Origin of the sequence: Aerophototrophica crusticola (assembly GCF_012913305.1) — a bacterium.
GTDB lineage: Bacteria > Pseudomonadota > Alphaproteobacteria > Azospirillales > Azospirillaceae > Niveispirillum > Niveispirillum crusticola.
Map to the genome: position 1 here is coordinate 3100398 of NZ_CP051775.1, position 55233 is coordinate 3155630.

General features: G+C 70.6%; 52 protein-coding genes and 7 pseudogenes (1 of these 59 cut by a window edge). 20 read left to right on the forward strand and 39 right to left on the reverse strand.

The window, feature by feature from the left end; genetic code table 11:
* Both HHL28_RS15145 and chlG read right to left on the reverse strand, forming a co-directional pair.
* A protein-coding gene (locus HHL28_RS15145; protein WP_404325903.1) for a BCD family MFS transporter crosses the window boundary here: on the reverse strand, positions 1–148 show its beginning. Its footprint begins 1157 nt before the window's first position; only the first 148 of its 1305 coding nucleotides appear in the window; its start codon is at positions 146–148; its stop codon lies beyond the left edge, outside the window.
* 35 nt (positions 149–183) lie between these two features.
* Complete coding sequence (gene chlG / locus HHL28_RS15150) at positions 184–1101, reverse strand: chlorophyll synthase ChlG (RefSeq protein ID WP_075771794.1); 918 nt, start codon at positions 1099–1101, stop codon at positions 184–186.
* Between the two features lie 140 nt (positions 1102–1241).
* Between chlG and idi the strand changes: the two genes are divergently transcribed.
* Positions 1242–1811: an isopentenyl-diphosphate Delta-isomerase gene (idi, locus tag HHL28_RS15155; protein ID WP_075771793.1), complete on the forward strand. Its 570-nt coding sequence runs from the start codon at positions 1242–1244 to the stop codon at positions 1809–1811.
* 321 nt (positions 1812–2132) lie between these two features.
* Complete coding sequence (locus HHL28_RS15160; protein WP_075771792.1) at positions 2133–2642, forward strand: demethoxyubiquinone hydroxylase family protein; 510 nt, start codon at positions 2133–2135, stop codon at positions 2640–2642.
* Between the two features lie 205 nt (positions 2643–2847).
* Here the strand turns inward: HHL28_RS15160 and mtnA are convergent.
* Positions 2848–3974: pseudogene (gene mtnA, locus HHL28_RS15165) on the reverse strand (S-methyl-5-thioribose-1-phosphate isomerase).
* A 176-nt stretch (positions 3975–4150) separates the two neighbouring features.
* Here mtnA and HHL28_RS15170 point away from each other — a divergent pair.
* From HHL28_RS15170 to HHL28_RS15185, 4 genes are read left to right on the forward strand one after another with little or no spacing between them, the layout of a single operon-like run.
* On the forward strand, positions 4151–4687 hold the full coding sequence (locus HHL28_RS15170) for a pentapeptide repeat-containing protein (protein WP_169655398.1): 537 nt from the start codon (positions 4151–4153) through the stop codon (positions 4685–4687).
* Positions 4678–5640 carry a pentapeptide repeat-containing protein gene (locus HHL28_RS15175; RefSeq protein WP_169655400.1) on the forward strand — a complete coding sequence of 321 codons (963 nt, stop codon included), beginning with the start codon at positions 4678–4680 and terminating at the stop codon, positions 5638–5640. Before HHL28_RS15170 ends, HHL28_RS15175 begins: the two co-directional genes overlap by 10 nt.
* A 10-nt stretch (positions 5641–5650) precedes the next feature.
* On the forward strand, positions 5651–6343 hold the full coding sequence (locus HHL28_RS15180) for a DUF599 domain-containing protein (protein ID WP_075771789.1): 693 nt from the start codon (positions 5651–5653) through the stop codon (positions 6341–6343).
* A 25-nt stretch (positions 6344–6368) separates the two neighbouring features.
* Complete coding sequence (locus HHL28_RS15185) at positions 6369–6719, forward strand: hypothetical protein (protein ID WP_075771788.1); 351 nt, start codon at positions 6369–6371, stop codon at positions 6717–6719.
* A 193-nt stretch (positions 6720–6912) separates the two neighbouring features.
* Here HHL28_RS15185 and HHL28_RS15190 read toward each other — a convergent pair whose 3' ends face one another.
* The 4 genes from HHL28_RS15190 to HHL28_RS15205 form a co-directional block, all read right to left on the reverse strand.
* Positions 6913–7998: a metal-dependent hydrolase family protein gene (locus HHL28_RS15190; protein ID WP_169655402.1), complete on the reverse strand. Its 1086-nt coding sequence runs from the start codon at positions 7996–7998 to the stop codon at positions 6913–6915.
* Positions 7998–8165, reverse strand: a complete 168-nt coding sequence (locus HHL28_RS15195) for a hypothetical protein (protein WP_169655404.1) — start codon at positions 8163–8165, stop codon at positions 7998–8000. Before HHL28_RS15195 ends, HHL28_RS15190 begins: the two co-directional genes overlap by 1 nt.
* Before the next feature lie 61 nt (positions 8166–8226).
* Positions 8227–9147, reverse strand: coding sequence for an alpha/beta fold hydrolase (locus tag HHL28_RS15200; protein ID WP_075771786.1), 921 nt, complete (start codon positions 9145–9147; stop codon positions 8227–8229).
* A gap of 71 nt (positions 9148–9218) precedes the next feature.
* On the reverse strand, positions 9219–9566 hold the full coding sequence (locus tag HHL28_RS15205) for a hypothetical protein (protein WP_075771785.1): 348 nt from the start codon (positions 9564–9566) through the stop codon (positions 9219–9221).
* Positions 9567–9748: 182 nt separating this feature from the next.
* Here HHL28_RS15205 and HHL28_RS15210 point away from each other — a divergent pair, with 182 nt between their 5' ends.
* On the forward strand, positions 9749–10150 hold the full coding sequence (locus HHL28_RS15210; protein WP_075771784.1) for a hypothetical protein: 402 nt from the start codon (positions 9749–9751) through the stop codon (positions 10148–10150).
* Positions 10151–10156: 6 nt separating this feature from the next.
* Here HHL28_RS15210 and HHL28_RS15215 read toward each other — a convergent pair whose 3' ends face one another.
* The 7 genes and pseudogenes from HHL28_RS15215 to HHL28_RS15245 all read right to left on the reverse strand — a co-directional run bounded on the left by HHL28_RS15215 (position 10157) and on the right by HHL28_RS15245 (position 18500).
* Positions 10157–11776 carry an alpha-amylase family glycosyl hydrolase gene (locus HHL28_RS15215; protein WP_075771783.1) on the reverse strand — a complete coding sequence of 540 codons (1620 nt, stop codon included), beginning with the start codon at positions 11774–11776 and terminating at the stop codon, positions 10157–10159.
* A 48-nt stretch (positions 11777–11824) separates the two neighbouring features.
* Positions 11825–12418 carry a PH domain-containing protein gene (locus HHL28_RS15220; RefSeq protein ID WP_083699204.1) on the reverse strand — a complete coding sequence of 198 codons (594 nt, stop codon included), beginning with the start codon at positions 12416–12418 and terminating at the stop codon, positions 11825–11827.
* 55 nt (positions 12419–12473) lie between these two features.
* On the reverse strand, positions 12474–13571 hold the full coding sequence (copM, locus tag HHL28_RS15225; RefSeq protein ID WP_075771782.1) for a CopM family metallochaperone: 1098 nt from the start codon (positions 13569–13571) through the stop codon (positions 12474–12476).
* Between the two features lie 49 nt (positions 13572–13620).
* The gene (locus HHL28_RS15230) at positions 13621–14034 is read right to left on the reverse strand and encodes a hypothetical protein (protein ID WP_075771781.1); all 414 of its coding nucleotides are present in this window, start codon (positions 14032–14034) and stop codon (positions 13621–13623) included.
* Between the two features lie 688 nt (positions 14035–14722).
* Positions 14723–15262 (reverse strand): translation initiation factor IF-3, encoded by a 540-nt coding sequence (infC, locus tag HHL28_RS15235; RefSeq protein WP_075771780.1) that lies wholly within the window; start codon positions 15260–15262, stop codon positions 14723–14725.
* 140 nt (positions 15263–15402) lie between these two features.
* A pseudogene (thrS, locus tag HHL28_RS15240) lies at positions 15403–17361 on the reverse strand (threonine--tRNA ligase); the annotation flags it as partial.
* Between the two features lie 401 nt (positions 17362–17762).
* Entirely contained in the window at positions 17763–18500 is a 738-nt protein-coding gene (locus tag HHL28_RS15245; protein WP_075771778.1) for a Crp/Fnr family transcriptional regulator, read from the reverse strand.
* Positions 18501–18903: 403 nt separating this feature from the next.
* On the opposite strand from HHL28_RS15245, the gene HHL28_RS15250 reads away from it, so the two are divergent.
* Positions 18904–19401 (forward strand): hypothetical protein, encoded by a 498-nt coding sequence (locus tag HHL28_RS15250; protein WP_075771777.1) that lies wholly within the window; start codon positions 18904–18906, stop codon positions 19399–19401.
* A gap of 41 nt (positions 19402–19442) precedes the next feature.
* On the opposite strand, the gene hemA is transcribed toward HHL28_RS15250, so the two are convergent.
* The 15 genes and pseudogenes from hemA to bchF form a co-directional block, all read right to left on the reverse strand.
* On the reverse strand, positions 19443–20669 hold the full coding sequence (gene hemA / locus HHL28_RS15255) for a 5-aminolevulinate synthase (RefSeq protein ID WP_075771776.1): 1227 nt from the start codon (positions 20667–20669) through the stop codon (positions 19443–19445).
* 133 nt (positions 20670–20802) lie between these two features.
* A pseudogene (puhE, locus tag HHL28_RS15260) lies at positions 20803–21497 on the reverse strand (putative photosynthetic complex assembly protein PuhE); the annotation flags it as partial.
* Positions 21498–21765: 268 nt separating this feature from the next.
* Entirely contained in the window at positions 21766–22845 is a 1080-nt protein-coding gene (acsF, locus tag HHL28_RS15265; protein WP_075771774.1) for a magnesium-protoporphyrin IX monomethyl ester (oxidative) cyclase, read from the reverse strand.
* Positions 22842–23204, reverse strand: a complete 363-nt coding sequence (locus HHL28_RS15270) for a hypothetical protein (RefSeq protein ID WP_404326945.1) — start codon at positions 23202–23204, stop codon at positions 22842–22844. Before HHL28_RS15270 ends, acsF begins: the two co-directional genes overlap by 4 nt.
* On the reverse strand, positions 23201–23665 hold the full coding sequence (gene puhC / locus HHL28_RS15275) for a photosynthetic complex assembly protein PuhC (protein ID WP_075771773.1): 465 nt from the start codon (positions 23663–23665) through the stop codon (positions 23201–23203). The genes HHL28_RS15270 and puhC overlap by 4 nt, the downstream gene beginning before the upstream one ends.
* Before the next feature lie 217 nt (positions 23666–23882).
* Positions 23883–24353, reverse strand: a pseudogene (gene puhB / locus HHL28_RS15280) (photosynthetic complex putative assembly protein PuhB); the annotation flags it as partial.
* A pseudogene (puhA, locus tag HHL28_RS15285) lies at positions 24350–25134 on the reverse strand (photosynthetic reaction center subunit H). The pseudogenes puhB and puhA, both read right to left, overlap by 4 nt.
* 21 nt (positions 25135–25155) lie before the next feature.
* A complete protein-coding gene (locus tag HHL28_RS15290; protein WP_075771770.1) occupies positions 25156–26604 on the reverse strand; it encodes a BCD family MFS transporter in 1449 nt (482 codons plus the stop codon).
* On the reverse strand, positions 26601–27302 hold the full coding sequence (bchM, locus tag HHL28_RS15295) for a magnesium protoporphyrin IX methyltransferase (protein ID WP_075771769.1): 702 nt from the start codon (positions 27300–27302) through the stop codon (positions 26601–26603). The genes HHL28_RS15290 and bchM overlap by 4 nt, the downstream gene beginning before the upstream one ends.
* The gene (gene bchL, locus HHL28_RS15300) at positions 27302–28195 is read right to left on the reverse strand and encodes a ferredoxin:protochlorophyllide reductase (ATP-dependent) iron-sulfur ATP-binding protein (RefSeq protein ID WP_404326947.1); all 894 of its coding nucleotides are present in this window, start codon (positions 28193–28195) and stop codon (positions 27302–27304) included. The genes bchM and bchL overlap by 1 nt, the downstream gene beginning before the upstream one ends.
* A 2-nt stretch (positions 28196–28197) precedes the next feature.
* Positions 28198–31485 carry a magnesium chelatase subunit H gene (locus HHL28_RS15305; protein ID WP_449686841.1) on the reverse strand — a complete coding sequence of 1096 codons (3288 nt, stop codon included), beginning with the start codon at positions 31483–31485 and terminating at the stop codon, positions 28198–28200.
* Complete coding sequence (locus HHL28_RS19140; RefSeq protein WP_449686843.1) at positions 31407–31907, reverse strand: DUF3479 domain-containing protein; 501 nt, start codon at positions 31905–31907, stop codon at positions 31407–31409. Before HHL28_RS19140 ends, HHL28_RS15305 begins: the two co-directional genes overlap by 79 nt.
* Before the next feature lie 7 nt (positions 31908–31914).
* Positions 31915–33501: a ferredoxin:protochlorophyllide reductase (ATP-dependent) subunit B gene (gene bchB, locus HHL28_RS15310; protein WP_075771766.1), complete on the reverse strand. Its 1587-nt coding sequence runs from the start codon at positions 33499–33501 to the stop codon at positions 31915–31917.
* A 3-nt stretch (positions 33502–33504) separates the two neighbouring features.
* Positions 33505–34869, reverse strand: coding sequence for a ferredoxin:protochlorophyllide reductase (ATP-dependent) subunit N (locus HHL28_RS15315; protein WP_075771765.1), 1365 nt, complete (start codon positions 34867–34869; stop codon positions 33505–33507).
* On the reverse strand, positions 34866–35390 hold the full coding sequence (gene bchF, locus HHL28_RS15320) for a 2-vinyl bacteriochlorophyllide hydratase (RefSeq protein ID WP_075771764.1): 525 nt from the start codon (positions 35388–35390) through the stop codon (positions 34866–34868). Before bchF ends, HHL28_RS15315 begins: the two co-directional genes overlap by 4 nt.
* A gap of 434 nt (positions 35391–35824) precedes the next feature.
* On the opposite strand from bchF, the gene HHL28_RS15325 reads away from it, so the two are divergent.
* Positions 35825–36595, forward strand: coding sequence for a cobalamin B12-binding domain-containing protein (locus tag HHL28_RS15325; protein ID WP_083699203.1), 771 nt, complete (start codon positions 35825–35827; stop codon positions 36593–36595).
* A gap of 296 nt (positions 36596–36891) precedes the next feature.
* The gene (gene ppsR / locus HHL28_RS15330; protein WP_075771762.1) at positions 36892–38283 is read left to right on the forward strand and encodes a transcriptional regulator PpsR; all 1392 of its coding nucleotides are present in this window, start codon (positions 36892–36894) and stop codon (positions 38281–38283) included.
* Between the two features lie 144 nt (positions 38284–38427).
* Here the strand turns inward: ppsR and HHL28_RS15335 are convergent, their stop codons facing one another.
* On the reverse strand, positions 38428–39645 hold the full coding sequence (locus tag HHL28_RS15335) for an argininosuccinate synthase (protein WP_075771761.1): 1218 nt from the start codon (positions 39643–39645) through the stop codon (positions 38428–38430).
* A 159-nt stretch (positions 39646–39804) separates the two neighbouring features.
* Between HHL28_RS15335 and HHL28_RS15340 the strand changes: the two genes are divergently transcribed.
* A complete protein-coding gene (locus tag HHL28_RS15340) occupies positions 39805–40074 on the forward strand; it encodes a hypothetical protein (protein ID WP_169655410.1) in 270 nt (89 codons plus the stop codon).
* Here the strand turns inward: HHL28_RS15340 and HHL28_RS18845 are convergent.
* The 7 genes and pseudogenes from HHL28_RS18845 to HHL28_RS15365 all read right to left on the reverse strand — a co-directional run bounded on the left by HHL28_RS18845 (position 40071) and on the right by HHL28_RS15365 (position 43248).
* A complete protein-coding gene (locus tag HHL28_RS18845; protein WP_404326948.1) occupies positions 40071–40169 on the reverse strand; it encodes a hypothetical protein in 99 nt (32 codons plus the stop codon). The genes HHL28_RS15340 and HHL28_RS18845 overlap by 4 nt on opposite strands.
* 6 nt (positions 40170–40175) lie before the next feature.
* A pseudogene (locus HHL28_RS18850) lies at positions 40176–40343 on the reverse strand (hypothetical protein); the annotation flags it as partial.
* A 128-nt stretch (positions 40344–40471) separates the two neighbouring features.
* Positions 40472–40921 (reverse strand): annotated as a pseudogene (locus tag HHL28_RS18855) (glycerophosphodiester phosphodiesterase family protein); the annotation flags it as partial.
* Positions 40825–41058: a hypothetical protein gene (locus tag HHL28_RS15350; RefSeq protein ID WP_075771759.1), complete on the reverse strand. Its 234-nt coding sequence runs from the start codon at positions 41056–41058 to the stop codon at positions 40825–40827. The gene HHL28_RS15350 and the pseudogene HHL28_RS18855, both read right to left, overlap by 97 nt.
* A gap of 3 nt (positions 41059–41061) precedes the next feature.
* A complete protein-coding gene (locus HHL28_RS15355) occupies positions 41062–41337 on the reverse strand; it encodes a hypothetical protein (RefSeq protein WP_169655412.1) in 276 nt (91 codons plus the stop codon).
* Positions 41338–41597: 260 nt separating this feature from the next.
* Entirely contained in the window at positions 41598–42335 is a 738-nt protein-coding gene (locus HHL28_RS15360; RefSeq protein ID WP_075771757.1) for a TraX family protein, read from the reverse strand.
* Between the two features lie 61 nt (positions 42336–42396).
* Positions 42397–43248, reverse strand: coding sequence for a metallophosphoesterase family protein (locus tag HHL28_RS15365; RefSeq protein WP_075771756.1), 852 nt, complete (start codon positions 43246–43248; stop codon positions 42397–42399).
* A 126-nt stretch (positions 43249–43374) separates the two neighbouring features.
* Between HHL28_RS15365 and HHL28_RS15370 the strand changes: the two genes are divergently transcribed.
* From HHL28_RS15370 to HHL28_RS15395, 6 genes are all read left to right on the forward strand, one after another.
* Entirely contained in the window at positions 43375–44259 is an 885-nt protein-coding gene (locus tag HHL28_RS15370) for a phosphate/phosphite/phosphonate ABC transporter substrate-binding protein (RefSeq protein WP_404325912.1), read from the forward strand.
* A gap of 290 nt (positions 44260–44549) precedes the next feature.
* Positions 44550–45356, forward strand: a complete 807-nt coding sequence (gene phnE, locus HHL28_RS15375; protein WP_083699202.1) for a phosphonate ABC transporter, permease protein PhnE — start codon at positions 44550–44552, stop codon at positions 45354–45356.
* On the forward strand, positions 45353–46126 hold the full coding sequence (phnC, locus tag HHL28_RS15380) for a phosphonate ABC transporter ATP-binding protein (RefSeq protein ID WP_075771754.1): 774 nt from the start codon (positions 45353–45355) through the stop codon (positions 46124–46126). The genes phnE and phnC overlap by 4 nt, the downstream gene beginning before the upstream one ends.
* A 477-nt stretch (positions 46127–46603) precedes the next feature.
* A complete protein-coding gene (locus tag HHL28_RS15385) occupies positions 46604–47134 on the forward strand; it encodes a GNAT family N-acetyltransferase (protein WP_075771753.1) in 531 nt (176 codons plus the stop codon).
* Positions 47135–47212: 78 nt separating this feature from the next.
* Complete coding sequence (locus HHL28_RS15390; RefSeq protein WP_404325914.1) at positions 47213–47626, forward strand: DUF350 domain-containing protein; 414 nt, start codon at positions 47213–47215, stop codon at positions 47624–47626.
* Between the two features lie 6 nt (positions 47627–47632).
* Complete coding sequence (locus HHL28_RS15395; RefSeq protein WP_075771751.1) at positions 47633–48547, forward strand: S1 family peptidase; 915 nt, start codon at positions 47633–47635, stop codon at positions 48545–48547.
* Between the two features lie 60 nt (positions 48548–48607).
* Here HHL28_RS15395 and HHL28_RS15400 read toward each other — a convergent pair whose 3' ends face one another.
* Both HHL28_RS15400 and HHL28_RS15405 read right to left on the reverse strand, forming a co-directional pair.
* A complete protein-coding gene (locus HHL28_RS15400; protein WP_075771750.1) occupies positions 48608–49276 on the reverse strand; it encodes an HAD family hydrolase in 669 nt (222 codons plus the stop codon).
* A gap of 247 nt (positions 49277–49523) precedes the next feature.
* Positions 49524–51140, reverse strand: coding sequence for a diguanylate cyclase (locus HHL28_RS15405; protein WP_075771749.1), 1617 nt, complete (start codon positions 51138–51140; stop codon positions 49524–49526).
* Positions 51141–51411: 271 nt separating this feature from the next.
* On the opposite strand from HHL28_RS15405, the gene HHL28_RS15410 reads away from it, so the two are divergent.
* The 3 genes from HHL28_RS15410 (at position 51412) to HHL28_RS15420 (ending at position 55109) form a co-directional block, all read left to right on the forward strand.
* Positions 51412–53646, forward strand: coding sequence for a S9 family peptidase (locus tag HHL28_RS15410; RefSeq protein WP_404325917.1), 2235 nt, complete (start codon positions 51412–51414; stop codon positions 53644–53646).
* A gap of 5 nt (positions 53647–53651) precedes the next feature.
* Positions 53652–54143, forward strand: coding sequence for a hypothetical protein (locus HHL28_RS15415; protein ID WP_404325918.1), 492 nt, complete (start codon positions 53652–53654; stop codon positions 54141–54143).
* Between the two features lie 288 nt (positions 54144–54431).
* Positions 54432–55109, forward strand: a complete 678-nt coding sequence (locus tag HHL28_RS15420) for an alpha-ketoglutarate-dependent dioxygenase AlkB family protein (RefSeq protein ID WP_083699201.1) — start codon at positions 54432–54434, stop codon at positions 55107–55109.
* Positions 55110–55233 lie beyond the last annotated feature (124 nt).

The window sequence follows — 55233 nt, forward strand, 5'->3', positions numbered from 1 at the left end:
TCACCTGCACGGCGAAGTGCAGCGCCACCAGGGCGCCGGGCAGCATGGCCGGCAGGGCCAGCTCCACCACCATCACCCGGTTCATGGTGCTGGTGGTCAGCACCACGATGGCGCCCAAGGCCGCCTGCACCAGCCCGAACCGGACCATGCCCAGCCATCCCAGGAACTGTCTCGCATCGGCCTTCATGGCGTCACCAGATTGGCGAGGGCGGCGGCGAATTCGGGGTCGGGGGTGGCGTGGCCCAGCGCGATGGCGCTGGCCAGCATGCCCAGGACGTAGAGGGTGACGCCGGTGCCGTTGTACCAGGGCGCCAGCTCCCGCGGGCGCTTCAGCAGCCGGGCCATCAGGACAAGCTGCACCGCCAGGGACAGGGCGATGATCCCGGCATAGAGGGGCAGGCCCCAGGCCAGCAGCAGGCCCACCACCGCCACCTGCGGCACGGCCATCACCGCACAGGCGAGCTTGGCCGCCCGGTCCACGCCCAGGCTGGCCGGCAGGCTGGCGATGCCGATGCGGCGGTCCCCCTCCACCGACTTGAAGTCGTTCAGGGTCATGATCCCGTGGGCGCCCAGGCTGTAGAGGCCCGCCAGGGCGAAGACCCGCGCGTCCGGGTTGGCGGCGGCCATCACGGCCGCCCCGGTCAGCCAAGGCAGCCCCTCGTAGCAGGCGGCCACCGCCGTATTGCCCCACCAGCCATTGCGCTTCAGCCGGAAGGGCGGCGCGCTGTAAGCCCAGGCCAGCGCCAGTCCCAGCACGGCGGCCCCCAGCACGAAGGTCCCCAGGCTGGCGGCGGCGAACAGGGACAGCAGCGTCCAGGCGATGGCGATGTACAGGCCCCAGCGGCCCGGCATGCGGCCGGAGGGGATGGGCCGGTGCGGCTCGTTGATGGCGTCAACCTCCCGGTCGAACCAGTCGTTCACCGCCTGGCTGGTGGCGCAGACCAGCGGGCCCGCCAGCAGGACCCCGGCGACCACGAACGGCCAGCGCCCCTCCGCCGACACGCCGGAGGAGACCACCCCGCACCCGAAGGCCCACATGGGTGGGAACCAGGTGATGGGCTTCAGCAACTCCAGCACAGTGGCGGGGCGCGGGTAAGCCATGCCTGTATCTTCGCTTGACAGAACAAAGTGTCAATCTGAATTTACAGTGGTGGCCGTCACTCTTCCGGTGCCGCATACCCTGTGCGACGCCGGGGCCCGTGCCCACCTGTCCCGGCTCCCGCCCGTGAAGGAGTTGCCCCATGCCCCCTGCCCGGCAGACCGCCCACCGGCCCACCCCCCAGGACGACGCGGCCGAGCAGGTGGTGCTGGTGGATGAGCAGGACCGTCCCCTGGGCACCATGCCCAAGCTGCTGGCCCACCGGGAGGGGCTGCGCCACCGTGCCTTTTCCGTCATCATCCGGGACGGGACGGGGCGGTTGTTGCTGCAACGGCGGGCGGCGGGCAAGTACCACTCGCCCGGCCTCTGGTCCAACGCCTGCTGCGGCCATCCCCGGCCAGGGGAGGACACGGCCGCTGCCGCGTCCCGGCGGCTGGGGGAGGAGCTGGGCTTCGCCTGCCCCCTGACCCGGGTGGGGCGGGTGGACTATGCCGTGCGCTTCGACAACGGCCTGGCGGAGAACGAGGTGGTGAGCGTCTTCACCGGCCACCACGCCGGCCCCATCCTGCCCGACCCGGCGGAGGTCGGCATGGTCGCCTGGCTGGACTTGGCCTCCCTGCTGGCCGACGTGGCGGAACGGCCCGACGCCTATACCTACTGGTTCCGCCTGTACCTGACCGACCATTTGCCGCTTTTCCAGCAGGCGGCGTGAGGGGTGGGGTGACCTTCCCTCTTACGGCATCCTCCACATAGGCACTGACATAGCAGCAACACGTTGTTTGCAAAAACGACCGCCTCCCCTGCGAAAGCAGGGGCCCCACGGTTTTTGAGCCGCCGTCCAACGTCAGCCCAGTAAAAGAACTGTGGACCCCTGCTTTCGCAGGGGAGGCAGTAAGGGTGGGAGCGTGGAGCTTTACCAACGCTGATGCGACTGCGTGGGTGAAGCTGGGGATCACCCCCCGCGTCACCCTGCCCCTTGCCGCCGGCCCGATCCCCCTCAGGTTCATCAGCCCAGGACGACGGGAGGAGAGACATGCCCTTGCCGGACGCGGTAATGGCGGACCTGCGCACCGACCATGCGGGGGAGACGGGGGCGGTGTGGATCTACCGCGGCATGCTGGCGGTCAGCCGCGACCAAGGGGTGCGCGCCTTCGCCGAGCGGCACCTGGCCACCGAGTCGGAACACCTGGAGCGGATGGGGGAGCTGGTGCCGCCCCGGCACCGCAGCCGCCTGATCCCCTTGTGGAAGGTGGCGGGGTTCGTCACCGGCGCCCTGCCCGCCCTGCTGGGCCCCCGCGCCGCCTTTGCCACCGTGGCGGCGGTGGAGAGTTTCGTGGACCGGCATTATGAGGACCAGATGGCCCGCGCCCGCGCCGCCGACCCCGCCCTGGCCGACCTGCTGGCCCGCCTGCAGGGGGACGAGGTGCACCACCGGGACGAGGCCGCCGCCCTGGGCGGCCCGGTGCCCTGGCCGCTGAAGGCCTGGGGCTGGGTGGTCGAACGCGGCTCCGAACTGGCCGTGGCGGCGGCAAGGCGGGTGTGAGGGGTGGTGCGGGTGCGGATGTTCTTTGGACACGGATGAACGGGATCATTCCGGATGATCACGGATAAGGATTGATGCCTGCGGCGCAGCCGCGATGATCGCTTCTAGTTATCTCCCGCGACATGTCCCGTGGCACGCCCACATCCGCGTACATCCGGACACCATCCCGTTCATCCGTGTCCCCAATCCGCCCCGCCACCAGCCATCAAGCGTCGTTCGCCGCGTTCCTGGGCCGGGTGCGGTCGTCCTGGTCGGGGAACAGGCCGGACAGGCCGTCCCGCGTCGCCTCGCACAGGCCGCGTTCGGTGATGAAGCCGCTGACCAGGCGGGCCGGGGTGACGTCGAAGGCGTAGTTGGCGACGGGGCTGCCGGGGCTGACCACCCGCACAGTCTCCACCCGCCCGTCCCGGGTCTGGCCGGTCAGGTCGGACACCTCCTCCCCGCCGCGCTGCTCGATGGGGATGTCGCGGACGCCGTCCTCCAGGGTCCAGTCGATGGTGCTGCCGGGCAGCGCCACCCAGAAGGGCACGCCCGTGTCCTTGGCCGCCAGGGCCTTCAGGTAGGTGCCGATCTTGTTGGCCACGTCCCCTTCCGCCGTCACCCGGTCGGTGCCGACGATGCAGAGGTCCACCATCCCCCGCTGCATCAAATGGCCGCCCGTGTTGTCGGGGATGACCGTGTGGGGCACGCCCTCCTGCCCCAGCTCCCACGCCGTCAGGAAGGCGCCCTGGTTGCGGGGCCGCGTCTCATCCACCCAGACATGGACGGGGATGCCCTGCTGGTGGGCCTGGTAGATGGGTGCCGTGGCCGTGCCCCAGTCCACCGTGGCCAGCCAGCCGGCATTGCAATGGGTCAGGATGTTCAGGGGCCGGTCCGGGTGCAGGGCCTGCATGTCCTTCACCAGCCGCAGCCCGTGGCGGCCGATGGCCTCGCACGTCGCCACGTCCTCCTCCGCCATGGAAGCCGCCTCGGCATAGGCGCGGGCCATGCGCTCCCCGGCGGGGTGATGTCCAGCACCTCCCGCATGCGGTCCAGGGCCCAGCGCAGGTTCACCGCCGTGGGCCGGGCCGCCAGCAGCCTGCCATAGGCCAGGTCCACCGACCAGTCGGACGCGCTTTCCGCCATCGCCAGGGCCATGCCATAGGCGGCGGTGACGCCGATCAACGGGGCGCCGCGCACCCGCATGGCGCGGATCGCCTCCTCCGCCTCGTCAAGCCGGGTCAGCCTTGCCGTACGGAAGCCGAAAGGCAGGCTGGTCTGGTCGATGATGCCGACCGTGCGGCCATCCCCTTCCAGCCAGATCGTCCGGCGCCGTGTCCCGTCCACCCGCATGGTTTGCTGGCCCGTTCCGCTTCGCTGCCGCAGTCTCGGCACACCCCACCGCCCCGGGTCAAGGGGGCGGGCGGGGGACGGGCAAAATCGGGGCCTGGTGGTCGCCCCCCGGTTGCTTTCGCGCCCCCTTGCTTCTAGTCTCCCGACCTGCCCCGCCCCCACCGCCGGTTCCCAAGATGAGCGAGCCCCAGCCCACCCGCGACCTGGACCGCATCCGCAAGGAGCTCCAGCTCCACCGCCAGTGGGTGGAGGGCAAGGGCGGCCGGCGGGCGGAGCTGCCGTTCCAGGATCTGTCGGGCCTGTCCCTAGCCGGGGTGAAGCTGGCGGAGGCAAAGCTGGCCGGCGCCAGCCTGGCAGGGGCCAAGCTGCCGGGCGCCGACCTGTCCCGGGCGGACCTTTTCGGCGCGGACCTGGAGGGGGCGGACCTGACCGGGGCGGACCTGTCGGGCGCCGACCTGCGCGGGGCAAACCTGCACCGGGCGACCATGAACGATGTGGTGCTGCGCGGGGCGGACTTCCGCGCCGGGCAACTGGCCACCGCCGACGGCAGCACGGGCCGCGACGGCCCCGCCGTGCTGACGGAGGCGCGGATGGAGCGCGCCATCCTGTGCAGCGCCAAGCTGACGGGCTGCGACCTGTCCGGTGCCGACCTGCTAGACGCGGACCTGTCGGGGGCCGACCTGTCCCGCTGCGTGCTGCTGGGGTGGACCTGACCGGGGCCAACCTGGCCGGCGCCCAGCTTGCCGGCACGCTGGTGGACTGCGAGGTGTTGGCAGAGGCCAAGAACCTGCCCACCGGCGGCCTTGCCCAGATCACCGAGCCGCCGCGCAAGGCCTTGTCGGCGGAGGCCTTCCTGGCCCTGGTGGCGGAGCATGAGGCGCTGGTGGACAGCAGCGGCGCCAAGGGCAAACGGCTGGACCTGGACATGGCGGACGTGCCCGCCGTCAGCCTGAAGGGCCGCACCCTGTCCGGCGCCCGCCTGCGCCGCTGCCGCTTCGCCCCGGCGGACTGGACGGAGGCGCAGTTCGAGATGGCCGACCTGTCCTACAGCACCCTGCGCGGCATGGTGCTGGACGGCGCCAGCTTCCGCGGCGCCACCCTGCGCCGCACGTTCTTCCAGCAGGCCCACCTGGTGGGCGCCAGCTTCGAGGCGCAGCCCATCACCGGCGGGCGCACCTGGCCCGCCAATTTGGAGGGCGCCAGCCTGCATGAGGCGGACCTGACCAACGCCAACCTGTCCGGCGCCATCCTGCGCGGCGTGGACATGGTCGGCGCCATCGTCACCGGCATCAACATGCGCGGCGCCGACCTGGCCGGGGCCAAGCGGACGGAGGCCCCCGGCGGCAAGCCGGTGAAGCAGCGCCGCCGCCTGCGCCGCTTCATGAAGCCCGTGCTGGCCGTGGGCAGCCGCAAGGGCATGGCCCGCACCCGCAACTGGTCCTTCGGCGGCATGTCGCTGGAGGCCAAGCCCGACAGCTACCAGCCGGGGGAGGTGGTGACCCTGCTGGTGGCCGCCCCAGGGGCGGGGGAACCGGTGCCGGTCCAGGCCAAGGTGCTGGCGGTGGACTCGGGGGCGGCCAGCGTCTCCATCAGCTTCGACCCGCTGACGCCGGAGCTGAAGGCCTATCTCAACGGGTTGGTGGCCGAGCGCTACCGGCTGGCCTGACGGGGGCGGCATGCAGGCGATCCTGGAAGGCCTCTCGCCGCTGGACCTGGTCGCGTTGGGCTGGTTCCTGTTCGTCTGGTGCGGCTACAGCCTGTTCGTGGACCGGCTGCGCACCGACCGTGGGCACCTGAACTCCCACATGGGCGTCATCCGGCTGGACTGGATGCGCACCATGGTGAAGCGGGAAAACCGCATGCTGGACGGCATGCTGCTGGGCCATTTGATCAACAGCGTGTCCTTCTTCGCCAGCACCACGGTCCTGTTGCTGGCGGGCCTGGTGGGCGCGCTGGCCGCGGTGGACCAGGCCTACCAGGTGATCATGGACATCGGCTTCGCCCAGCGCACCAGCCGTGGCCTGTTCGAGCTGAAGCTGCTGCTGCTGATCGCCATCCTGATCTATGGCTTCTTCAAGTTCACCTGGTCGGTGCGGCAGTTCAACTACACCGTCGCCCTGGTGGGCGCCACGCCGCTGGAGCCGGGGGAAAAGGCGGAGCAGCTGGCCAAGTCCGCCGCCGCCATGCTGTCCTTGGCGGTGATCGCCTTCAACAAGGGCCTGCGCGCCTATTACTTCGCCTTCGCCACCCTGGGCTGGCTGGTGCACCCCGGCCTGTTCATCGCCCTGGTCACCTGGGTCACCGCCGTCCTCTGGCGCCGCCAATTCGCCTCCCGCGCGCACGCGGCGGTGAAGGATTATGTGTCGTAGGTCGGCGGCTTGGTTGGGGTGAAACATGGCAGTGACGCCGCGCACTAAGGTGTTCGCCCTGACAATCCTGGTCGTCTTCGCTGCCTTGTTCATGACGGCCTGGATGGGGGAGAATGACCCGGTCTTCTTCCGGACCGATGGCCCGCGGACCATCCATTGTGAGGACGAAGCCGGGCAGTCCGTGCCTGTGTACCTGGATTTCTCGGACGCGGGCAGGACAGTCGCGGTCCAAGCGGGAAGCTTGTCAGCCGTCCTGCAATTCGCCGGGACCCGCTTGCTGACCGAAACCTATACCGATGGGGCCACGACCTTGAGCATGGACCCGGAAATCATCCTCTCAGGTCCTGGGATCACCAGGGTGGGGCCCTGCCACTGACGAAGGTGACGGACCATTGCGTTGGCAGGACGGCTCTTCTATCGTCCAAGGTGCACTTGGGACATGGGAAGCGCGCTTCCCGACAGGTGCCCCGAGGCGGCCCGCCGCCATCCCTGCGCGACGCGGGTAGTAGGGAGGGGGCCGGGCCGCAAGCCCGGCCTTCCCTGTTTCTGCGGCCGAGTTCAGCCTACGCTCAAAATCCCGCCTCCGCCGGGCTGCTGAAGGCGAAGGCCGGGGCGCCGGACAGGGGGGCGCCCAGGGCGGCGCGCACGTCCACGCCGCCCTTCCACACGCCGCGGTGCCGATTGGCGTCGGCGGCGGCCAGGATGTCCTGCGTCGGGTCGCCGGGGACCAGCAGCAGGTCGGCGGCACTGCCTTCGCGCACCCGCCCCTGGTCCTTCAAGTCCAGCAGCCGTGCGGCGGTGGCGGTGCCCGCCACCAGGGCGGCCAGGGGGTCCATGCCCAGCCGGACCATGTGGGCCAGTTCCTGAGCGTTCTCCCCATGGCGGTTGCCGGGGGTGCCGGCATCGGTGCCCAAGGCCACCATGCCCCCTGCGGCCACGTAGCGGCTGAAGCTGTCGTAGTGCATGGCGCCGAAGCGCTTGGCCTTGTCGCGGACGAAGGCGGGCAAATTGTCGGCCATGGCCAGCAGGGCCGCCATCGCGGACAGGGTCGGCACCAGCACCGTGCCCTGGTCGATCATCCGTTGGATCAGCTCATCGGTCAGCTCGAAGCCGTGCTCGATGCTGTCGGCCCCGGCCTCCAGCGCGCGGGCGATGCCGCGGGCGCCCTGGGCATGGACGCCCACCTTCAGGCCGAAATCATGGGCCGTGCGCACGGCCGCCCCCATCTCCGCCGCCGTGGGGTGGGGGGCCATGGGGTCCACCCCGCCGGTCAACACGCCCCCGGTGGCGATCAGCTTGATGGCGTCCGCCCCGTGCTTCACGTTCAGCCGGACGCCGTGGACATAGGCCGTTTCCCCGTCGCATTCCTGACCGATCCAGGCGCCATGGCCGCCGGTGATGGTCAGCACCTTGCCGGCGCAGCGCAGGGTGGGGCCCAGGTGCCGCCCGGCCGCGATGGCGTTGCGCAAGCTGATCTCCAGCCACTCCACTCCCCCTAAGTCCCGGGCCGCGGTGATGCCGCCCCGCAAGCTGGCCTGGGCATTCTCCAGCATCTTCAGGGTCAGGTCGCCATGGGGCCGGGCGCGCAGGGTGGTCACCACGTCACCCGTCGCCTCCAGCCCCAGATGGATATGGGCGTCGATCAGGCCCGGCATCAACGTGCCGCCCGACGTGTCCACCCGCGGGCCGGCGAAGCCAGCGAACTCCCCGCCGGCGCCACCCGGGTGACGCGCCCGTCCGCCACCATCACCCCCAGCCCCGGCCTGGGCGCCGTCTCCCCATCGAACAGCAGGCCGCCGGCGAACAGGGTGGGATCGGTCATGATCGGTCCTTCTGGGTGGGACGGTGCGGGGGGCGATTGAACATGGCCGCCCCGCCCCGCGTCAATCCCTGCCCAGGAACGCCCGTAAGTCCTTCAGCGTGCGTTCCGGGATTTCCTCCATGGGCATGTGGCCGGCGTCCTGATAGGTCACCAGGGTGGCGTCGGGGATGGCCTGGCGGAACTTCTCGGCGTCCGCCAGGGGCACCATGGGGTCCTTCGCGCCCCACATCAGCAGGGTGGGCGCGCGGATGGATCGCAGGGCGGGCAGCGGGTCAGCCACGCTGAAGCTGTCCAGCCGGTCCAACAGGGCCCGCCGCACCCCCGGCGCCCGCATCATGTCGCTATAGGTCTCCGCCGCCGCGTCGGTCAGCCGGGCCGGGTCGGCATAGAGGCGGGCGGTGGTCAGGCGGACCAGGCTGGGCGGGGTGGCCCAGGTCATGACGGCGGCGTAGAAGGGCAGGTCCGGCGCGTCGCCATAGGCATAACCTTCCCGCAGGAAGCCGCCGGCGGCGATCAGCACCAGCTTCTCCACCCGGTCCGGATGCTCTGCCGCCACCCGCCACGCCGTGTAGCCGCCGAGGGAGTTGCCCACGACCGTGGCCTTGTCGATGCCCAGCCGGTCCATCACCGCCACGACGAACCGGGGCAGCCGGTCCATGGCGTAGCCCTGGGGGTCCGGCCCCGTCAGCCCATGGCCCGGCAGGTCGAAGCGCACCACCCGGTGGTCGCGGGACAGGTCCTTGGCCCAGGCATCCCAGGTCATCAGGTGGCTGGCGAAGCCATGCACCAGGATGATGGCCGGCCCCTGCCCGTCGTCGCGCACATGGGCGCGCAGCCCGTCCACCTCCACATAATCCTGGGGCCCGCGCAGATACTTGGCCTCAAGCTCCCCCCGCGGGATGTCGGGGGTATAAAGCCAGGCGACGCCGGCCCCGGCCAGGGCCAGCACCAGCACCAACAGGACCAGCAGCACGCGCTTCATCGGCCTTCCTTCACGGGCTTCCCCCCGCTGGACATAGGGTCGCCGGGCCGCCCGGCCAGCCGCCCCATCCCTCAGCGCGCGTCCAGGATGCCATCCCAGGGCGCCTCGGTGATCACCGCCACCTCATCCCGCAGGCAGCCCAGCCAGGGGTGGCCCAGCCGCACCACCAGCAGCACGGTGCGGGACCCGCGGGTGCCGATGGCCTCATACACCCGTTGCAGGGGGCTGACCTTCAGCAGCAGCTCGGCATTGAAGACGGAGATCCGGCGCGGCCGGGCCCGCAGGATGCGCAGCCCTTCCCGCTCCGCCCAGCGCCGCAGCATGGGCTCCGCCCGGGTACGGCCGGTGATGTAGACGGCCGTGTAGGCCAGCCAGGCGATACCCAGCAGGGGGACCAGGATGTCGGGCGACAGGGGCATGCGGTCATCCTGTGGCTTGTGGCCGGGGCAGGCGGCCCTTATGCCACGGCCGGCCTGCCGCCGCATCTCTGATCGCGGCGAAGGGGGTAGCGGGCCTGTACCGAGGGGGAATGGCGGCGGGCGTGCCGCCCTGGCAGCCTGCGCGCCTTGGTTCGATAGAGAACGATGCTGGAGAGTTACCGATGCGCGTCCCGACCCTCGCGGCCCTGGCCCTGCTGGCCGCGACCCCTGCCCTGGCCCAGGCGGAGCCGCCCCTGACGGACGCGTTGATGAAGCGCTACGGGGCCGCCTGCCTGGAATCCAAGCAGGCCAACGCCGGCAAGCCGCAGAGCGTGGAATCCCTGCGCGGCGTGGACCTGGACGCCATCCCCCGCAAGCACGGCTTCAAGGACGCGCAGGAGGTGATGGCCATCGGCTTGCGGGTGATGAACGTGGAAAGCATCCAGGCCGTCGACCCGGAGACGCTGAAGATGCTGCTGGAAAGCGGCGGCCCCGACATGAAGGAAAAGGTCGCCGCCGCGGAACGGGACGCCCCCGCCGTCACCGCCAACCCGGAGGCCGTGAAGGCCTGCAAGGCGGGGTAAGGGCCCTCACCGCCGCCCCAGCCACGCCCCCAGCGGGGGCAGGGTCAGCGTGCCGTCCATGGCCAGCGCCGCCTCACCCCCGCCCGGCGGGCGGGGCAGGGGGATGGGGGTCCATCCGTCGGCCTCGTCCAGCACATAGGTCGCGGGCTCGGCGGACAGGTTGAAGACGCAGGCCACCCGATCCTTCGCCCCCACCCGGGTGAAGGCCAGCACGGGCCCGTCCTCGTCCACCGAGGACAGCAGGCCGTTGCGCAGGGCCTCGGTCTTCTGCCGCAGGGCGATGGCCGCCCGCCAAGTGGCGAGGGGGGAGCCGCCGCGGCGATCCTGCACCGCCACGGCCTTGGACAAATGGTCCGCCGCCAGGGGCAGCCAGGGGACCGACTCGGCGGGGCAGAAGCCGCCATTGGGCACGGCGGGGGTCCAGGGAATGGGGGTGCGGCTGCCGTCGCGGCCCGGGAACTCCGGCCAATATGCCAGGCCGAACGGGTCGCGCAGCGCCTCGAACGGCAGGTCGGCCTGGGTCAGGCCCAGCTCCTCCCCCTGGTAGACGCAGACGGTGCCGGGCAGGCAGGCCAGCAGCAGGGCATGCAGGGCGCTGGCCTGCGCCGGGTCCGCGCCCGCCGGGCACCAGCGGCTGGCGGCGCGGGCCACGTCATGGTTGCTGAAGGACCAGCAGGTGGCGCCCCGGTCAGCCGCGGCCACCAGGGCGCCGCGCAGGGCCTGGGCCGTGAAGGGCCGCTTGGGCAAATCCAGGGCATAGGCCGTGTGCAGGCGGCCGGGGCGGGTGTAGAGGGCGATGCGCTCCCCCGCCCCGGGTTGGCTGGACAGCTCCCCCAGCAGGACGGCGCCGGGGTAATCGTCCACCACCCGGCGCAGCGCCTCCAGCACCGGGGGCACGTCGCCGAACACCATGTCGTGGGCATGGACCTGCATGCCGAACAGCTTGGCCGGGAAGTCGAAGGGGTGCGGGTCCGCCGGCGGGTTGTCCCGCAGCAGCGGGTCGTGCATCAGGTGATCCACCGCGTCCACCCGGAACCCGTCCACCCCCCGCTCCAGCCAGAAGCGGGCCACGTCGCAGATGGCCGCCAGGGCGCAGGGGTCGCGCAGGTTCAGGCTGGGCTGCTGTTTCAGGAAATGGTGCAGGTAGTATTGGCGCCGCCGCGGCTCCCAGCTCCAGGCGGAGCCGCCGAAGACGGACAGCCAGTTGGTGGGCGGGGTGCCGTCCGGCCTGGGGTCGGCCCAGACGTACCAGTCGGCCTTGCCGCCGGCCTTGCCCGCGCGGCTTTCCACGAACCAGGGGTGCCGGTCGCTGGTGTGGCCGATGACCAGGTCCAGCAGCACCCGCAGGCCCAGCCGGTGCGCCTTGTCCACCACCCGGTCGAAGGCGGCCAGGTCCCCCAGCCGCGGGTCCACCGCCTTGTGGTCGGCCACGTCATAGCCGAAGTCGGCCAGGGGGGAGATATAGAAGGGCGACAGCCAGATGCCGTCCACCCCCAGCCCGGCGATGTGGTCCAGCCCCGCCGCCACCCCGGCCAGGTCGCCCCAGCCGTCCCCGTTCCCGTCGCGGAAGGACAGGGGGTAGACCTGGTACAAAGCCGCCCCGTCCAGCCAATGCCCGGCTGCCATGCCTGCTCCGATGATCCCGTGCGGACGCCGGTCGATAGCCCCGGCCCCTTAAGAAGGGGTCAGTGGGGACCGTGAGTCCAGATGCTGTTCGATGCGGCCCAGGATGTCACGGATGTCACGCAGCACCGCCTCCGTCTCCGTGGCGGTGGCAGCGGGGGTGGGTGGCGGTGCCTGGGCGGCCTCCGCCGCGGCCAGTTCCTTGTCCCGCTGGGCCAGCACCAGCTCCTGGAAGGCCTTGGCATCCACGATGCCGATCAGGTCCACGGACCCGCTGCCGTCGCTGCCGCCCCCGCCCGCCGTCTCCACCCGCAGGGTGCAGAGGCCCAGCTTGGTCAGCAGCGGGCCCTTGATCAGGGACAGGTCCTGGATCTTGTCCAGCGGGATGGTGCGTTCCCGCTGGAACACGATGCCATAGCTGAAGCGCAGGCGCCGCCGGGTCAGGGCACAGCGCAGCGTGTCATAGAAATGCCCGGACCACCACCAGGCCACCCAAGCGGAAAATGGCAGCAGCACCAGGCCCACGCCAGTGACGGCCAGCAGTCCCAGGGCCTTCAGGAACAGGTAGAGGCGCACCTTCGGGTCGAAGCGCGCCACCACCATCAGGTCCAGATCCTGCACCGGCTTCGACCCACCATCCGCCATCCGTCCCTCCCCCGTCCTTGCGGGGGAGGAGGATAGCAGAACCGGCAGCCTTGCCCTACTGGTCACCCAGCCGCTTCAGCAGCTTGCGCATGTGGTCGATTTCCCAGGTCTGGGCGATGATGACTTCGCGCGCCATGTCCTGGACGAAGGGGTCGTCGCCATAGGCCAGGGCCACGTCCGCCATGTCCAGGGCGCCCTGGTGGTGGGGGATCATGCCGCGCAGGAAATCCACGTCCGGGTTGCCGGTCAGGGTGATGTCCATGGCGCCGTGCATCTGTGCCATGGCCTTGTCCCATTCCGCCTTGTAGGCCGGACCGTCCGCCGCGGGCGCCATCATGGGGCCGCCGGCATGGCCCGCGTGGCCGGCATGGCCACCCTGGGGCTGGGCATGGTGGCCCCCATGCCCTTCGCCCTTCCCCGCGCCGCCATGCTGCATGGCATGGCCGCCGCCGGAACCGTGCTGCGCCGCGTGGTGCTTGGCATGGTCGGTGTCGGAGCCGTGGTGGGCGGCGTGGTGCTTTGCATGGCCGGCGTCACTGCCGTGGTGTGCCGCGTGGTGCTTGGCATGGTCGGCGTCACTGCCGTGGTGGGCGGCGTGGTGCTTGGCGTGGTCGGTGTCTGAGCCATGGTGCATGGCGTGGTGGTCGCCGGAGTTGGCGTCGGCGCCCGGGTGGCCGGCATGGTGCATGCCGGCCCCGTGCGTCCCGTGCCCGCCCGTGGGGGCGGGCTTGCGGGCGGCCTCCGCCACGGCGGGCCAGGCGCCGAGCTGGCGGCGGACCACCAGGGTCTCCATGTCCTCGATCTCCTTGGTCTGGTCCCACAGGATGGACCGGGCCAGGGTCAGGACCAGCGGGTCCTTGGCATGTTTCAGGGCCAGTTCGGCCATGGCGATGGCGCCCTGGTGGTGGGGCATCATGCCCAGCAGGAAATCCAGGTCGGCGTCGCCGGACAGGCGGATGTCCATCTCCCGGTGCATGGCGTCCATTCCCTCCGCCCACTCGGCGGCATAGGGAATGGGGGCCTTGGCGGCAGCGGGGGCCGGGGCGTGCCCGGCATGGGCGTCGTGGCCGTCCCGTGCCCGGGCGGCGGCGGTATCGGCAAGCAGGGCGGGCGCGGCCAGCAGGGCGGCCAGCGCGAAAAGGGTCGGCTTCATGGGTATGTCCCCTCGCAGGATGTCCGGTCCCGGCGCGAAGGCCGGGGATTCAGGCGGCGAGGGCGGGTCTTGGCGGCTCCAGCGCCGGTTCCGGCTTCAACCCGGACAGCCCGTCGGACAGGGGCGGGAAGAAATCCGCCGGCCAGCGGGGCGGCAGGCGCAGCGGGTCCACCTGGGACAGCAGGGTGATGCCCAGGCAGGCCTTCAGGCAGTCCGCGGCCATGCCGGGATGGTCCGCATCGTCCGGGGAATGGGGGCAGCCCAGGGCGGCGTCCATGACGGCCATATCCTGGTGGTGGTCATGCCCCGCCGAGGCATGGCCATTGCCGTGGCCGTGGGTGGCTATGGCCGCGTGGTGCTGCCCACCAACCGGGCCCGCGGCAACGGCCGGCACCGCCGTCCCGGCCAACAGGGCCAGGGCGACCAGCAGACTCAGCACACGGGAGAGCAGGCGGTTGACCATGCCCCTCAGGTAAGCCCTCCCGCCCCGCGGGGCAAGGGCCCTGGCGCGCGGCCCCGTGAATGCAGGGCACCGGACGTCACCCCGGGCTTGACCCGGGGCCCTCGGGATCGCGTCGTGCCAATCACCGAAAGCCCACCCGCCGGCCCCCTGCACCGAGGGTCACTTACCGGAACAGTGATGACAATGATGGCCAGGGATGACAGTGATGCATCCCCACCCCCGCTCCTCCGCGCCTGTGGCCAGCTTTGATTTGGGAACGCAGAGGACGCAGATGGCCGCAGAGGACACGGAGGGGTTGGCGCAGCGGCGCCGTTGGGCCCAACGCCCCCCCACTTTACCGGCGCCAAAGGCGCCAACAAAACCAACCGCCAATTCAGGCCCAAACCTCACCCCAGGCCCATCCCATCACCGTCATCCCTGGCCATCACCGTCATCACTGTTCCAGTAAGTCCAGACCTCTCTGCGTCCTCTGCGGCCATCCGTGTCCTCTGCGTTCAATAGACCCGCTGGCCACAGCACCAGCACCCAAGGGGAGGCCCCCTGCCGCCCCTTGGCATGCCCGCTTTCCCGAAGTGCCCGGGTCAAGCCCGGGCTGACATCCGTTGGCTTGCAAGACGCCTGAAACACGAACCCCCGCCGCGGCGGGGCCGGGCGGGGGTCGTGGGGTATCAGCGATCAGGGCCGGCGGTCACTTGGGCGCCAGCACCATGATCATCTGCTTGCCTTCCAGGCGGGGCATCTGCTCCACCTTGCCCAGGTCCTCGAGCTGGTCGCGCACCTTCACCAGCACGTTCATGCCGATGTCCTGGTGGGCCATCTCACGGCCGCGGAAGCGCATGGTCACCTTGACCTTGTCGCCCTCCTCCAGGAACTTGCGCATGGCCCTCATCTTGATCTCATAATCGTGATCGTCGATGTTGGGCCGGAGTTTTATCTCCTTGACCTCGATGACCTTCTGCTTCTTGCGCGCCTCGTTGGCCTTTTTCTGCGCCTCGTACTTGTACTTGCCATAGTCGAGGATTTTGCAGACGGGCGGGTCGGCGTTGGGCGACACCTCGACCAGGTCGAGGCCGGCTTCCTCTGCCGCGTAAAGCGCGTCACGCAGGCTCACCACCCCGACCATCTCGCCATTGGCATCGACGAGGCGGACGGAGCGGACATTGATCTCACGGTTGATGCGGGGACCGTCGCGTTGCGGTTCGCGGTCCTGTGGGGTCGGCCTGGCTATGGAACCTTCTCCTGTGACTATGGGGCAGCCGCCGCGGGACCCCTGGTCCGGCCGGGGCGGCGGCGTGCCCGTCTGTGACGACCTGGCTTGGTGACGTTATCGTTGGACTTAGAACGCTGAATCGATGGAATCGCCACCCGCGGGGGCCGCGCCTCCGCAATAAGATTAGCGATGGCGGCGTCAAGGGCAAGCACTTCCTGTTGCTGGCTGCCCAGTCGGCGTATGGCGACGGTGCGGTTTTCCGCCTCGCGCCCCCCGACCACCAGCATGACCGGCACCTTGGACAGGCTGTGCTCACGCACTTTCAGGTTGATCTTCTCATTCCGCGTGTCGGCCTCCACCCGCAGGCCCGCCTTGCGGCAGGCCGCCGCCACCTCCGCCGCCCAGGGGTCGGCGTCGCTGACGATGGTGGCCACCACGGCCTGGACCGGGGCCAGCCACAGGGGGAACTTGCCGGCATAGTGCTCGATCATCATGCCGATGAAGCGCTCGAAACTGCCCAGGATGGCCCGGTGCAGCATCACCGGCCGGTGGCGGGCGCCGTCCTGGCCGATATAGCTGGCGTCCAGCCGCTCCGGCAGCACGAAGTCCAGCTGCAGGGTGCCGCACTGCCAGGACCGGCCGATGGCGTCGGTCAGGTGGAACTCCACCTTCGGGCCATAGAAGGCGCCTTCGCCCGGCAGCTCCTCGAACTCCAGCCCGTTGGCGCGCAGGGCCTGGCGCAGCCCCTCCTCCGCCTTGTCCCAGACCTCGTCCGACCCGGCGCGCACGTCCGGCCGCAGGGCCAGCTTCACGGCGATGCGGTCGAAGCCGAGGTCCTTGTAGACGCCGAGCTGCAGCTTGAAGTACTGCGCCGCCTCATCCGGCACCTGCTCCTCGGTGCAGAAGATGTGGGCGTCGTCCTGGGTGAAGTTGCGCACCCGCAGGATGCCGTGCAGCGCGCCCGACGGCTCGTTGCGGTGGCAGTTGCCGAATTCCGCCATGCGGATGGGCAGGTCGCGGTAGCTCTTCAGCCCCTGGCGGAAGATCTGGACGTGGGCGGGGCAGTTCATGGGCTTCACGCCCAGCAGCTTCTCCGTCCCGTCCTCCGCCACGCTCTCCCGGATCTTGAACATGTTGTCGCCATACATGTCCCAGTGGCCGGAAGCCTTGAACAGGCTGCTGTCATAGAGCTGCGGCGTCCGCACCTCCACATAGCCGGCATGGTCCAGCTTGGCGCGGATGTAGCGTTCCAGCGTGCGGTACAGGGTCCAGCCCTTGGGGTGCCAGAAGACGCTGCCGGCCGCCTCCTCCTGCACATGGAACAGGTCCATCTCCTTGCCCAGCCGGCGGTGGTCGCGCTTTTCCGCCTCCTCAAGCTGGTGCAGGTACTCGGCCAGCTCCTTCTCCGTCCGCCAGGCGGTGCCGTAGATGCGCTGGAGCATGGGGTTGCGGTGGTCGCCGCGCCAATAGGCCCCCGCCACCTTCATCAGCTTGAAGGCGTGGCCGACCCGGCCCGTGCTGGGCAGGTGCGGGCCGCGGCAAAGGTCGTACCATTGCCCCTGGCGGTAGATGGTGATCGTCTCCGTCCCCGGCAGGTCGCGGATGATCTCCGCCTTGTACTTCTCCCCGATGGACAGGAAGTGCCGGATCGCCTCGTCCCGGTCCCACACCTCCCGCGTGAAGGGGGCGTTGGCGTTGACGATCTCATGCATCTTCGCCTCGATCTTCACCAGATCGTCGGGCGTGAAGGGCTCGTCCCGGGCGAAGTCGTAGTAGAAGCCGTTGGCGATGGCCGGGCCGATGGTGACCTGCGTGCCGGGGTACAGGCTCTGCACCGCCTCGGCCATCACGTGGGCGGCGTCGTGGCGGATCAGCTCCAGGCTGTCCGGGCTCTTGTCCGTCACGATCTCCAGGCTAGCGTCCCGCTCGATGGGCAGGGCCAGGTCACGGACCGCGCCGTCCACCTTCACCGCCAGGGCGGCCTTGGCCAGGGACTTGGCGATGCTGGCCGCGACCTCCGCCCCGGTGGTGCCGCGCGCATAGGTCCGCACGCTGCCGTCGGGCAACGTGATGGCGACCTGGGCGGCATCGGCGACGGGCAGTTCGGCCGAAGACATGGCGATCCTCTTGGTGCTTCAGGAACAGGCGGCGACTTTGGGAACCGGCATGCCCCCTGTCAAGCGCGCGGGCAAGCGCGGGAGATGGGCGGTTTGGGCATGGGGGGTGGCGGATGCATCGGCCGGGCGTCGGTGCGGTTTGACACGGACGACACGGACGCCGACTTCGTCGGCGACACGGACAGGCACGGACGATGGCCTGTCACGGGCGCTCGCGCCTTTTTGGCTTTACCGCGCCTTCGGCGCAATCATCTTTGGCAGGCCCGCCGGGGAAGCACACAACCAGTGAAGGCCGCACCCCGTCCGTGCTTGTCCGTGTCCCCGCGAAGCGGGGTCCGTGTCGTCCGTGTAAAATGTCTGCCCACGTCAGGGTTGGATGGCAACCCGGAACCGGGAAGCCCTCACGACCCCTCGGCCAAGTCGTAGAGCTGGTCCATGTCGTGGATCTGGACCTTGTTGCCTTCCAGCAGGGCGATCACGCGGCTGGTCTTCAGCTGGGTGAAGGTCCGGCTCACCGTCTCGGTGGTCAGGCCGAGGTAGTCCGCGATGTCGGCCCGGCTCATGGGCACGTGGACCGGGTTTTCCTTGTGGCCGCGGCGCTGGGCGCGCTGGCTGAGCATCAGCAGGAAGGAGCAGATCTTCTCCTTCGCCGTCTTGCGGCCCAGCAGCAGCATCTGGTCCTGGGCGGCTGCCAGCTCGTTCGACGCCATGGAGAACAGGCGCCGCTGCATCTTCGGGAACTCGTCCAGCAGCGCTTCCATCCGGCGGCGGGGGAAGCGGCACAGGGTTACCGGCGTCACCGCCTCCGCCGAATAGGCGTAGGTCTCGTTCACCGAAAGGCCCAGGAAGTCGCCGGGCAGCAGGAAGCCGGTGATCTGGCGACGCCCGTCCGGCAGCAGCTTGTACAGCTTCATGGTGCCGGCGGTGACGTTGTACAGGGTGTCGGCCTTGTCGCCTTCCCCGAACAGGGTGTGGCCCGGCTCGAACCGCACGGTCTGCAGGATCTCCGCCAAGCGGCGAAGCTCCTCCGCCTCCAGCGCGGCGCAGACGGTCAGTGACCGGACCGGGCAGGCCCCGCACGGGTTGACATCAGCCTGGGCGCTGACGTCACGGACACGGCCCATATCGAACGGCGGCATAGCCGGCTCCTACCCTGCGGCCCGCGCGTGCGGCCAGCATCCCCCGCCAAAAGGCATAAAGATGTCCAGCCGCGTCGGTGGGAAAATCATGCTCCCAAAACCGCATATCTGCAACGCCTAATGCCCGCAAGGCGGACAACGGCCCGGTGATTCATGGCGCGCCGCCACGGGGTGCGGCAACAAAAACGTTTGAGATTCCTGCCTGTTCCGCCGCCACAGGGGTATGACGCCATTCGTCGCACGCATGGGATCGCAGGGGTGCTATTTCCTTTGGTCTGGCCGTCCGGGCAGGCCAAGATCACCAAAAGGGCATAGGTTTGGCACGCCGAGCCCTTGATCCACGTCAAGGCAGCCTTGCGCCGGGTGCCGTACACAGGTGGTCTGAGGATTGCCGGATTTCCCCATGCCCGACTCTTTCGACGTCAAGCCGCTGGACGCCCGACGCGTTGACCAGGCGTTCCCCGTGGTGCAGACCGCGTTTCCCCGGGTCTCCGTGGAACGGTGGCGGGAATATGCCCTGCAACTGATGGGCCCGCCCCTGCCCAAGGGCCGCAACGTGGTGCGCCTTCCGACGGCCCAGCCCAGCGGGGTGATGGTAGCCCAACTGGGCCATGGCTACATCCACGGCCTGTTCACCTACCAGACCGTGCCCAGCCTGAGCCACGGCAAGGTGCTGCAGGTGGACATGCTGGTGGCGCTGGACCTGTTCGACCCCGTATCCGCCGCGGAGGCGCTGCTGGTGGAGATGGAGCGGCTTGCCCACGCCCTGCGTTGCGACGCCATCCACCTGTCCCTGCCCCAGCACCCCCAGTCGGACCAGCTCGCCAAGATCGAGAAGCTGGGCCACCACATCGAGGGGCTGCGCCTGTGCAAGCCGCTGGTGACCCTGGCGGCGGAGTAGCATTTCCCCCTCTCCCCACCGGGGAGAGGGGGTAGGGTCCCTCAGGCCGCCGCCACCGCCCGGGTGCGGAGTAGGCCCACCTCCCCCCAGATGTCGCAGAGCGCGCCCACCAGGCACTCGATGTCCTGGTCGCTGTGCAGGGGCGACGGGGTGATGCGCAGGCGCTCGGTCTTGCGCGGCACGGTGGGATAGTTGATGGGCTGGACATAGATGCCGTGAAGGTCCAGCAGCCGGTCGCTGATGATCTTGCAGCAGACCGGGTTCCCCACCATCACGGGCACGATATGGCTGGGGTTGTCCATGTGGGGCAGGCCTTCCTCGTCCAGGCGGCGGCGGAAGCTGGCGACCCGTTCCTGGTGGCGGCGCCGCTCCACGCTGCTGGCCTTCAGGTGCCGCACGCTGGCCAGCGCCCCCGCCGCCACCGCCGGCGGGAGGGAGGTGGTGAAGATGAAGCCGCTGGCGAAGCTGCGGACGAAGTCGCACAGGGCGTCCGACGCGGCGATGTAGCCGCCCACCACGCCGAAGGCCTTGCCCAGGGTGCCCTCGATCACCGTCAACCGGTCCATCAGCCCCTCCCGCTCGGCGATGCCGCCGCCGCGGGGGCCGTACAGGCCCACGGCGTGCACCTCGTCCAGGTAGGTCATGGCGCCATGCTTGTCCGCCACGTCGCAGATCTCCGCGATGGGGCTGATGTCGCCGTCCATGGAATAGACGCTCTCGAACGCCACCAGCTTGGGCCGGCCGGGGGCCACCTGGGACAGCAGCTCATCCAGGTGGGCCGTGTCGTTGTGGCGGAACACCTTCTTTTCCGCCCGGCTGTGGCGGATGCCCTCGATCATGCTGGCATGGTTGCCCGCGTCGGACAGCACCACGCAGTCCGGCATCATGGCGGCCAGGGTGCCCAGCGCCGCCCAGTTTGAGACGTAGCCTGACGTGAACAGCAGGGCGGATTCCTTGCCGTGCAGGTCCGCCAGCTCCCGCTCCAGCAGCACATGGGAATGGTTGGTGCCGGAGATGTTGCGGGTGCCGCCGGCCCCGGCCCCGTACAGGTCGATGGCCTGGTGCATGGCCCGCAGCACGTCCGGGTGCTGGCCCATGCCCAGATAGTCGTTGGAGCACCAGACCGTCACCTCCCGCGTCGTGCCGTCGCGGTGCAGGAGCGCCTTGGGGAAGTCCCCGGCCCGGCGCTCCAGGTCGGCGAAGACGCGGTACCGACCCTCCTGGTGCAGGCCGTCCAGCTCCTGACGGAAAAACGCCTCGTAGTTCATGACGGCCTCCAGGGGGTGGATGGGGCCAGGTTGGGTCCGGGCCCCGCTTGGGGGACGGGGGCGGCCGGTCCAGCCGTTGCCCCAGGTACCAGGCCCACAGGGCCGCCGACGGCAGCGGCAGCACCATGAGCCAATGCTCGACGAGGGCGAGGGCCGCCATCGCCGCGAGAAGGGTCAGGCCGGTGGCCAGCATCGGCCCGGCCGACGGGTCGGCCGCCCCCTGCGCCAGCAGCCACGTCACCAGGGTGGCTCCGGTGACGGAGACGGGGAACAGCACGTTCATGGGCCGACGGCGGAAGAAGCTGGCCAGATAGCCCATGTGCCCGGGCAGGAAGGCCTCTGACAGGTTGGGCACGCCCAGGAAGACGTTCAGCTTGGCGCTGATCCGCATGCCCCAGAGCAGCAGGTAGGTCCAGCCCGCCACCTGGTTCGGCGCGTCCCAGCCCGCCAGCAGGATCAGCAGCCCGCCCGCCAGGATGGCCAGCTCGTGCCACAGGATGGCGCGCAGGGCGAAGCCGGTGCGTTCCCACCCCTGAACCCCGGGGGGCAGGCGGTGCGGTGCGGCCCGGTGACGGCCCCCAGCAGGAAGGCCGTCTCGTTCCAGGCCCAGACGGCGAGCGCCCCGGTGAAGGCGGCATAGGCCCCCGCCACGCTGTCCTGCCCCGCCGCCCAGGCCACCGCCCCCAACCCCGCCGCCCCGACGATGGAGGCGCCCAGCAGGGTCCAGCGGAAGGTGGAGCGGTCCAGCCCGTTCAGCCAGGCGATCAGCCCGGTGCTGAACCACCAGACGAACAGGGCGTAGAGGACGGGGAGGCCGTGCTCGGTCATGGCGCGGCACCCACCACCCGGCACGGCTGCCGGGGCGCACAACGCATGTCACAAAAGACCCCGCGTCCCCCGCGAAGGCGGGGGCCCACGGTTTTTGACCCGTTCGCCGCCCCCACCGTCGCAAAGGAACTGTGGACCCCCGCCTTCGCGGGGGAAGCGGAAAGGGTGGCGGATGCGGCAAAGCGATGGTCAGGCTCTTCCCATCCCCGACGCGGGGGCTGGGACTTCACCAGGCAAGGATGCCGCAGCCGTTCCATCCGCCGTCCCCTCACCAGGCCGGGGCCAGGCGGACCTGGGCGGGCAGGTCGTTGGGCACAGCGGGGATCAGGTACAGCCGCAGGAAGGTGGCCGCGGCCGCGGCGGACAGGGCCGCCTGCCGCCCCTTGCCGGCGACGCCGCCCTGCCGCTTCGCCTCGGCGATGCCCAGGTTCAGCTGGTACAGCCGGTCCAGCCCCGCCAGGAAGGCCGGGTTCTCGATGTCCAGGGTCAGGGGGAAGACTTGGCGGCAGATCTCCGTGGTGATGCGGAAGACCGTGCGGTCATAGTCGGTGGGGTCCACCCCCAGCGCCTTGTGGAAAGCGGGCCGCATGTGGTCGCGCACATACATCGTGGCGAAAACGGCGAGCTGGAAGAACTTGATCCACTGCCGGTTCAGGCCCGACAGCAGGGCCGGGTTGGCCCGCATGACCAGGGCGAAGGCCTCGCCATGCCTGAACTCGTCGTTGCACCACTGCTCGAACCATTTGAAGATCGGGTGGAAGCGCCGGTCCGGGTTCCGCTCCAAATGGCGGAAGATGGTGATGTAGCGGGCGTAGCCGATCTTTTCCGACAGGTAGGTGGCGTAGAAGATGAACTTGGGCTGGAAGTAGGTGTACTTCTTCGCCTTGGTCAGGAAGGACATGTCGACGCCGATGCCGACATCCTTCAGCGACTCGTTGATGAAGCCGGCATGGCGGGACTCGTCCCGCGCCATGAAGGAGAACAGCCGCTTCATGTCCGGGTTCTTCACCCGCTTCTTGGCCTCCGCGTACAGCACGCAACCGGAGAATTCCGCCGTCAGGGAGCTGACCAGGAAGTCGGTGAAGTCCAGCCGCAGATCGTCCGGGATGGTCTTCCAGGATTCCTGGAACGCCTCCGTCCGGGTGAAGTGGCGGCGGTTCTCGTCCCGCTCCAGCTCCGCCAGCAGCGCGTCCCACTCCCCCCGCACGGCGGACACGTCGATGCTGTCCAGGGCCGCGTAGTCGGTGGTGTAGAAGCGGGGGCTCAGCAGCGTGTCGGTCTTGGCGATCTCGGTCGTGTCCACCGTGACGGTGGTGGCATGGGCGGCGCCGCCCTCCATGGCGATCATGACACGCTCCCGGGGCTGAAGGACACTTCGTACAGTTCGGTGAGGCCGAGATAGGCCGTCAGCTTGGTCCAGGCCCGGCCGAACCGGCCCGCCTTCACCACCGTGGCGGTGCAGCGCCAGGTGCCCTTCTCCCCGAAGGCCACGCGGGTGGGGGCGCCATGCACCAGCACCGTGTCCCCCGGCCCCACCTCCACCCCGGACAGGTCCACGTGGGCGTGCAGGCTGTCGCCGGTGTTCTCGATGTCCACCAGGCACGGGTAGGTGCGGCTGGCGACGCCGGTCTGGGCGGACGGCCGGCGGGCGCGGGCCTCGATGGCGCTGGTCATGGGCGTGAAGGGCTTCGCGAGGATGCCGATCATGGGGTCCCCCCTGTCTGGGTGGTGAGCAGCCGGGCGAAGGCCGCCTTGTTGGTATGTCCGAAGGCACCGAGTTCGATGATGCGGTCCGTGGCCGGGTCGGACAGCAGCAGCCGCCCGTCCGCCTGGAGCGCCAGGGTCAGCGGCACCTCGTCGCTTAAGCCCCGGCGGACCCGTTCGCGGTTCAGGCCGCGCAGGGTGCCGCGGATGAAGCCGTCGCCCCCCGGGGGCAGCACGGCGACATCGCTCCCGTCGCTTGCGTCGGTGACGGTGACGGCCCCGTCCTTCCTGTCGGCGAAGCGCAAGGACCGGCTTTCCAGGATGGTGGCCGCCGGCTCCCCAACCCCGCCCGCCGGCCCCTGGGATCGGGTCAGGCCGGCGCCGAGGATGGCCACGGCCAGCAGGGAACCAATGCCCAACAGCACGCCGCGCGGCACGAACGGGTCGGGAGCCTGCGTGGTCATGCCCCGGCCCCCCGAGCAGGGCGCCCGTGGGCGCCGGGCGGGACGGGGTGGCCTGCACCGCGGCGGCCGGCTTCGTCTCTGCCACCATTTCGGCCGCCGGGCGGGCCTCCGCGGCCGCCGCCAGGGCCTGGCCCAGCAGGCCCGCCACATGGGCTGCGTCGGGCACGGCCCGCAGTGCCGGCTCCGGCCAGCCGAACTTCCAGGGCCGGACATGGGGCCACAGGGCAACGTAGGAGACGCGGGCGCCCTTCACCGGCTTCAGCGGCAGGTCGCCGGTCCCGTCGCGGAAGGTCTTCACCGCGGCGGAACCGACGATGGCATAGGGCAGGTTGACGGCCATGGGCAGGGCCACGCCGCAGCGGATCACCACCCGCCGGTCGGTGACGCTGTAAACCGTCGCCCGCGCCCCCAGCCAGGCCAGCAGGCCCAGGATCAGCACGGCGGACAGGGCCAGCGGCAGCAGCCAGGCCATGTTCACCAGCGCGTCCCCGAGCGTGCCGCCGTCATAAACGGTGGTCACCCCCCGCCAGGCCAGCAGCAGGCCGAAATAGATGCTCACCGCCCGCACCCGGTAGGCGCGTAAGCCCAGCGCCTTCCAGTCCGGCCGGCCCTGCCACAGCAGCCTTTCCCCCGCCGGCAGGGGCCCAGGCAGGCCCAGGACCGGCTCAGACCCGTGCTCCGCGATCATAGCAGCGGCTCCTTCCGGTCAGGGGTGGCGTAGAGGTAGCCGCCGGCGAAGTAGCCGCAGATCCTGTCCTCCTCCAGCTTGGTCACGACGTCCGGGTTCTTCAGCCGGGGCGCGTCCACGAACTGGGCGGCCAGCACGGTGCCGGTGCGCACCTGGCCGCGGCGGCGGTCCACCTTGGCCATGGTGAAGGGCAGCAGCACCCGCTGGTAGCCACCGGCCACCTCGATCTCCACCTCCAGGTAGGTGACGCGCGGCTCCGACCGGTCGACCCAGAGGTCCACCACCACGCCGGCCACCCGGTTGTCCGCGGCGATCACCGGCATGCCGATGGGGTTGGGGTCTTCCGGTGAGACGTAATGGTGTGGGTCCACCCGGATGGGGACGATGCGGGGCTGGTCCTCGGCGGTCAGGTCGGGCATGTCCTCGCGCAGGGCGTAGGACGCGGTGCCGATGCCGTCCACCATGGGGTTGCCCAGCGGTTGCAGCGGCGCGCCGGGGAAGTTGGCCACCGGCACGGCGTTGATGGCGCGGTCGTCGATGTTGCCCGGGGCGCCAGGTACCTGGTGCCGTCGCGCAGCAGGAAGGTCTTGGCCGGCGGCACGGCGGGGAAGCCCTGCACCTGCACCCGGCTCTCGGTCCGGCGGTCCTCCGCCACCAGCGGGTAGCCCTCCCGCTTGTTCTCCCGGTGCAGGTACCAGATCAGCCCCGCGAAGAAGACCCAGAAGGCGTACAGCACGAGCTGGGCGACGTCGATGTATCCGGTGATGGCGCCAGTGGGCATGGAAACCTCCAGGGGACGGGGCTAGCCGGGGAACTCGGCCAGGCCGAAGCGGGCCGGCGGCCGGTCCCGCCTGTCGGACCCGGTTGGGTTCCGGCGGACGAGGGGCCCGACCGCCACGAGCGTGGCGAACAGGAACGCGATCTCCAGGTGGTACACGGCGGAGTAGCCGACGGACGGGTCTGCCAAGGCGGGTCCCAGCCGCCCGTCCAGGGCCAAGCCGCCGATGATGTCGCGGAGGGCGCCGCCGAAGGCGATGGCCAGGCCCGCGGCGGTGGCCTGCACGGCCCCCCAGGCGCCCAGCGCCAGGCCGCTGCGCCCGCCGGCGGCGTCGGCCAATTCCATGGCCGCGGTCAGGGTGCCCACGGCGAACAGCCCGCCGCCGACGCCGATCAGCACGGTCCCCGCCCGGAACAGGGCGGCGGAGGCGAGGGGGGAGGCGAAGACCACCGCGGAGAAGGCGGCGATGCCCACCAGGCAGCCCAGGGCCGCCAGCCGGAACGGGTCGCCGCCGCCGGCCAGGCGCTTGGCGGCCAGGGCGAAGCCGGCCAGGGTGCCCAAGGCCATGAGGGCGGTCAGCAAGGTGGTCTGCCCCACCGACAGGTGCAGCACCTGGGCGCCATAGGGCTCCAGCAATATGTCCTGCATGCTGAACCCGGCGGTCCCCAGGCCCACGGCCACCAGCACGCGGGTGGCGCGCCCTTGCGCCCGGAACTCCCCCCATGCTTCGGCGAAGCGGGGGCGGGGCTTGCCGGGGGCGGTCAGGTGGGGGCGCCGCGGCTCCTGCTTCCACAGGGCCAGCACGTTCAGCACCATGGTGGCCAGGGCGGCCCCCTGGATCACCTGGATCAGCCGGACCTGGCCGAAATCCGCCAGCAGGGCCCCGAACAGGAAGGCGCTGCCCGCCATGCCCAGCAGCAGCATGACATAGAGCAGGGCCACCACCCGCGGCCGGGCCGCTTCCGGCGCCAGGTCGGTGGCGAGCGCCAAGCCCGCGGTCTGCGTGGTGTGCAGGCCCGCGCCCACCAGCAGGAAGGCCAGGGCCGCCGCCGCGGTGCCCACCCAGGGGGCCGCGTTGCTGTCGCCGGACAGCAGGATCAGGGCGAAGGGCATGATGGCGAAGCCGCCGAACTGCAGCAGCGTGCCGAACCAGATGTAGGGCACCCGCCGCCAGCCCAGGAAGGACCGGTGCGTGTCCGACTTGAAGCCCACCAGGGCCCGCAGCGGCGCGAACACCAGCGGCAGGGAGACCATCAGCGCCACCAGCCAGGTGGGCACCCCCAGCTCCACGATCATCACCCGGTTCAGGGTGCCGTTCAGCAGCACCACCGCCATGCCCACCGACACCTGGAACAGGGCCAGCCGCAGCAAGCGCGACAGGGGCAGCTCCGCCGTGGCCGCGTCGGCGAAGGGCAGCACGGCGGGGCCGAGCCGCATGAACGCCGTCACCAGGGGGGAGCTTCTCCGGGTCATCTCGGGACCAGCTCCATGGCCTGGGAAGTGTAGAAGCCGCTGGCCACCCGCTCCGTCCGGCCCACCTGCCAGCGCAACGGCGACAAGGCGGTGCCCAGCCGGCCGCGCAAATGGCCTTCCCCCACCGGCTCGATGGCCGGGGCGCGGTCGCCGCGGGGGAACAGCTTGCCCGCCGCGTGCATGACCGACAGGGCCGGGGTGCGCGGGGCGAAGGTGAACAGGACGCTGCCGCGGGTACGGGCGGAAAGGCCGGCCAGGGCGGCCGTGATCTCCGCCGCCGGGTAGTGGATCAGGCTGTCCATGGCGACGACGTGGTCGAAGCTGCCAAGATTCGGGTCCAGCATGTCGCCCACCCGGTACTCCACGCTGCCGGTGCCGAAGGCGCCGCCCGCCCGTTCCTGCCCCAGATCGACCAGGGTGGGGGCGATGTCCACGGCCACCACGGTGGCGCCGCGCCGGGCCGCCTCCTGCGCCAGGGCGCCGGTGCCGCATCCGGCGTCCAGCAGGCGCAGGCCGGTCATGTCCTGGGGCAGCCAGGACAGCAGCGTGGCCCGCATCCGGTCCCGCCCCGCCCGCACCGTGGCGCGGATGCGGCTGACGGGCGCGTCGGAGGTCAGGCGCGACCAGGCCTCCGCCGCGGTGCGGTCGAAGTAGGTCTCCAGCCGGTCGCGCCGGCGCAGATAGGTGGCGCTCTGCATCAGTCGAACCCCAGCAGGTCGAAGATGTCCCGGTCCTTCATGGCGGACGGGGCGGCGGGCGGCGTGCCGGCCCACAGCCGGGCGGCGAGGCGCAGGTAGCTGTCCTTCACCGCCTCCAGCTCCGGCGAGGATTCCATCTCGAACAGGGTGGACTTCTTCAGCCGGGACCGGCGGATCACGTCCAGGTCCGGGAAGTGGGCCAGCATCTCCATGCCCACGGCGGCGTTGTACTTGTCGATCTGGTCGGTGCCGGCGCTGCGGTTGCAGATCACCCCGCCCAGCCGCACCTCATAGTTCTTCGCCTTGGCCTTGATGGCGGCGACGATGCGGTTCATGGCGAAGATGCTGTCGAAGTCGTTGGCCGCCACGATCAGCGCCCGGTCCGCATGCTGCAAGGGGGCCGCGAAGCCGCCGCAGACCACGTCGCCCAGCACGTCGAAGACCACCACGTCCGTGTCGTCCAGCAGGTGGTGCTCCTTCAGCAGCCTCACCGTCTGGCCCACGACATAGCCGCCGCAGCCCGTGCCGGCCGGCGGGCCGCCCGCCTCCACGCACATCACCCCGGCGTACCCTTCATAGACGAAGTCCTCCACCCGCAGCTCCTCGGAGTGGAAGTTCACCGCCTCCAGCGCGTCGATGACGGTGGGCACCAGCCGCTTGGTCAAGGTGAAGGTGCTGTCGTGCTTGGGGTCGCAGCCGATCTGCAGCACCCGCTTGCCCAGCTTGGCGAAGGCCACGGACAGGTTGGAGCTGGTGGTGCTCTTGCCGATGCCGCCCTTGCCGTAGACGGAGAAGACCTTGGCCGAGCCGATGGTCATCCCGGGGTCCAGGTGCACCTGCACGCTGCCGTCGCCGTCCCCCTTGCCGCGCATCGGCCTGGTGCCTGCTGCCATGGTCATGCGACCGCCCTTTCATCAATGCCTTCGAGCCGGTCCTCCAGCGCGTCGCCCGCCGCCCGCAGGGCCGCCAGCATGGTGTCGTCGGGGGACCAGTATTGGCGCCGGTGAGCCTCGAGCAGCCGGTTGGCCACCCGCGCCGACGCCTTGGGGTTCAGGGCCGCGAGGCGCTCCCGCATGGCCTCGTCCAGCATGAAGGTGCGGGTCAGCTGGTCGTAGACCCAGGGGTTCACCTGGCCGGTCGTGGCCGACCAGCCCAGGGTGTTGGTGACCTGCGCCTCAATGTGGCGCACGCCCTCATGGCCGTGCTCCAGCATGGCCTCGTACCATTTGGGGTTCAGGGCGCGGGTGCGGGTCTCCAGCGCCACCTGCTCCGACAGGGTGCGCACCAACCCCTCGCCGCGGGTCTGGTCGCCGATATAGACCGGCACCGGAGCACCCTTGGCCCCGGCCGCCGCCTTGGCGCGCACCGCGGCGCGGCTGATGCCGCCCAGCGTGTCGAAGTAGTGGTCGATGGTGGTGACCCCCACCTCCACCGACTCCAGGTTCTGGTAGGCCAGCTCCACCCCGGCCAGCACGCTTTCCAGCAGGGCCGGTTGCCGTTGGGGCTGGCCGTCGCGGCCGTGGGCGAAGCACTTGCGGCGGGAATAGGCCTCCGCCAGCTCGTCCTCCTCCTGCCAGATGCCGCTGTCCACCAGCTGGTTGACGTTCGCGCCATAGGCCCCGTCGGCATTGCTGAACACCCGCAGGGCCGCCGTCTCCAGGTCGCAGCCATGCTTGGCCATGTGGGCCAGGGCGTGCTTGCGGACGAAGTTCTGCTCCGGGTCCTCGTCGGCGCTGGCCGCCAGGAACGCCGCCTCCGCCAGCATGCGGGTCTGGAGCGGCAGCAGGTCGCGGAAGATGCCGGACAGGGTCAGCACCACATCCACCCGCGGCCGGCCCAGCTCTTCCAAGGGGATGAGCGCGGCGCCGCACAGGCGGCCATAGCTGTCGAAGCGGGGCCTCGCCCCCATCAGGGCCAGGGCCTGGGCGATGGGCCCGCCCTCGCTCTTCAAATTGTCCGTGCCCCACAGGACCAGGGCCACGCTTTCCGGCATCGGGTTGCCGTCGGCCATGTGGCGGGCCAGCAGCCGCCCGGCCTGCCGCGCCCCGTCCGCCAGGGCAAAGGCGCTGGGGATGCGGTAGGGGTCGAAGCCGTGCAGGTTGCGCCCGGTGGGCAGCACGGCCGGGCTGCGGATCAGGTCGCCGCCGGCGGTGGGCCGGACGAACCGCCCGTCCAAGGCGCGCAGCAGGGCCGGCAGCTCGTTGTCCTGGGCCAGCAGGCGGTTGGTCTCCGCCAGTTGCCGGAACAGGGCCACGGACTCCGCCGTCACCGCCACGCCGCCCGCGGCCAGGGCCTGCTCCGGCGAAGCCCCCTCCGCCAGGGCGGCGAGGGAGGCGCGGGCGGGCCGGGCGCCATGGGTCGCCTCCGCCACCGCCTGCAACAGGTCGGTGCGGGCCGCGGCGTCCGGCGGCTGCCCCACCACGTGCAGCCCGTGGGGGATCAGGGTGTATTCCAACTCCAGCACCGCCTCGCCCAGCCGGGCGATGTGGGTTTCCGCGGCCGGGCCCCAGGCGGGCTCCGCGTCCGCCAGGTTGACGGCGGCGGCCTGGGCCTGGAGCAGGGCCGCCAAGTCCCCGGCCGGGTCCCGCTGCGCCGGGTCCAGCCCGCGCCAGGTCTCCAGCGACGATTTCAGGTCCGCCAAGCCCCGGTACAGCCCCGCCTGGGCGATGGCCGGGGTCAAGTAGCTGACCAGGGTGGCCGCCGACCGCCGCTTGGCGATGGTGCCTTCCGACGGGTTGTTGGAGGCGTAGAGGTAGATGTTCGGCACATCGCCGATCAGCCGGTCCGGCCAGCAGGCCGCGGACAGGCCGGTCTGCTTGCCCGGCATGAACTCCAGCGCCCCGTGGGTGCCGAAATGCAGCACCGCGTCGGCCCCGAAATCCTGGCGGATCCAGCGGTAGAAGGCGCTGAAGGCGTGGGTGGGGGCGAAGCCCTTCTCGAACAGCAGCCGCATCGGGTCGCCCTCGTACCCGAAGCCCGGCTGGACCCCGACGAAGACGTTGCCGAACCGGGCGCCCAGCACCAGCAGCGACCGCCCGTCGGTGAGCTGCCGGCCCGGCGCCGGGCCCCAGGCGGCCTCAATCTCCCTCAGGTACGGCTCCTGGCGCACATGCTCCTCGGCGGACACGCGGGCATGGACATTGGCGTCGGCGCCGAACCGCTCCGCGTTGCCGGCCAGCACCCGGTCGCGCAGGGCGTCCACGCTGTCCGGCAGGTCCACCGCATACCCCTCGGCCTTCATGGCCTTCAGGGTGTTGAACAGGCTGGCGAAGACCGACAGAAAGGCCGCGGTGCCCGTGGCCCCGGCATTGGGCGGGAAGTTGAACAGCACCGCCGCCACCTTGCGCTGGGCCACCGGCGTCTTGCGCAGGGCCACCAGCCTTGCCACCCGGGCCGCCAGCATGGATGTCCGCTCCCCATGGGGACGCATGTCCCGGGCGCCCTCGCCCGTGCCCTTGTCCGACCGGCCGCCGAAGGGCATGGAGCCCGTGGCGCCGTCCAGCTCCGGGATCGCCACCATCATGGTGGCCTCCACCGGCATCAGGCCGCGGTCGGAGCCTTCCCACTGCTCCAAGCTCTGGAACTCCAGCGCGTGGGCGGCCAGGTAGGGCACATCCAGCGTGGCCAGCATCCGCTCCGCCGCCGCCGCGTCGTTGTAGGCGGGCCCGCCCACCAGGGAGAAGCCGGTGAGCGACACCACCGCGTCCACCACCGGGCGGCCGTTCCTCAGGAAGAACCGCTCCACCGCCGGCCGGTTGTCCAACCCGCTGGCGAAGGCGGGGATCACCTTCAGCCCCCGCGCCTCCAGCGCCGCGATCACCCCGTCATAATGGGCGGTGTTGCCGGGCAGCACGTAGGACCGCATCAGCAGCAGGCCCACGGTGCCACGGGCCCCGCCCTTCGGCTCCGGCAGCCGGTCCGCCTTTTCCGCCATGCGGCCGGGCAGGCGGGGGTGGTAGACGCCCACGTCTGGGTATTCCGCCGGCGGCCTGGCCTTCAGCGTGCCGCGCAGCCCCTTGCGGGGGCCGTCGGCGAACTTGTCCAGCAGGTAGCGGAGCATGTGCTCCACGTTCTGGTCGCTGCCGGCCAGCCAATATTGCAGGGTCAGGAAATAGGCCCGCACGTCCTGGGCCGGGCCGGGGATGAAGCGCAGGATCTGCGGGATGCGGCGCAGCATGGCCATCTGCCGGGCGCCGCCATCGGCGCTGCCCCCACCTTCCTTCTTCGCCCGCGCAGCCGCTTCAGCAGCGCCAGCGGCCCCCGCGCCTCCGCGCTCATGGAGAAGCGGCCCAGGCGGGTCAGCTTCATCACCTCGCCCGCCGACATGCAGCAGACCATGGCGTCGCAACTGTCCCGCCGCGCCTTCAGGGCCGGCAGCACCGCCTGGATGTGGTCCTCCATGAACAGCATGGTGGCGATGACCAGGTCCGCCCGGGCGATGTCCGCGTTGCAGCGCTCCAGCGACCGGGGGTCGTTGCCCCAATCGGACGCGGCGTGCAGCGCCACCGTCAGGCCGGGCAGGTCCCCCGCCATCGCGCGTTCCGCCCGCGCCACCGACGCCGACAGGTGGCTGTCGAGGGTGACGATGACGATGCGTACCGGCACCGTCGGCTCAGCGGCCGAAGTGGGCTTTGGCGTCATAGAGCGTCTCGACGGTGATGAGGGCCACGCCCCGTTCCTGGGCGAAGCGCTCGGTGTTGCGGCGGGCTTTGCCGCGGACGAAGAACGGGATCTTCTGCAGTTCCCTTTCGGCCTCCAGGGTCCAGCCGGAGGGGCCAGCCGGGGCGGGGTCGTTGGCGGCGGGGATGATGGCGGGGACAGTCGCCCTGGCCACCGCGGCAGGGACCTTCGACCCGGGACCAAGGTGGGACGGGGCGGCGCCGTCGTTGAACTCGAAATCCTCCCGGAACATGCCCAGCAGGTGCTCCTCCAGCCCCATCATCAGGGGGTGGACCCAACTGTCGAAGATGACGTTGGCGCCCTCGAACCCCATCTGCGGGCTGTAGCGGGCGGGGAAGTCCTGGACATGCACGGGGGCGGAGATGACGGCGCAGGGCACGCCCAGCCGCTTGGCGATGTGCCGCTCCATCTGGGTGCCCAGCACTAGCTCCGGCGCCAGCTCGGCGACCTTCGCCTCCACCTCCAGGTAGTCGTCGGTGATGAGGGCCTCGATCCCGAGGCGACCGGCGGCGGCCCGCACCTCCCGCGCCATCTCGCGGCTGTAGGTGCCCAGGCCCACCACCTCGAAGCCCAGCTCCTCCGTGGCGATGCGGGCGGCGGCCACGGCGTGGGTGCCGTCGCCGAAGATGAAGACCCGCTTGCCGGTCAGGTAGGTGGAGTCCACCGACCGGCTGTACCAGGGCGCCCGGGCTGCCCCCTCCTCCAGCCCCGGCGGGACGGGGATGCCGGCCAGTCCGCACACCTCCGCGATGAAGTCGCGGGTGGCGCCGGTGCCGATGGGGACCACGGTCGTGAAGGGCTGGCCGAAGGTGCGCTTCAGCCATTGGGCCGCGGACAGGGCCAGTTCCGGGTACAGCACCACGTTGAAGTCGGCCTCGCCCAGCCGGGCGATGTCGTCCGCCGCGGCCCCCATCGGCGCCACCACGGCCACGCGGATGCCCAGGGTGCCCAGCAGCTTCACCACCTCCGCCACGTCGTCGCGGTGGCGGAAGCCCAGGGCGGTGGGGCCCAGGATGTTGCAGCTGGGGCGCGGCCCGTCCGCCGGGGCCGGGCGGGGGCGGCCCGGTTGGGGGGCGGACGGGCCGGCCAGGGCCCGGACCGTCTGGTAGAAGGTCTCCGCGGCGCCCCAGTTCTCTTTCTTCTGGTAGCTGGGCAGTTCCAGGGGGATGACGGGGATGGGCAGGTTCAGCGCCCGGGCCAGCCCGCCCGGATCGTCCTGGATCAGCTCCCCCGTGCAGGACGCGCCCACCAGCAGGGCCGCCGGCTTGAACCGGGCCACCGCGTCGCGGGCCGCCTCCTTGAACAGCTCCGCCGTGTCGCCGCCCAGGTCCCGGGCCTGGAAGGTGGTGTAGGTCACCGGCGGGCGGCGGTCCCGCCGCTCGATCATGGTGAACAGCAGGTCGGCATAGGTGTCGCCCTGGGGCGCGTGCAGCACGTAGTGCACGTCCTTCAGCGCGGTGGCGACCCGCATGGCCCCCACATGGGGCGGCCCTTCGTAGGTCCAGAGGGTGAGCTGCATGGCCTATTCCCCCGCCGCCAGGATGCGGACGGGCTCCGCCCGGGCCGGTGCCTCCGCCAGCCGCGCCAGCTTGGCCCGGCGGCGCAGGGGGCGGGCGAACAGCTCCGCCAGGTCCCCCGCCTGCTCATAGCCCTGGACGGGGGAGAACAGCAGCTCGATGGACCATTTGGTCGTCAGCCCCTCCGCCTCCAGCGGGTTGGCCAGGCCCAGGCCGCAGACCACCAAATCAGGCCGGGCGGCACGGCAGCGGTCCAGCTGCCGGTCCAAATGCTGCCCCTGGCTGAGGAAGGTGCCCATGGGCAGCAGGGCCAGCTCGGGCGCCATGTGGCGGCGGTGCAGGTAGGGGGTGCCCACCTCCGCCAGCTCCATCCCCAGCTCCCGCGCCAGGAGGCGGGCCAGCGGGATCTCCAACTGGCTGTCCGGGAAGAAGAAGACCGACTTCCCCTCCAGCTCCTTGCGGTAGCGCTGCAAGGCGCGGCGGGCCCGCTCGATCTTCGGGCCGGTGACCGCGTCGAAGCGCAGCGGGTCGATGCCGAAGGCCCGGGCGGCCACGGCCAGCCAGGCGGTCGTGCCCTCGATCCCCAGGGGGAAGGGCGCCGCCAGCCGGCGCGCACCCCGGTTCTCCAGCAAACGCGCCGTCTCCGCCAGGAAGGGCTGGGCCAGCAGCAGGTGGGTCTGCGGGCCCACCGGCGGGAGCTCCCCCGACGACCGGGGCGGCAGGAAATGCACCGGGCCCACGCCCAGCTCCGCGAACAGGCGGCGGAATTGGTCCTCCACCACGTCGGCCAGGCAGCCCACCACCAGCAGGGACCGGGGCGAGGCCGAAGTCTCCGCCGGCATCTGCGGCACCAGGGCGGCGAGGCAGGCATCCTCCCCTTGGGTGAAGGTGGTCTCGATCCCGCTGCCGCTGTAGCTCAGCACCCGCACCCGCGGGGCATGCAGGGACGACAGGCGCTGGGCCGCGCGGGACAGGTCCAGCTTGATCACCTCCGACGGGCAGGAGCCCACCAGGAACAGCAGCTTGATCTCCGGCCGCCGCTCCAGCAGGCGGCCCACCACCTTGTCCAGCTCATCGTTCATGTCGGCGAGGCCGGCCAGGTCCCGGTCCTCGATGATGGCGGTGGCGAAGCGCGGCTCCGCGAAGATCATCACCCCGGCGGCGGACTGGATCAGGTGGGCGCAGGTGCGGGACCCCACCACCAGGAAGAAGGCGTCCTGGATCTTGCGGTGCAGCCAGATGATGCCGGTCAGGCCGCAGAACACCTCATGCTGGCCGCGCTCCACCAGCACCGGCAGCTCGGGCGCGCAGGCCTCCGCGGGGCGGGAGCCCTGGAGGGCGGCTGGGGCGAAGTTCCCGTCGGCGGTCATGGCAGCACCCCCAGGGCGGGCGCCTGTCCACGGGCGGGGGCGCTGCCCCCCTCGCGGCGGGCGGCGCGCAGCTTCAGGACGAATTGGGTGGCATTGATGAGGTAGGCGGCATAGGCGGCCAGGGCCAGCCACATCTGGCCCACGGCGCCCATTGCCCCCGCCGCCAGCGCCGCGAGGTAAGCCGTGTGCAGCGCCAGCACGGCCATGCTGAACACGTCTTCCCAGAAGAACGGGCGGGCGAACAGGTACTGGCCGAAGACCACCTTCTCCCACACCGCCCCGGTGACCATGATCGCGTAGAGCAGCCCCGTCTTGACGACGACGGACGCGGTGGCCGCCCCGAACCCCTCGCCGGTGGCGAGGTAGCGGAGGACCAGGGCCAGGCTGACCATGAAGGCCAGGAACTGCACCGGGGCCAGGATGCCCTGCACCAGGGTCCAGGGGGTGGAGTCGCGCCGCCGCCGCTCCTCTGCCGTGTAGAGGCACCTGTCGCGGCTTTGGGTCTCCTGATGGCGGGTCATCACGCATCCCCCGGCGGCACGGCCGGTTGCGGAAATCCGCTTCCGGGGTGGGGCTTGGGCCGGTTCGGCGGCGCCCCTTGCAGTGCCACTGTCAGGAAGAGTAGACGCCCCGGACGCACCCGTCAACAGGATCAGACGTCAATCTATGTTGACAGTCGAGCCCCGCTATAGTCCGCTGAGGGGTGCCGGGAACGCAGCCGAGACCCCCACGGCCCATGCGGAAATCGGTGTTGGACAATCCCGGACGCAAGCGTAGGGTTAAAAATCCCTAAACCTGGGGACCTTAGATGACGGGCACGCTCGATAAGATCGAGGGGGAAACAGCCCGGAACAGTCCCGAAGGGCCAACGGATGTCCAGGCTTGCCCTGGCCAGCCACCATCCGACGGGGATGATCCGGGTTCCAGGCAGGTGCGGCGGCCGCAGGGGGACAGCTTGTCCCTCGGCCTGCGCGGCACCGTGGAGGCCGAGGTGGTCCCCCGCCTGCTCCTGGCGCATGGCGCCACCGGGAAGACCGGTGGTCCGTCCACGCTGCACACCAACCCGGTGCGCACGCCCCTGCACGGGGACGACGTGGTGAACCTGGCCGGGCTGCTGCTGGCGCCGGAGATGGGCCCGGCGCAGGAGTTCGTGCAGGCGCGCGTCCGCCTGGGCGCCCGGCCGGAGCACCTGTTCACCGACCTGCTGGCCCCGGCCGCCCGCCATCTGGGCTATCTGTGGGAACAGGACCTCTGCGATTTTGGTGACGTGACCGTGGGCATGTGCCACCTGCGCACGATCATGCGGGACATGAGTTCCCTGCTGCTGGCGGAAGCGGAGCCGGTGGACCCGCGGCGGCGGGTGCTGCTGCTGCCCACGCCGGGCGACCAGCATTCCTTCGGCCTGTTCATGGTAGCGGAGTTCTTCCGCCGGGCCGGGTGGGACGTGACCACCGCCAACCCGTCCGGACGGGACGAGCTGGCGGCCCTGGTCCGCGAACAATGGTATGCGGTGGTGGGGCTGTCCGGCGGCAGCGGCGCCAAGCTGGACATGGTGGCCGGCTGCATCCGCGCGGTCCGCAAGAATTCGCGAAATCGTTCAGTGGGCGTGATGGTTGGCGGCCCCATCTTCACGCTGCACCCGGACTATGTCGGGCTGGTGGGGGCCGACGACTGTGCCGTTGACGGGCGGCAAGCCCCTGTACAGGCAGAGAAATTCATTGCATAAAAACTGATGGGCCGCGTCATCCATGGCGGTGCGGCCTTTTTGCCGGACGGCAGAAATGCCGCCCGAATTATTCTGTTGTGCTAATGTGTCGGGCTGCTTGGATGGCTCAAGACCATATGTCAGGTCAAGGGGTTGAGGGCGACACCCTGTCCACTGGTCGGACGGGCCAAAGTGTCAATAATTATGGACGTCAACAAATCTTGACAAGGCCGGCCCGAAACATGCCTATGATGGCGCCCGACATGCCCGGCGCGTCTCCCGTGCCGCGCGGACGAGAGGCTGCCGTGACGCACTTCATGGCCCCGAGCAAGTCGTTCGGCGCACTGGACGCGAAGGCCATCGCGGCCCTGATCGCGGCGTCGGGTGACGTGGCGTTGGTGCTGGACCCGGGCGGGACCATCCAGGACATCGCCTATGGCAGCCCGGAGCTGATGCAGGAATGGGGCAGCCAGTGGCTGGGCCGCGCCTGGGCCGACACGGTGACCGTGGAAAGCCGCCCGAAGGTGGAGGCGCTGCTGCGCGACGCGGCGACCGAGTCGCCCCGCTGGCGCCACGTGAACCACGCCTCTTCCCATGATGCCGACATCCCCGTGCAGTACACCGCCGTGCAGGTGGGCCCGGACGGGTTGGTCGTGGCGGTGGGCCGCGACCTGCGCGGTATCTCCGCCCTGCAGCAGCGGCTGGTCGCCGCGCAGCAGGCGGTGGAGCGGGACTATTCCCGCCTGCGCCAGATGGAGCTGCGCTACCGCATCCTGTTCCATGCCACGCCGGACCCGGTGCTGATCGTGGACGCCGCCAGCCTGAAGGTGGCGGAGGCGAACCCGGCCGCCATGGGCCTGCTGTCCGGCGCCATGGACCCGGTCGTGGGCCGAAGCCTGCTGGAAGGGTTCGATGCGGCGGGCGCCGAGGCGCTGCAAGCCCTGCTGGCCCATGTCCGCGCCACCGGCCGGGCGGAGGAGGTGGTGGCCCGCGCCGCCCTGGGCGAGCAGGAGTTCCGGGTCTCCGCCAGCCTGTTCCGGCATGAGGGGACGGCCCTGTTCCTGGTCCGCCTGGCGGGCCGGGAGGCGCACGCCATCGCCCGGCCGGCCAAGGGCTCGGCCCTGCTGCCCCTGCTGGAGCGGATGCCCGACGGCTTCGTCGTCACCGACCCGGACGGCCGCATCCTGGAGGCGAACCCCGCCTTCCTGGACCTGGCCCAGCTCGCCACGGCGGAGCAGGCGCGGGGCGAGTCGCTGGAGCGCTGGCTGGGCCGCCCGGGGGTGGACCTGAACGTGCTGGTGGCCAACCTGCGCCAGCACGGGGCCGTGCGCCTCTACGCCACCACCCTGCGGGGGGAGTATGGCGGGTCGGTGGACATCGAGGTGTCGGCCGCGTCCCTGCCGGACGGCGACCGCCCCGGCTTCGGCTTCACCATCCGCAACGTGGGCCGCCGCCTTGCGCCGGAGGGCCGCAAGACCGAGCTGCCCCGCTCCGTCCAGCAGTTGAAGGAGCTGGTGGGCCGGGTGCCCCTGAAGGACCTGGTGCGGGAAACCACCGACGTGGTGGAGCAGCTCTGCATCGAGGCCGCCCTGGAACTGACCGGCGACAACCGCGCCTCGGCGGCCGAGATCCTGGGCCTCAGCCGCCAGAGCCTGTACGTCAAGCTCCGCCGCTACGGCCTGGGCGACAGCGAGGGCGAGGGGGAGTGAGGCGTAGGTCGGATTAGCGAAGCGTAATCCGACAGCCAACCGTCGTTGCACGAGCCGTCGGATTACGGCGCTGCCGCGCCTAATCCGACCTACGAGGGCGCATCGTAGGTCGGATTAGCGAAGCGTAATCCGACAGCCCGCCCCTCACATTCCCTTGGCAATCGTCCCCAGCCGCAGGCGCAGGGCGTTCAGCTTGATGAAGCCTTCGGCGTCCTTCTGGTTATAGACGCTGTCCGCCTCGAAGGTGACGTAGTCCAGCCGGTACAGGCTGTTGGGGCTCTTGCGGCCCACCACGCGGGCACTGCCCTTGAACAGCTTCAGGCGGACCATGCCGTTGACCCGCTCCTGCGTCTTGTCGATCAGGGCCTGCAGGGCCTCCCGCTCCGGGCTGAACCAGAAGCCGTTGTAGATCAGCTTGGCGTAGCGGGGCATCACCTCGTCCTTCAGGTGCATGCTTTCCCGGTCCAGGGTGATGCTCTCCATGCCCCGGTGGGCCACGTTCAGCAGGGTGCCGCCGGGGGTCTCATAGACGCCGCGGCTCTTCATGCCGACGAAGCGGTTCTCCACCAGGTCCAGCCGGCCGATGCCGTGCTTGCCGCCAAGGCGGTTCAGCTCGGTCAGCAGGGCGGCGGGGGACAGCCTCTGGCCGTTGACGGCCACGGCGTCGCCCTTCTCGAACTCGATCTCCACATACTCCGCCTCGTCCGGCGCCTTCTCCGGCGCGACGGAGCGGGTGAACATGTCCTCGTCCGGCTCGACCCAGGGGTCCTCCAGCGCCTTCCCCTCATAGGAGATGTGCAGCAGGTTGGCGTCGGTACTGTAGGGCGCCTCGCCGCGCTTGTCCTTGGCGATGGGGATCTGGTGCTTCTCCGCGAATTCCAGCAGGGCGGTGCGGCTGTTCAGGTCCCATTCCCGCCAGGGGGCGATCACGGTCACGTCCGGCTTCAGGGCGTAATAGCCCAGCTCGAACCGGACCTGGTCGTTGCCCTTGCCGGTGGCACCATGGGACACGGCATCGGCGCCCACCTGGTTGGCGATCTCGACCTGGCGCTTGGCGATCAGCGGCCGGGCGATGCTGGTGCCCAGCAGGTAGGTGCCCTCATACAGGGTGTTGGCGCGGAACATGGGGAACACGAAGTCCCGCACGAACTCCTCGCGCAGGTCGTCGATGAAGATGTTCTCCGGCTTGATGCCCAGCATCTGCGCCTTGGCGCGGGCGGGCTCCAGCTCCTCCCCCTGGCCCAAATCCGCCGTGAAGGTCACCACCTCGCATCGGTAGGTCTCCTGCAGCCACTTCAGGATCACCGACGTGTCGAGGCCGCCGGAATAGGCGAGCACGACCTTCTTCACACCTTGCTTCATGGGTAACTTCCTGTCGCCACGCGGGGGAAACCGGGTGCGGACGTTAGCCCCGGCCCCCCGGCCCTGTCCAGATGGGTGCGGCACGATGGAGGCATGCGGCGGTTGAGGCTTTGCCGGCGGGGCGATAGGCTCGCCGCGAGACCATTCGGGGACTGGATTATGGGCCGGGGCGCGCTGTTCCTTGTCGCCATTCTGCTGGGCATCCTGGCGCTGACCGTGGTGCTGGCGGTCATCATGTGGACCAGCACGGAGGGGCCGGTGACCATCTCGGTCCGCGGCTTCATCGCCCTGGGCCTGGGCGCCCTGGGCACGGCGGTGGTGGGGGGCGGCCTGATGGCCCTGGTCTTCATCAGCAACCGCAGCGGCCACGACCAGGCCGTGCATGACGAGGCCCGCAGCCGCATGCCGGAGGACGGGGGACCGTTCTAGCCCCGCCACACGCCTCGTCGCTCCATCACCTGCCGCAGCAGGGTGGGCCGGTCGGTCATGATGCCGTCCACGCCCAGGTCGAGCAGGCGGCCCATCTCCGCCGCGTCGTCGATGGTCCAGACATGCACCTGCTTGCCGCGGGCATGGGCGGCGCGCAGGAAGCCCGGGGTGACGATCTCCACCCCGTACTGCCGCACCGGCACCTGGAAGCAGTCCGGCGCCAGCGGGCCGGACGGCAGCCCCTTCCCCGCCAACCAGGCCCGCGCCACCCCAGCGGCCCGGCGGAGGTGCAGAGCCGGGGCCCGAACCGCTTGCGCAACCGGGCCAGCCGCGCGCCGGAGAAGGAGCCCACGCAGACCCGGTCGAAGGCCTGGTGCCGTTCCAGCGCCGTGGCCAGGGCCTCGGCCGCGGCGTCGGTCTTGGGGTCGATGTTGAAGCGGGTGTCGGGGAAGCTTTCCAGCAGGGCGTCGAACAGGGGGATGCCCTCCCCGCCCTGCACCTTGGCGGCCTTCAGCTCCGCCCAGCGATGGTCGCCGGGGCAGCCGGGCAGGCCGGTCAGCCGCTCCAGCCGGTCGTCATGGAACACCAGCAGCACGCCGTCGCGCGTGGCGTGCACGTCCGTCTCGATGTACCGGTAGCCCAGCCGCACCGCATGGGCGAAGGCGGCCAGGGTGTTCTCCGCCGCCTCCAGCCCGCCGCCCCGGTGGGCGAAGGGCACGGGGCGGGCCGCGTCCAGGTAGGGGTGCCCGCTCACGGCTTCGGCTGCTGCCGCGGCCAGGGCGTCAGCGCCAGGAACCACAGCCCCGCCGTCAGCAGCGGGAAGAACAGGAAGACCAGCAGCGCCCACAAGGGGTTGCGCCCCGTCTTGCCCAGCACGATGCCCGCCATGCAGGCCGTCCAGGTGATGGCCAGGACCGCCACAAGGGTGGAGGCCCAGGGCGGCATGAAGCCCAGCATCTCCACCAGGTCACCATAGCGCGGCATGGCTCAGCCCCCCTGCTTCGCGGCCATGGCCGCCCGTTCCCGCCTCATCCGCTCCCGCGGGTGCAGCTTCTCCTCCCGCGGGGGCAGGGTCGGCCAGGCCTTGAAGGCGAGCAGGGTGGCGAAGGCCGGCCAGCCCAGCACGGGCACGGCCAGCGACAGGGCCCAGCCCCTGGGCAGGCCCGCCCGTTCCAGCAGCCTGAGCGCGGGCCACAGCCCGATCAGCGCCAGCACCCCGTGCACCAGCAGCGCCAACTGCCACCCTGCCAAACCCGGCTCCATGACCACCCCTCTCGGAATCACTCCCCGCAGATAGCACGCCCGCCCTGGTGGTCAACCACCGTCGCCTGATCCGGGGGAGGGGCCGCCTTGCACGGACGGCACGGACACGCCACGGACGGACACGGACCTTGCCGCCGGCCAACCTCGCGCCGCAGGCATCCCCCCGAAAGATTGCTGACAAGACTTGCCGTGAAAGGTCCGGTCCGTGTCCGTCCGTGGAACGTCCGTGCCTGTCCGTGAAAAATCCCCTCCGCCCGACATCAAGGCCCCAGCCAGTCCCGCACCACCATCAGCATCGGCAGATGTACCGCATAGACCCACAGGCTGTGCCGGGCCAGCAGGCGGATGGGGGCCAGGATCACCCCCGGCAGGGTGGTCTCCACGCAGCGCCGCTCCAGGCTGGCCAGCATCACCATGACGGGCAGCAGCACGGCCAGCACGGCCAGGGCACCTGCCCAGCCCAGGCCGAAGCCGGTGGCCTGCAGCACCATATGGCCGGCCAGGGCCACCACCAGGCCCATCAGCGTCCCCGGCTCCGTCCGGCGCCCCTGCCGGCAGGCCACGCCCAGGGCGCCGAACATCAGGCCCGCCGTGCCATACTCCAGCACCGCCCCGGTGACGGGGGCCAGAACCAGGCAGACGACCGCCAGGGGCACCAGCCGCGACGTGTCCGCCAGGAAAGCCTCTGCCTGCGGCTGGGACAGCAGCGCCCGCCACAGGGCCAGCGGCACCAGCACGTTGAAGGGCAGCCACCAGCCGTCCAGCACCCCCAGCACGGGCTGCAACACAAGGCCGGCGACCAGGATGCGCCATGGAAACGCCCGGGCCGGCAGGAACCCGGCCAGGAAGGCGAAGATGGGGAAGGCCCCGCGCCCCAGCACGCGCAGCCATTCCGCCTCCGGGAACAGGAAGTTGCCCACATGGTCCACCACCATCAGGGTGATGGCCAGTCCCTTCGCCAGGTCCAGGCTGCTGAGGCGGCAGGCCCGCGCATCCATCCGGGGCTCCTTCCGCTGTCGGCCCGGGGGATCAACACCGGCCACGCCGACCCAGGCACGCTCAGCCAAGGAGGATGCTCTCCGGCTCCCACCTCATTCCGCGCACGGATCGTTCCATGGGCGGCAGGATGTCGTCGCTGGGCCAGATGCCCGTCCCCAGCGCGGCGGCATAACCTTCCGGCAGGTCCGCCGCCCGCATCGCGGCCTGGGCGGCGCGCCAGTCATAGGACAGGCGCCGGTGCTCCAGCCGCAACCCGCCCGCTTCCGGAACGAGCAGGGAAAACCAGACCTCCGGCGTCCCGTCATCCGCCGGCATGCCCACCACCCCGGCATTGTGCCAGACCCGCCCATCGACGATCCGGGTGAAGGGGATGCCGGAATGGCCGGCGACCACCCCGTCGCAGCCGGTCAGGGCGATCTCCGCCGCCAGTTCCCCATCCCCGGCGGACGGGAACAGGAACCGGTTCACCGCGCTGGGGGCCCCATGGACCACGGCCAGCCGCTTGCCCCCCACCTCCAGGTCGATCCGCCCCGGCAGGTCCCGCATCCAGGCCCGCTCCCCTCGCCCCAGCGCCCTGTCCGCGTGCCGGTACCAGCGGACGGAGGCCAGGTCGCAGGCCGTGCCCTCGGCGAAGCCGCAGCCGCAGTCATCCGCCCCGGCGCCCAGGCTTTCCTCCACGTTCCCCGCCACGACGGGGATGCCCCAGGCCCGGACCAGGGCCACCGTCTCCGCGGGATGGGCGCCATAGGCCACCACGTCGCCGGTGCAGATGGTGCGGGACGGCGGGATGCCCAGCCGCTCCGCCTCCGCCCACAGGGCCTGGGTGGCGTGGAGGTTCGAATAGGGCCCGCCGAAGACCAGCACGGGGCCGTCGGCACGGATCAGGGGCCAGCAGGGGGAAGGTTCGTTCATGGCGACAAGGATGGGGCGGGTACCCTTCCCTGTCACCCCGTTTCGGGATGGCCCTGACGGGATTGTGACTTGAGGCTCCCCGCGCTAGCGCCACTGTTGCTGCGTCGCCCACCCCCGACAGGACCCATGATGCTGAAGACCCTGGTCGCCGCCCTGCTCGTGACCCTTTCCACCTGGGCCGCCTCCGTCGGCGCCATGGCGGCGGGGGCGGCCACGAACACCGAACCCTTGCGCTTTGCCGTGGGGCCCTTCCAGCCCACCCCGGGCGACACCCGCAAGGCGTACGAACCCTTCTTCAAGCACATCGCCGACAGGCTGGGCCGCCCCTATGAGCTGACGGTCACCACCGATTGGGCCGGCATCGCCGTGGCGTTGGGGGCGGGCACGGTGGATGCCGCCTGGATGGGCCCGTGGGGATACGTGCTGGCCAACAACCAGGGCGCCGCGCAGGCCGTCGCCACCGTGACATATGACGGCAAGCCCACCTACCACGCCATCATCGTCGGCCGGCCGGACCTGACGATCCAGAAATGGCCGGACGACGCCAAGGGCCTCAGCATCTCCTTCGCCGACGTGGGCTCCACCAGCGGCTGGCTGGTGCCGACCCACTGGTTCAAGGCCCGCGGCATCGACCCCAAGGCCTTCTTCAAGTACCGGGAGGGGGCGAGCCACCCGGCCAACCAGATCGCCGTGGCCAACGGCCAAGTGGACCTGGCCACCGACTATGACCGCAACATGCGGGCCATGCTGGACAAGGGCCTGATCAAGCCGGACCAGGTGAAGGTGGTCTGGACCAGCGACCCCCTGCCCAACGACGCCCTGGCCGTCCGCAAGGGCCTGGACCCCGCCACCGTGGCGGCCATCCGCGACGCCGCCACGTCGATCACGGAGGACCAGGCCAAGACCCTGCTGCCGCCCCACTACACCGGCTGGGTCCCCGCCGACCATGCCAGCTACAAGGTGATCGAGGACGCCGGCATCGCCGTGGGCAAGCTGAAGCCGGCATCGTGAGGGGGGCCACACTGGTCATCCCCTACCCAATGGTCGTCATCCCGGCGGAGGCCGAAAGGCGCTGAGTCGACCGAGACGGAAGCTTTTTGTGTTTCCCCCGCGAAGGCGGGGGTCCACTGTTTTTCAACGACATGGACGGGGCAAGCCGGGTCAAGAACCGTGGGCCCCCGCCTCCGCGGGGGAAGCAGTCGTGCCTGTCACGAGGATTCGTCCTTGATTCAGCGCCCAGAGTCCTTCGCCGGGAAAACGGTCAATCTTGCCGACGCCCCACATCCCTTGAAGCCGACCCCATGACCCCCGTCCACGACCCCGCCTCCGGCCGGTACATCGAGCTGCCGCGGCCCTGGCCCGCCACGGCTTGGGCAAGCGTGGCGCTGCTCCTCGCCCTGGTGGCCGCCTGCCTGTGGGTGGTGGATGCCAGCCTGTCCCGCCTGTGGGCCGGGCTGCCGCGGTTGGGCATGTGGCTGGGCCGCGCCTGGCCGCCGGACTTCAGCGACTTCCCCACCCTGATGCTGCGGGCGGGGGAGACGTTGGCCATCGGCACGCTGGGCACCGGCTTCGCCTGCATCCTGGCCCTGCCCCTGGCCCTGCTGGCCGCCCGGCCGCTGACGCCGTCGCCGCTGGTCCGGCAGCCGGTGCGGGCCTTCCTGGACGCGCTGCGCGGGGTGGACGGCTTCATCTTCGCCCTGGTCTTCGTGGCCGCCGTCGGCTTGGGCCCCTTTGCCGGGATGCTGGGGGTGCTGCTGCACTCCGCCGGCAGCATCGCCAAGCTGTGGTCGGAGGACCTGGAGTCCGCCGACCCCGGCCCGCTGGAGGCCCTGGGCCAAGCGGGGGCGGGCCGGGCGCGGGTGGCCCTGTTTGCCCTGTTGCCGGACCGGCTGCCCAGCCTGGCCAGCATCGCCCTCTATGTCTGGGAGTTCAACGTGCGGGCCAGCACCGTGCTGGGGGTGGTGGGGGCCGGCGGGTTGGGGCAGGAGCTGAAGTCCGCCATCGACCTGCTGGCCTTCGACCGGGTGTTCGCCATCCTGCTGGTCATCCTGGCCCTTGTCACCGCCATCGACCGGCTGGGCGCCCTGATCCGGCGGAGGCTGGGATGAGCGGCCTGTCCGTCCATGCCCTGCACAAGGCCCGCGGCGGCCGGCCCGTCCTGTCCGGGGTGGACCTGGCCGTCCGCCCGGGGGAGGTGGTGGCCCTGCTGGGGCCCAGCGGGGCCGGCAAGACCACCCTGTTCCGCTGCGTCGCCGGGCTTGACGCGCCGGATGGCGGCCGGGTGACCGTGGACCGGGCGGAGCTGACGGCGCTGGCCGGCAGGCCGCTGGCCCAGGCGCGGCGGCGGGTGGCCCTGGTCTACCAGCAGTTCAACCTGCTGCGCCGCCTGTCGGCCCTGGACAACGTCCTGGCCGGGCGGCTGCACACCATCCCCCTGTGGCGGGCGGCCCTGCGCCGCTTCCCCGACGCGGACCGGCAGGCGGCCCTGGGCGCCCTGGACCGGGTGGGCCTGCTGGACAAGGCCTATGCCCGGGCCGACCGGCTGTCCGGCGGGCAGCAGCAGCGAGTGGCCCTTGCCCGGGCCCTGGTGCAGGACGCGGCCCTGCTGCTGGCGGACGAACCCGTGGCCAGCCTGGACCCGGAGACGGCGAGCGGCGTCATGGCCCTGCTGCGGGAACTGGCGGCGGAACGGGGCCTCGCCGTGCTGGTCAGCCTGCACCAGGTGGACCAGGCCCTGGCCTTCGCCGACCGTGTGCTGGGCCTGTCCGCCGGCCGCATCGCCTTCGACCTTCCCCCCGCCGCCGTCACCCCCGACCGGTTGCGGACCCTGTTCGGCGGGCGGGAGTTGCCGGTGGCGAGCGTGGTCGGGGTGATTTAGGCCGTCGGACGGTTGGACGGTTGAGCCGTTTGCACGGACGACACGGACACTCCACGGACAACACGGACGGTGCCCAAGCCCAAACGCCGATCTGCCGAACTGACGCTTACTGCGCCTGCGGCGCGCCCTTGTTGCGCCGCAGGCATCATTCCCCTTTCCTTTTTTTGTCCGTGTCGTCCGTGGCGTGTCCGTGCCGTCCGTGAAAAAGCGGCCCCCCACCCCCCTCATCCCACCCATGCAACCATCGCCTGTTGCCAAGGCCCCGGCGCTTCCGCCACGCTCGACCGCATGCGCAAGACCTTGCCCCTGATGCAGATCCACCTGGTACTGACCCGCGACGGCGGGCCGGTCGGGGTGGGCGTGCGCCGGTAAGGCAAGGTCACGCGACACACCGAAAGGGCCCCGCCGGGAACGGACGGGGCCCTTCGCGTATCCAGGCCCCTCCCCTCTCCCGCCGGGGCTGAGAAGGAGCCCAGCATGGAAGCGACGACACCCCCCATCCCCGCCCGGCCCTTGCCGCCCGGCATCACCCTGCGCGCCACCCGCGTGACGGACGCGGAGGCCATCAACGCCATGGCCAACCTGCCCCGCTTCCGCTGGGGCACCCTGCGCGTGCCCTTCCCCAGCCTGGAGGGCACCCGGCGCTGGCTGGAAGGCAAGAACCCCGACGACACCAGCATCGTCGCGTGCGCCGGCGACCAGGTGGTGGGCTGCGCCGACCTGGCCCGCGGCAAGGGCCGCCGGGCCCACGCCGCCATGCTGGGCATCGGCGTGCATGACGACTTCGCCGGCCGCGGCATCGGCAGCGCCCTGATGGCCGCCCTGCTGGACACGGCCGACAACTGGCTGGACATCCGCCGGGTGGAGCTGCACGTCTTCGCCGACAATGAGCCGGCCATCGCGCTCTACCGCAAGTTCGGCTTCACCGACGAGGGCCGCTGCCGGGCCTACGCCTTCCGCGACGGCCGCTACGTGGACTGCCTGGCCATGGGCCGGGTGAGGGTCTGAGCCCAGGGAGGGGGAACCCCGGCATTGCCAGCGCGGGCACCCCTCCCTTACCATCCCGAGTAGATGCGCGGAGGGATGATGGACGCGGTACTCGATTCGCTGCTCACCGGCCTGCCGGTGCTGCTGGCGCACTTGCTGGCGGCGCTGGCCATGCTGTCGCTGGCCGCCTGGACCTACATGTACATCACGCCCATGGAGGAGATGGAGCTGATCCGCGGCGGCAACCGCGCGGCCGCGATCAGCTGCGCCGGCGGACTTCTGGGCATCGCCATCCCGTTGGCCGCCTGCCTCGCCGCCAGCGTCAACCTGTGGGACCTGGTGGTGTGGGGCGTGGTGGCCCTGGTGCTGCAGCTCATCGTCGTGCGGCTGGCGGACATGGCCCTGCGCGGCCTGCGCCGCCGGATCGAGGACGGGCAGGAAGCCTCGGCCATCATCCTGGCCGCGGTGAAGCTGGCGGTGGCCGCCCTGACCGCCGCCGCCATCGGCGGGTAGCGGCCCATGCCTCGCCTCGGCATCATCGGTGGGGGGATCGCCCTGGCGGTGCTGGGCCTGCTGCTGGGGGCCCAGGCCCTGGGCCTGCTGGACGGCGCCCGCCGCCCGGCCTCCGCCCCGGCCGACACGCGGGTTGTCCCGGGGCAGGCAGCCCCGGCCCCCGACCAGCCCCGGCCCGACCTCGCCCACCTGCCGGAGGCGGAGCTGGACGTGGAGCTGGCCAAGCCCAAGTCGGGCTTCGGCGGCGGTTCCGCCTTCCCCGTGGGCCCCACGGGGGTGGTGATGACGGCGGCCCATGTGGTGCAGGGCTGCAAGACCGTGTTCCTGTCCGACCGCAAGCTGTTCAGCTACCGCTCCGTCCGGGTGCGCAGCCTGGACTGGGCCACGGACCTGGCCCTGCTGGAGGCGGATGAGCCGCTGGAGCCCCTGCCCATGCTGGCCACCACCCCGGGCCAGGGCACGTCCGGTTTCCATGTGGGCTTCCCCAACGGCAACCCGGGCGTCTCCACCTCCTCCCTGCTCGCCTGGTCCAGTATGGAGAAGGGAAGGCGGGTGGAGGGCACCATCCGGCGGGAGCCGGTTCTGATCTGGGCGGAGCGGGGCCGCGACCCCAAGGAGTTCGAGCCCCTGGGCGGGGCCAGCGGCGCCCCCACCCTGTCCGCCGACGGCCAGGTGATCGGCGTCACCCTGGGCGCCAGCCCGCGCCGGGGCCGGATCATGGCCGCCACCCCGGAAAGCGTCGCCGCCCTGCTGGCGCGCGAGGGCCTGCCGCCCCCCACCGACGTCTCCCCCGCCACGGCGGAGAAGATCGCCTCCCAGGGCAAGGGCCTGCGGGAGGAGCGGCGGGTGCTGAAGGTCATCTGCGACCGCAAGGAAGCCCTGCCCATCGGCCAGACCCGCCGGTTGCGGCAGAAGGGGTGACGGGACAGGGCGGGATTGCGCTCGCCGCAAGCCCGTCCCGGCGCCTGAGGAACGCGAAAACTAGATCCCCGCCAGCAGCGCCCGCACCCCGTGCAGGTCGTCGGCCACGTGCAGGCACAGGCCCCGGATCTCCTCCGTGGCCGGCAGCAGGTCCGGCACCATCACGGCCATCATCCCGGCGGCATGGGCGGCGCGGATGCCGTTGTGGCTGTCCTCCAGCGCCAGGCAGTGGGCCGGGTCCATGCCCAGGGCCGCGGCTGCCTTCAGGTAGGGTTCCGGGTGGGGCTTGCCGTTCTGCACCTCGTCCCTGGTGATCACCACGCGGAAACGCTCCAGGATGCCCACCTTGCCAAGGTGCTCCACCGCCTTGGCCCGGCCGGTGGAGGTGGCGACGGCCATGGGCAGGCCGGCCGCGTCAAGGTGGTCCAGCAGCTCCGCCACCCCGGCCATCAGGGTGATCTCCCGCAGGTGCGTCCTGATCTCCCCCTCGAAGGCGGCGCGGAAGTCCCGCACCCCCTGCTCCCCGAAATAGCCCTTCAGCCGGGCCCAGGTCTCCGGCCAGGGGGTGCCGATGACGGTGGCATAGAACCCCTCGTCCATGGGCTTGCCCACCGAGTCGGCCGCCGCGAAGGTGGCCGCCCGCACATGCCTTTCCGTGTCGATCAGCAACCCGTCCATGTCGAACACCACGGCATGGACGGGCCGGGGCAGGCGGGGAAGCGTGGTCATGGCGGGTCCTGTCAGGGGACTGGGGCGGGGAAACTGGGGTGGTCCGGTGGGTTTGTCCAGCCTTCCCAGGCGTCGCGGCCATGGGACACGGATGACACGGATGTGTTCCGGATGTCCGGGGATGGCAATGGCCAGCGTCGCACCAAACCAAGCATCATCCGCGCGCCGCAGGCGCGCAGTCCGGTTCCCTATCCGTGGTCATCCGGACACCATCCGCGTCATCCGTGTCCCTTGGCACGACGGCAGGTCACGCCGCCACGACGCGGACCGCCATCTCCACCCGGTTGCGGCCAAGCTGCTTGGCGGCGTACAAGGCCTGGTCGGCGCGGTTCAGCAGGCCGGCCAGGGTTTCCTCCGGCCCGGCCCATTCCGCCACGCCCAGGCTGGCGGTCAGCGGGATGGCCAGGGCGTCGTGGGCCACCGGGGTGGCGCCGATCAGGGCGCGCACCCGCTCCGCCACCAGGTGGGCGGAGGCCAAGTCCGTCTCCGGCAGCAGGGCCACCAGCTCCTCCCCGCCATAGCGGGCCAGGGTGTCGGTGGTGCGCAGGGCGCGGGCGGTCAGCTCCGCCGCTTGGCGGATGGCGGTGTCGCCGGCGGCGTGGCCGTGGCTGTCGTTGACATTCTTGAAATGGTCCAGGTCCAGCAGCAGGACCGAGAAGGTGCGCCCGTACCGCGCCGCCCGGTCACGCTCCGCCGTGGCCAGCTCCATGAAGCGGCGACGGTTCAGGATGCCGGTCAGGCTGTCGATGCTGGCCAGCCGCTCCAGCTTGGTGTTCGCCTCGATCAGCTCCCGCGTCCGCTCCGCCACCCGCGCCTCCAGCGTCTGGGTGATGGCGCGCAGCTCGGCGTTGGCCTGCCGCAGCCGGCCATAGAGCAGGATGTTGCCGGCGCTGGCGGACATGCGGGCGGCCATCACCTCCAGCAGGTTGCGGTCGATGGGGGTCAGCCGCCGCTCGCACGCCACCCAGGCCAGCAGGTCCGGCGCGCCGGTCACCGGCACCCGCAGGGCCGCCCAGTCCGGGCCGAACCGGCTTTGCCCCGTCTGCAGCACCTCCACCAGCGCCGCCCAGGCCTGGGGGTCGTCCGCCGGGCCGGCGGGGCCGATGCCCCAGGCCAGGCTGGCGGTCCCGTCCGGCTGGCCCGCGGGCGCGCCCGGACAGCCGCTGGACGCCAGCACGTCGAAGGCCGGCGCCGCCCCGGCCGCGGCGGCGCCCCGCGGGGTGCAGACCAGGCCGCGGATCGGCCCTTCCAGCAGCGCCTCCATCTGGGCCAGGGCCACGGCGGCGAAGCCGGGCAGGCTCGTGTCCTCCAGCCGCAGGTCGGGGGCCTGGATGATCTGGCGCAGGCCCCGGCGGTTGGCCTCGATGGCGGTGATGTCGGCGAAGCTGCGCAGGGCCGCGATCACCGTGGTGAACAGCTTCTGGGCCGTCAGCTCCGTCTTGGCCTTGTAGTCGTTGATGTCGTAATCGACGATCACCCGCTCCTCCGGCGCCTGGCCGGGCTGGCCGGTGCGCAGGATGATGCGGACGGCATGGTTCTTCAGCTCGTCCCGGATGGTGCGGACCAGGCGCAGGCCCGCATCCTCCGTTTCCATCACCACGTCCAGCAGGACCAGGGCCATGTCGGGCCGGGCGCGCAGCACCGCCTCGGCTTCCGCGGCGGAGTGGGCTGAGACCAGTTCCAGCGGCCGGTCGCGGAAACTGACCTTGCGCAGGGCATAGCGGGTGACGCTATGCACCTCCTCATCGTCGTCCACCACCAGCACGCGCCAAGGGGGGCCCGCGGGACGGACGGATTCCGCCACAGTCGTCGGCACGCCCTTCAGCGTGCCGTCCGCCGCGAACAGGAAACTGTCATCCGCCACGGTCGCGCCCCCGCACCTGCTCCATCCCCCAGGGCGGCCTGTCCGGCCCGGTCGGCCGAGGACAGGAACCCGGGTATGCCCGCACTACCCCACCGACGCTCGCCGGTGGGTTTCGCACGGCATGATACCTACTTTCGACAGAGATGCCCAACATTTCGACCGTGCCGCCGATGCGTCCGAAGGGTTTCCTTAACCCCCGCCGGGACTGGCGCAGTCCCCGCCCGCTGCCCTATGGTCGTGGGACGTCCCACCTTTCGGAATCCGTGACCGAATGCCTGAGACAGCAAGACCCGGCCGCAGCCGGGCCCCCCTGTTGCTGGTCGCCGCCATCGCCATATTGGCCGCAGCCGCCATCATCCCCTTCCTGCCGGAGAAGCGTGACAACGCCATGCAGCAGACCAGCGCCCCCACGGCCTCGCCCGCCACCCCCTTCCGCCAGGGCGCCTTCCCGCCCGCGCCGGACGCCAAGCAGGCCCCCGTGGAGCACACCAGCCATGGGGAAACCCGGGTGGACCCCTATGACTGGCTGCGGGACCGGGGTTATCCCCAGGTGGACGACCAGGAGGTGCTGGACTACCTGAAGGCCGAGAACGCCTATACCGACACGGTCCTGGGCCCGGAGGGCGAGGGCCTGCGCCAGAAGCTGTTCGAGGAGCTGAAGGCACGGGTGAAGCAGGACGACAGCGGCGTGCCCTACCGCCGCGGCGCCTTCTGGTACCAGGTGCGCTTCTCCGCCGGCCAGGACCACCCGGTCTATCTGCGCCGCCCCCTGGACGCGCCGGAGGGGGCGGAGACGCCCATCCTGGACGTGAACCAGCTGGCGGAGGGCAAGCCCTTCATGGACGTGGAGGTGGCGGAGCCCAGCCCCGACGGCCGCTACCTGGCCTATACCGTGGACGACACGGGCGCGGAGCTTTTCACCCTCAGGGTCAAGGACCTGGAGACGGGGGAGCAGGTGGGCCCGGACATCCCGGGCACCTCGGGCGGGGTGGAGTGGTCGGCCGACGGCAACACCCTGTTCTATGTGCTGAAGGATGAGAGCCAGCGCCCCAAGTTCGTCTACCGTACCCCCCGCGGGAAGGGCCAAGACGCCGCCACCCTGGTCTATGAGGAAAAGGACCCTTCCTGGTGGGTGGGCATCGGCAAGTCCCAGTCCGGCCGCTTCATCGAGGTGGGCACCGGCACCCTGGTGGCGAGCGAGACGCACCTGATCCCCGCCGACCAGCCGGACGCCGCACCCCGCGTCGTCATCCCCCGCCGGGACGACCACCTGTACAGCGTCGCCGACCAGGGCGACGATTTGTGGATCCTGACCAACGACACCCACCCCAACTTCCGCCTGGTCAAGGCGCCGCTCGCCGACTGGTCGGAGAAGAACTGGCAGGAGGTGGTGCCCGGCGACCTGCGCACCTATTTCACCGGCATCCTGGCCCTGCGGGACTGGCTGGTCATCTTCGGCCGGCAGGACGGGACCCAGCAGGTCTGGGTGCGTGACGCGGCCGGTGGCAGCCACACCATCCCCTTCCCCGACCCGGTCTTCGCCGTATCCGGCATGAACAACGCGGAGTACGAGACGGACACGGTGCGCCTGCGCTACAGCAGCCTGGTCACCCCGCCCACCACCTTCGACTACGATTTGAAGGCCCGCACCCTGGCTACCCGCAAGGTGCAGGAAATCCCCAGCGGCTACGACCCCAGCCTCTACACGTCGGAGCGGCTGATGGCCCCGGCGCGGGACGGCACGCCCATCCCCGTCAGCATCGTCTACCGCAAGGACTTCAAGCGGGACGGCAAGGGCCCGCTGCACCTGTACGGCTACGGGTCCTACAGCATCCCCATGGACCCCAACTTCAGCACCAACCGCATCAGCCTGCTGGACCGCGGCTTCGCCTTCGCCATCGCCCATATCCGCGGCGGCAGCGAGCTGGGCCGGCCCTGGCACGATGCCGGGCGGCTGGCCAACAAGCTGAACACCTTCAACGATTTCCTGGACGTGGCCCAGTTCCTGGTGGCCCAGGGCTATTCCAGCCCCGGCAACATCTCCATCGAGGGGGGCAGCGCCGGCGGCACCCTGATGGGGGCGGCGCTGAACATGGCGTCCGACGGCATGTGGCGGGCCGCCGTGGCCCACGTGCCCTTCGTGGACGTGATCAACACCCTGTCGGACGAAAGCCTGCCCCTGACCGCCAGCGATTATCCGGAATGGGGCAACCCCGCGGACCCGGAAATCTACCGGGCCATGAAGGCCTACAGCCCCTATGACAACGTGGCCAAGCGGCCCTATCCCCACATCCTGGTCACCGCCGGCCTGAACGACTACCGCGTCACTTATTGGGAGCCGGCCAAGTGGGTGGCCCGGCTGCGCGACCTGAAGACCGACGACAACGTGCTGCTGCTGCGGACGGAGATGACCGCCGGCCATGGCGGCTCCACCGGCCGGTTCGACAAGCTGAAGGAGGTGGCGCTGTCCTATGCCTTCCTGCTGAAGGCCCACGGGAAGGAATGAGGGGCATGGCAGCCGGCCGTTACCCCGCCGACGTGTTGAAGGCGGATTATCTGCGGGCCGGGGCGGGGCTGGCCCTGACGCTGGCCCCCTTCGCCATCACCATCCCCCACCCCGTCGTGGCCGTGCCCTGCGCCGCCGCCGCCCTGCTGTTCGGCGCCTTCGGTGCCCGCACCGTGCAGCGCCAGATGACCCGCGTCTGGATGGATGAGACGGGCCTGGTGGCGGAAGGCCCCCTGGGCGGGTCAATCCGCTGGGCCGACCTGAGTGACGTCAGCCTGAGATACTACAGCACCAAGAAGGACCGGAAGGACGGCTGGCTGCACCTGGTCCTGAAGGGCGGCGGCCGCAAGCTGTCCCTGGAAAGCACCCTGGACGGCTTCGACACCATCGCCGAACGCGTCGCCCAGGCCGCCACCGAGAACCGCCTGCGGGTCAGCGAGGACACAAGGGAGAACTTCCTGTCCTTGGGGTTCTACGTGCCTGGGGTGAAGGGGTAGGCAATCGAAGCAGAGCCAAGATCGCCATCTCGGCGAAATCCCATTGTTGGAGAGTTGATCCGAGTTTTGGTTTTTCTGTTTCCCCTGCGAAAGCAGGGGCCCACAGTTCTTTAACCACAGTAACGCTGAATATCGGGTCAAAAACCGTGGACCCCTGCTTTCGCAGGGGAGGCAATCGGGCGAGTCGGAGGCGGATTTCTGCTGTTTCAGCGCTTCAGTACATCCTTTGGGAAGACGAGAAGTGCCTGGGACTGCGTTATCCGTGCTTGAGTCAGGATTGGACACCCCATGCGCACCGGCATCGACGGCTTCACCCTGCTGCCGGACCACCTCGACCGCGCCGCGCAGGCGCAACTCCTCTCATTGGTGGACGACATCACCGCCGTCGCCCCCTTCGACCGCTATGTCATGCCGGGCTCCGGCCGCCCCTTCTCCATCGACATGACCAACGCCGGCCCCCTGGGCTGGGTGGCAGACAAGTCCGGCTACCGCTACAGCCCCACCCACCTGAAGACCGGCCAGCCCTGGCCGCCCATCCCGGACCCGCTCCTGTCCCTCTGGCGGGAGGTGGCGGGCTACCGCGCCGACCCTGAATGCTGCCTCGTCAACCTCTACCGCGGCCCCGCCGCCAAGCTGGGCCTGCATCGGGATGAGGATGAGCAGGACCCCGACGCCCCCATCCTGAACGTCTCCCTCGGCGACACGGCGATCTTCCGCCTGGGCGGCGCCACCCGCAAGGACCCCACACGCAGCTTCACCGTGTCCAGCGGCACCGTCATGCTGTTCTCCGGCCCCGCTCGCCACGCCTACCACGGCATCGACCGCATCCTGCCCGGCAGCAGCACCCTGGTCCCCGGCGGTGGGCGGGTGAACCTGACGTTGCGAAGGGTGACGCCTCCCGTCCCCTCTCCCCAGGGAGCTTGTGCATTCACACAATTCCAACAAGCTTTTGGATCAACAGCTTAGCCTGTCCAATCGGGCAACGAGGTGCCTGGGGCTAGGTGTGTTTGGAAAACGGATTTTAACGGATCAAAACGGATTGAACGGATACTATTGAATAATAACGAATGCTCATTTCTGAATATTCTGG

Bases quoted from the DNA above. Each gene is read 5' to 3' on its own strand.
- copM (WP_075771782.1), bottom strand. From the start codon at position 13,571: ATGAAGCCGACCCTTTTCGCGCTGGCCGCCCTGCTGGCCGCGCCCGCC.
- acsF (WP_075771774.1), bottom strand. From the start codon at position 22,845: ATGATCGCCATGGAGGGCGGCGCCGCCCATGCCACCACCGTCACGGTG.
- HHL28_RS15340 (WP_169655410.1), top strand. From the start codon at position 39,805: ATGGGCCGGGGCGCGCTGTTCCTTGTCGCCATTCTGCTGGGCATCCTG.
- idi (WP_075771793.1), top strand. From the start codon at position 1,242: ATGCCCCCTGCCCGGCAGACCGCCCACCGGCCCACCCCCCAGGACGAC.
- bchL (WP_404326947.1), bottom strand. From the start codon at position 28,195: ATGGCAGCAGGCACCAGGCCGATGCGCGGCAAGGGGGACGGCGACGGC.
- HHL28_RS15215 (WP_075771783.1), bottom strand. From the start codon at position 11,776: ATGGCAGCCGGGCATTGGCTGGACGGGGCGGCTTTGTACCAGGTCTAC.
- HHL28_RS15335 (WP_075771761.1), bottom strand. From the start codon at position 39,645: ATGAAGCAAGGTGTGAAGAAGGTCGTGCTCGCCTATTCCGGCGGCCTC.
- HHL28_RS15250 (WP_075771777.1), top strand. From the start codon at position 18,904: ATGCCCGACTCTTTCGACGTCAAGCCGCTGGACGCCCGACGCGTTGAC.
- bchB (WP_075771766.1), bottom strand. From the start codon at position 33,501: ATGCAGCTCACCCTCTGGACCTACGAAGGGCCGCCCCATGTGGGGGCC.
- HHL28_RS15385 (WP_075771753.1), top strand. From the start codon at position 46,604: ATGGAAGCGACGACACCCCCCATCCCCGCCCGGCCCTTGCCGCCCGGC.
- HHL28_RS15410 (WP_404325917.1), top strand. From the start codon at position 51,412: ATGCCTGAGACAGCAAGACCCGGCCGCAGCCGGGCCCCCCTGTTGCTG.
- phnE (WP_083699202.1), top strand. From the start codon at position 44,550: ATGACCCCCGTCCACGACCCCGCCTCCGGCCGGTACATCGAGCTGCCG.
- HHL28_RS15190 (WP_169655402.1), bottom strand. From the start codon at position 7,998: ATGCCGGGCCTGATCGACGCCCATATCCATCTGGGGCTGGAGGCGACG.
- HHL28_RS15395 (WP_075771751.1), top strand. From the start codon at position 47,633: ATGCCTCGCCTCGGCATCATCGGTGGGGGGATCGCCCTGGCGGTGCTG.
- HHL28_RS15400 (WP_075771750.1), bottom strand. From the start codon at position 49,276: ATGACCACGCTTCCCCGCCTGCCCCGGCCCGTCCATGCCGTGGTGTTC.
- bchM (WP_075771769.1), bottom strand. From the start codon at position 27,302: ATGCAGAGCGCCACCTATCTGCGCCGGCGCGACCGGCTGGAGACCTAC.
- HHL28_RS15170 (WP_169655398.1), top strand. From the start codon at position 4,151: ATGAGCGAGCCCCAGCCCACCCGCGACCTGGACCGCATCCGCAAGGAG.
- HHL28_RS15415 (WP_404325918.1), top strand. From the start codon at position 53,652: ATGGCAGCCGGCCGTTACCCCGCCGACGTGTTGAAGGCGGATTATCTG.
- HHL28_RS15210 (WP_075771784.1), top strand. From the start codon at position 9,749: ATGCGCGTCCCGACCCTCGCGGCCCTGGCCCTGCTGGCCGCGACCCCT.
- HHL28_RS18845 (WP_404326948.1), bottom strand. From the start codon at position 40,169: ATGGGCCGCCTGCTCGACCTGGGCGTGGACGGCATCATGACCGACCGG.
- HHL28_RS15230 (WP_075771781.1), bottom strand. From the start codon at position 14,034: ATGGTCAACCGCCTGCTCTCCCGTGTGCTGAGTCTGCTGGTCGCCCTG.
- HHL28_RS15315 (WP_075771765.1), bottom strand. From the start codon at position 34,869: ATGACCGCCGACGGGAACTTCGCCCCAGCCGCCCTCCAGGGCTCCCGC.
- HHL28_RS15160 (WP_075771792.1), top strand. From the start codon at position 2,133: ATGCCCTTGCCGGACGCGGTAATGGCGGACCTGCGCACCGACCATGCG.
- HHL28_RS15350 (WP_075771759.1), bottom strand. From the start codon at position 41,058: ATGCCGCGCTATGGTGACCTGGTGGAGATGCTGGGCTTCATGCCGCCC.
- HHL28_RS15370 (WP_404325912.1), top strand. From the start codon at position 43,375: ATGATGCTGAAGACCCTGGTCGCCGCCCTGCTCGTGACCCTTTCCACC.
- HHL28_RS15270 (WP_404326945.1), bottom strand. From the start codon at position 23,204: ATGATCGGCATCCTCGCGAAGCCCTTCACGCCCATGACCAGCGCCATC.
- HHL28_RS15355 (WP_169655412.1), bottom strand. From the start codon at position 41,337: ATGGAGCCGGGTTTGGCAGGGTGGCAGTTGGCGCTGCTGGTGCACGGG.
- HHL28_RS15220 (WP_083699204.1), bottom strand. From the start codon at position 12,418: ATGGCGGATGGTGGGTCGAAGCCGGTGCAGGATCTGGACCTGATGGTG.
- HHL28_RS15360 (WP_075771757.1), bottom strand. From the start codon at position 42,335: ATGGATGCGCGGGCCTGCCGCCTCAGCAGCCTGGACCTGGCGAAGGGA.
- HHL28_RS15185 (WP_075771788.1), top strand. From the start codon at position 6,369: ATGGCAGTGACGCCGCGCACTAAGGTGTTCGCCCTGACAATCCTGGTC.
- HHL28_RS15200 (WP_075771786.1), bottom strand. From the start codon at position 9,147: ATGAAGCGCGTGCTGCTGGTCCTGTTGGTGCTGGTGCTGGCCCTGGCC.
- HHL28_RS15305 (WP_449686841.1), bottom strand. From the start codon at position 31,485: ATGGCCATGCTGCGCCGCATCCCGCAGATCCTGCGCTTCATCCCCGGC.
- HHL28_RS15195 (WP_169655404.1), bottom strand. From the start codon at position 8,165: ATGACCGATCCCACCCTGTTCGCCGGCGGCCTGCTGTTCGATGGGGAG.
- HHL28_RS15290 (WP_075771770.1), bottom strand. From the start codon at position 26,604: ATGACCCGGAGAAGCTCCCCCCTGGTGACGGCGTTCATGCGGCTCGGC.
- HHL28_RS15245 (WP_075771778.1), bottom strand. From the start codon at position 18,500: ATGCCGCCGTTCGATATGGGCCGTGTCCGTGACGTCAGCGCCCAGGCT.
- HHL28_RS15180 (WP_075771789.1), top strand. From the start codon at position 5,651: ATGCAGGCGATCCTGGAAGGCCTCTCGCCGCTGGACCTGGTCGCGTTG.
- phnC (WP_075771754.1), top strand. From the start codon at position 45,353: ATGAGCGGCCTGTCCGTCCATGCCCTGCACAAGGCCCGCGGCGGCCGG.
- hemA (WP_075771776.1), bottom strand. From the start codon at position 20,669: ATGAACTACGAGGCGTTTTTCCGTCAGGAGCTGGACGGCCTGCACCAG.
- bchF (WP_075771764.1), bottom strand. From the start codon at position 35,390: ATGACCCGCCATCAGGAGACCCAAAGCCGCGACAGGTGCCTCTACACG.
- HHL28_RS15205 (WP_075771785.1), bottom strand. From the start codon at position 9,566: ATGCCCCTGTCGCCCGACATCCTGGTCCCCCTGCTGGGTATCGCCTGG.
- ppsR (WP_075771762.1), top strand. From the start codon at position 36,892: ATGGCCCCGAGCAAGTCGTTCGGCGCACTGGACGCGAAGGCCATCGCG.
- puhC (WP_075771773.1), bottom strand. From the start codon at position 23,665: ATGACCACGCAGGCTCCCGACCCGTTCGTGCCGCGCGGCGTGCTGTTG.
- HHL28_RS15420 (WP_083699201.1), top strand. From the start codon at position 54,432: ATGCGCACCGGCATCGACGGCTTCACCCTGCTGCCGGACCACCTCGAC.
- HHL28_RS15365 (WP_075771756.1), bottom strand. From the start codon at position 43,248: ATGAACGAACCTTCCCCCTGCTGGCCCCTGATCCGTGCCGACGGCCCC.
- chlG (WP_075771794.1), bottom strand. From the start codon at position 1,101: ATGGCTTACCCGCGCCCCGCCACTGTGCTGGAGTTGCTGAAGCCCATC.
- HHL28_RS15390 (WP_404325914.1), top strand. From the start codon at position 47,213: ATGGACGCGGTACTCGATTCGCTGCTCACCGGCCTGCCGGTGCTGCTG.